Genomic DNA, 56,909 nt, shown 5'->3' with positions numbered 1-56,909 from the left:
CTCCACCGACGCCGTGCACTACGAGGTCGCCTCCTACGACCTGAAGACCGGCCATCGCGCCACGCTGGAGGCGCGGGACAACGTCCTGCCCACCGCGCTGACGGTGGGCGACCTCACCGCGAAGGACGGCGACGAGTACGCGGTCGCCGAGTCCTCGCTCGACGAGAACTACTACGTCAACGCCAGCACCGTGCGCGTCCTCGACGGCACCGACCCGGACAAGCTGCTGTGGTCGAGCACCGTCAAGCGCGACGCCGCCAACGCCAAGGACGCGGCGAGCATCTGGCGGCTCCAGGTGGCCGACGGCAAGCTGGTCACCTCCGCCCAGGACGACCGTGAGATCAACGGCGCGGGCAACCCGGGCGGCGGGCGCTACGCGTCCCTGACCGTGTACAACGCCAAAGGTGTGGTCAGCTGGCAGAGCAAGGGTGTTGCCGCCGCGCCGATGTACCAGGACGTGTTCAGCGACTCCGCGGGCACGCATGTGCGGATCATCGACCAGGCCGAGAACATCCGCACCTTCAAGCTCGCCAACGGCAAGGCCGAGGACGTGACGCCGCTGCTGGCGGACATCGGGTACGCCAAGGCCGTCGACCTGAACAAGGACGGCAGGAACGACGTCGTCATGGCCGGGTCGTCCGACGGCGTGTGGGCCTACTCGGGCCCGTCGCTGGTGAGCGGCAAGCCCGAGAAGCTGTGGCAGGCCACCGTGCCCGGCGCGGTGCACGACGTCGAGACCGGCGACGTCAACGGCGACGGCAGGCCGGAGATCGTCGTCGCGGCCGACACCGCCGTGGTCGTCCTCAACGGGAAGACCGGCAAGACCCTCGCGACCATCGAGGGCGGCGAGGGCCAGTACGTGCGCTCGGCGAAGCTGGCCGACCTGGACGGGGACGGCGAGCTGGACATCCTCGTCCCGACCGACGCCCTGCGCGCCTACTACGGCGACGGCCACGCGCTGTGGACGTACAGCGCGCCCCAGAGCGCGGGCGACGTCCGCTTCACCGACCCTTCGGTGAACGACGGCCAGGTGTACGCGGCCTACGCCGGCCTGGACGCGTACCAGCTGACCGACCCGGTGACCGACGCGGTGGCGCTCAACGCCAAGAACGGCAAGGCCCGCTGGGACATCGCCCCGAAGGCCCCGACGGACGCGGTCGGCCCCGTCCGCACCGCCACCCCGAACGACGGCATCCTCGCGTCCGAGGAGATCCCGTACGCGGACGGGCACGCGGTCGTCTACCAGTGGAACGTCACCGCCCCGATCAACATCAACGGTGCCGAGTCCCTCAGCCCCCGTAACTACTTCGAGATCCGCGACGGCCGCACCGGCGAGGTGCTGCACTCCGGCTACGAGGGCGGCCTGTGGACGCACTTCAGCTACTGGGCCGAGGACGGCGTGCTGTACGAGGGGGGCACGGCCGCCTTCCGTCGGTACGAGGCCGACGGCAAGGACAGCAAGGCCGGGGTGGTCGCGCAGTCGTACGGCGGCGGCTTCATGACCGGCCCCGGCGGCCGCAAGCTGCTCGTCGCCGGTGCCGACGGCGGGCTCGACCTGTGGGACCCGAGCATCTTCGACAGCTCCGACACCTGGTCCGGCAGCGTCGGCGGCGCCAGCCTGATGGGCGCGCGCAACTACCTCGCCGCCGACCTGGACGGCGACGGGGTCGACGAGGCGCTGTCGCTCGCGGGTGACGACAACGGTTTCGACCGGACGGCCGAGGAGTTCGGTGGCCGCTACTACATCCCGAACAACGCCATCCACCAGGTGACCACGTACAAGTTGTCCTGACGGCCAGGTCGCGAGCGCGGCGGTCGTCCACGGCGACCGTCGCGCAAGCGCCCAGGGCGTGACCGGAGTTGTCGTCGTTGCGCAAGCACCGATGAGGCGAAGGCCGCCGTGACCGGCGCGCAGGCACCGGCGCGGTGGCCTCCGACGTCACAGCCGCGAGGGCACGGGGGTGGCCGTCGACGCTGTGACCTGCGGCCCCTCGGGCACTCCGCCCGGGGGGCCCTCAGCGTGCTCGGTTACAGTGGCGCCCTGATGAACGCGCGGCACACCACGAACGGCACCGACGGCACGGCCCCTCTGTTGCGTCTGCATCTCTTCGGCGGATTCCGGGCGACCCGCGACGGCGGGCCCGCGCTCGCCGAACGCTGGCCGCGCCCCGGCGCCCGCGCCCTGGTGAAGCTGCTCGCCGTGGTTCCCGGGCACAGCCTCCATCGCGAACAGACCATGGACGTCTGCTGGCCCGACGCCGACCCGCAGGCCGCGGCCGGCAGTCTGCGGGTCGCCCTGCATGCCGCGCGCCGCGCGCTGGAACCCGAACTGGCCCCACGCGCCGCCTCGTCCTATCTGGTCGCCGACGGGGCGATGCTCCGGCTCGACCCCGCGACCGTCTGGATAGACGCCGACCATGCCGAGTCGGCGGCCGAGAGCGCCCTCGCCTCCGACGACCCGGCACAACTGGATCGGGCGCTGCGGGAGTTCACCGGCGAGCTGTTGCCGGAGGACCGGTACGCGACCTGGGCCCAGCCGCGCCGCGACCGGCTCGCCAGGCTGCGCGAGGAGACGCTGCTCGCCCTGGCCGTCGCCCACCTCGAACGCGGCGCGCCGCACGAGGCCGTGGCCGTCGCCGAACAGGTCCTCGCGGCCAGCCCCGCCGAGGAACTCGCCCACCGCGTCCTGATCGACGCCTACACGCGGCAGGGGCTGCGGCGGCGGGCGGTCCGTCAGTATCACGTATGCCGGGAGGCACTCGACACCGAACTGGGCGTGCGTCCGGGCCCGGAGACGGAGCGGCTGCACCGGGCCGCGCTCGCCGCCCGGCCCCCGGCGACGCCGTCCGCGCCCTCCCTGCCCGCGGCCCTGCGCGGCCGGGCGGGCGCGCCGCTGCGGGGGCGCGACGATCTGCTGCGCCGGCTGCTCGTGGCCGAGGGGACACCCGTACGACTGCTGACCGGCGAGGCGGGCGTGGGCAAGACCCGGCTGGTCGCCGAGGCGGCGCGACGGGCCGGGGCCTCGGGCAGCGCCGTGCTGTGGGGCGGCGGCCACGACGCGGAGGGGCACACGCCCTACGGGGCGTTCGCCGAGGCCCTGGACGGCTGGCTGGCCGGGCGGGACGCCGCCGAACGGGCCCGCGCCGGCACCGAGCATCCCGAACTGGCCTCCTTTCTGCCGTCGTTGGGACGGGTCGGCGACGGTGTCGAGCGCAGCCCCGAGGAGGAACGTGACCGGCTCTTCCGCGCTACGGCGGCTCTGCTCGGTGAACTGGCCGCCGCGCACCCGGTGCTGATGGTCCTCGACGATCTGCACGCCGCCGACACCGGCTCGTTCCAGCTGCTGAGCCATCTGGCCCGGCGCTCGGCGGACACGGGGACCCGCCTGCGGTTCCTGGTGACCTGCCGGGAGGAGGAACTGCCCGGCGGCGACCCGCGCAGGAGCGGCCTGGCGGCACTGCTGCGGCAGGGACTCGCCACCCGCGAGGAGGTGGAGCGTCTGGACCGCGCGGCCTGTCTGGCGGTGGCGGCGGACGCCGTGGCTCGGGCCGCCGTGGCTCGGGGCGCGGGGACGCGGAGGGGAGCGGACGCATCGGACCCGGACGGCGCGCCGCATCCGGGCGGGCCGACCGGGCCGGACGTCGGGCCGGACGTCGGGCCGGACGAGAGACTGCGCCGGGTGTGGGAACTCTCCCTGGGCAACCCGCTGTTCGCCGTCGAGCTGGCCCGCGGTCTGGCCGAGGGCGGCCCCGACGCCGTCGCGCCGGACGGGGTACGTCAGCTGGTCGCCGAGCGGCTCGGACGGCTCGACCAGGACACCCGCCGCGTCGTCGAGGCGCTGTCCGCGGCCGGCGGTGAGGCCGCCCTGTCCGAGCTGCTCGACGTCGCCGAGCACGGGCTGCGCCCGCCGGTGGCCGGGGCGGCCGCCGCCGACGCCCTGGAACGGGCGATCTCCGTCTCGCTGGTCGAGGAGCGGCATGTCGTGGTGGCCGGCCGGCCCGAGGCCGGGCTCGCCTTCCGGCATCCGGTGGTCCGGCTGACCTGCTACGAGCAGCTCACCGTCGTACGCCGACGGCAGCTGCACGCGGCGTTCGCCCAGGCCGTGCTGCGCCGCCGCCCGGACGCGGTCGACGCGCTGGCCTCCCACTTCGCCCGCGCGGACGACCCGCGCGCCGCCGAGTACCTGCGCCGGGCGGCCGAACGGGCCGCGGCCCTGTACGCCAACGACACCGCCGACCGCTACTACCGCGAACTGGTCACCCGGCTCGACGCGGACGCCGCCCAGGCGCGGCTGGCCCACAGCCTGGTCCTGGGCCGCATGGGCCACTTCACCGAGGCGGCCGAGGTACTGCGGGTCGCCCTGGCGGAGTTCCAGCGGCGCGGCGACCACGACGACACGGTGCTCGCGGCCGCGCAGCTCGCGGACACCCTCGCCAAAGCCGGTGCGACGGCGGCGGCCCAGGAGGTGCTGCGGGCCCACCCGGCGGCCGAGGCGACCGCGCCCGGACCGGCCGCCCGCCACTTCCTCGCCCTCGCCCTGGTCCGCGGCATCCTCGGCCGCTACGAGGAGGGGCACGCGTCCGCGCTGCGGGCCCTGGAGACCGCACGGCAGGTCCCCGGAACCGAGGGACAGGGACTCCAGGCCCGCTCCTACACCCAGCAGGCCCGCAACCTGGGCCTCGCGGGCCGCTTCCACGAAGCCCGGGAGGCGGCCGACCAGGCCCTCGCGCCCGCCGAGGCGTACGGCGACCCGACTCTGCTGGTCTCCGTCCTGTCGACCCTGAGGGAGAACGCGCGGCGCGCAGGCCGGCTGCGCGAGGCCGTCGATTCCGGGGAGCGGGCTCTGGCCCTCGCCGAGCGGTCCGGTGATCCGACCGCCACCGCGTTCGAGCGGGCCAACCTCGCCGAGCTGCGGCTGCTGCTGGCGGAACCCGGACCCGCGGGTGTCCTCGCCGAGGCGGCGGTGGCCGGTGCCGAACGGGACGACGCGTGGTGTCTGCCGTACGCGCTGGCGACCCTGGCCCGTGTCCGGATGCACACCGGCGCCACCGCCGAGGCCGAGGCCCTGCTGAGCCGGGCCGGCGATGCCGCCGCCGTGCCCCGGGACCGGCAGGCGGGTCACGAGGTGCGCACGGCCCGAGCCGAACTCGCCCTGCGCACCGGTCGTCCGGGCGTCGCGCTCGCCGCCCTGGAGGGCTTCGAGGAGGAGGCGCCGGTCCTGGTCGCCTGGGCCGAGCTGCTGGCGGGGCGGGCCGCTTCCGCGCTGCGGCACGCGCTTGCGGAGGTGTCACGGGCCGGGCGGACGGGGGAGCGGCTGGCCGAGGTGGAGGCGCGGATCGCCCTCGGCGTGGCCCTGTCGCGGCTCGACCGTGCCGACGAGGCGCGGGACGCCCTGGAGCGGGCCGCCGAGCTGTCCGGGCGGCTTCCGTACCCGGCCGGAACACGCCGGCTGTCCGCCGCGCGTGACCTGCTCAAGGGCGGAGAGGTCCTGGGCGGAGTGTGGCCGCCGGGCGTGCCGTCGCCGGATCCGGGACCGCTCGGAGCTCCGGACACCGCGTGAGGACGACCGGTCCGCCCGGCCGTCCGAGCGGCCCGGTCCGTGACGAGGTGTCCGGGTGGGCTGGACACCTCGGCCGGTGACGACGGGATCGGCTTCGCGTCCGGTGCCGCACCGGGAGCGGGTCCGGTCAGCCGGCCAGCGCGGCCGTCGGCCCGTCGGCGTGCGACGGGCGGGGCACGGTCAGGTGTTCCAGGAGGAGACCTTCCCTGGTGGACCAGGGGCAGATCGCCACGCTGTCGGCCTCGCACGCCTCCAGGAGCGCCTCGGCCACCAGGGCCCCGGCGAGGGACTGTTCCCCGCGGTGCCGGGAGATGCCGGGCAGCCGGCCGCGGCGGTCCGGGCTGGTGGCGGCCAGCACGTCGACCGCGGCGCGCAGGTCGGACAGGGTCAGCCGGTGCGCCGCGTGGCGCGGTGCGCCGCGGCCGGCGGCGAGTCGGGCGAGCTGGGCGAAGGTCTTGGAGGAGGCCAGGACCCGTCCGCCGCGTTCGGCCCGGGGCAACCCGGGGGCGCTGTGCAGCCGCTCGCGCAGCTGTCGCCGTACCTTCGCCAGATGTCGTTCGGAGGAGACGGTTCCGCCGGGGAGCAGGGACCGGGTGACGGCGCGGGCGCCCGACGGCAGGGAGAGCACCCGGTCCGGGGCGTGCCCGCTGCCGGCGGCGATCTCCAGGGTGCCGCCGCCGATGTCGAGGACCAGGAGCGGGCCCACCGCGGGACCGGACCACCGACGGGCGGCCACATAGGCGAGCCGCGCCTCCTCCTCGCCGGAGAGCACCCGCAGTCGTACGCCGGTGGCGCGAGCGACCCGGGTGATGACCTCGTGCCGGTTGGGCGCGTCGCGGATGACGGACGTGGCGAACGCGAAGATCTCGGAGCGGGGCAGGCACAGATCCCCGGCGAGCGTCTCCGTCACGGCCCGCTGCACGCCTCGCACGCCGAGCTCGCTCAGCCGTCCGTCCTCCTCCAGGCACTGGTGCAGGGTCAGCCGCACCTTGCGGGAGAGAACGGAGTCCATGTGGGTCGTGGGTCGGTGCCGGGCCACCGTGAGCAGCGCACTGTGGCAGCCGACGTCGAGCACTCCTGCCTGGCGCATTGCACCGCCTCGCCTTTCCCTGCCGATCGAACCGTGCCGTACGGGAAGAGAGTGCGCCTTTCGCGGCGCAAACGCTCGCACAGAACCAGGTGACACCCTACCTACTCCGAAGAGTACCTAGCGTGTCACCTACAGTTCACCTTTTAGCCATTTAGTGTTTGACTACACAACGGTGGGGCGGGCACGCGAAAGGTGCCGGCCCCAGGGCGGGACCGGCACCGGGACCGACGCCGAACGGTCAGCCGATCGTGAACCAGGTGCTGCGCGACTTCTGCCACTCGGGGTGCGTGAGGTCCTTCGCCTCGACACCGTCGCCGTACAGGTCGGCGGCGCCGTCGTCGGTGATCAGCTGGACCCGGGCGCCGGACTGGGTGAGGTCGGGGACCGCCACGATCGCCTCCCAGCCGCCCGCGTCCGTCGTCGGCAGGTCGAGCACCTTCACCGGCTGGTCGGCGGCGACACCGTCCCAGGAGTACAGCGCGTACGGGTCGCTGTTGTCGTCGGCCGCCCAGGAGCCGGCCAGGATCAGGAACTGGCCCAGGGAGTTGCGGCGGATGTCGCGGACGGCCAGGCCGCCGAGGTCCCACTGGAGCGGCGTGCCGAACGTCGCGTGGGTGCCGGAGGCGACCTTGTCCATGTTGGTCACCGGTACGACGAGGGCCTTGCCGCCGGTCTGCGGCGGCACCAGCGGGGCGCGGAAGCCGACGTAGGCCGTGGTGGTGCTGCCGCTGGCGAACTCCAGGCCCTCGACGTTGAATCCGTCGATCGACTTGGGGATCGAGCCGTCAGCGGTGCCCTTCGCGAAGCCGAAGCGGTTGCCGTTGGCCTTGTCCCACGCCACGAGGTCGTCGCGCAGGGTGTGGCCGCCCGTGCCGAAGGTCAGCGCGGTGGAGGCGCCGGAACCGGTCAGCTTGGTGGTGAAGACGGTGTTGCGGTCCGCCTTGTAGACGCCGTCCTTGTTGTTGCCGAGGGAGCCGGTCCAGTAGACGGTGTCGCCGACGAGGGTGGCGCCTTCGATGTCCACCTCCTTGTCGGCGTTGAGCGCGCTGTCGAGGTCCCAGGTCTTCACGGGCGCACCGGAGGCGCTGCCGTCGTACAGCCGCAGGGTGTTGTCCTCGTCGTTGCCGACGAGGACGTAGCCGCCGCCCACGGAGACCGCGGCGGAGGCGTCGCTGGCGCCGGTGAGGTAGCGGGCGTCGGTGGAGTACTGCACGGCGGGCGACGCGGCGTAGTGCAGGGTGGTGGTCGCCGTCTTGCCGCCCAGGCCCGTGACCGTCAGCGTGAGGTCGGTGTACCCCCGGCCCAGGGCGTTCACGGCCACCGTGCGGGTGCCGGCGGTCCCGGTGACCGTGACGCCGGTGGTCGCGGCGACGGCGGACTTGGTGGTCTTCGTCGCGGCCACGGTGAGCGCGGAGGCGTCGGCGCCGCTCTGGGCGACGGTCACGGTGACGGTCGGGTCGCCGGTGGCCCCGACGGCGCCGGAGAGGTAGGCCGTGGACAGCTTGATCGTCGGCGTGCCGTAGCTCGCGGCGTGCACGGGCAGGGCGCTCGCGGCGCCCGACAGCAGCACGGTGGCGGCGGCGAGCGCCACCCTGCGGACGGACTGCGGGGAGACGGCGGATATCGACTGCACAGTCGGTTCCCTTCGGCGACACGGCTCGGTGCGGTCGGCCAAGGAAGGCCGGCGCCGTCGAGCAGAGTTCAGCGCGCCGCCCAACGCCGGACCGCGGCAACCGGTCGGGAAGACGAACAACGGCCGACAGATGATCTTCGTGGCCAGGGACGCCGAAGACCGCGGCATCCCGTGCTCCGGGATGCCGCGGTCTCGGTCCGCCGGACCGTCAGTTCAGCGGTTCAGCAGCTCGGTTCGGCTCGGTTCGGCTCGGTTCAACCGTCGGACTCCGCGGACGGGATGTAGGCACCCGGCACGTCCTCGGGCAGGAAGATCCGCGCCTCGCCGGGGTACGGCTTCGCCCAGTCGTGCGTCTGGTACCACGTGAAGTGGTTCAGCTGCGCGGGGTTGGCGAAGTCGGGCACGGCACGGGTCCCCGTCAGCCGCTGGTGCGACTTCCAGGTGTCCCACGCCTTCGCGACCGCCACCTCGGCCGCCGGCACGATCGCCTTCGGCGCGGCCGCCGCGGTCGGGTCCTGCGGCGCCGGGGTGTCCACCCCGCAGGAGGGCGGCGTGCTCAGACCCGCGGTCAGCGAGGTCCGGTTGGGCAGCGCCTCGAACGGCGTGTAGTCCGGCTTCGGACTGAACGCCGCGCGCATCGGGTCGGCCGCGCTGTCCTTCTGGTTCATCGGGTGGATCCCGAGGATCTGCTCGATGGTCCGGATCATCGTGATCTGCGTGTAGTAGTGGCTGTCGACGACGCCGTGCCGGGCCCAGGGACTGATGATCTGGATCGGGGCGCGGTGGCCGTCGACATGGTCGAGACCGGCCTGGGAGTCGTCCTCGACCACGAAGATCGCCGAGTCCTTCCAGTACTTGCTGTGCGAGATCTCGTCGACGATCCGGCCGGTCGCGAGGTCGTTGTCGGCGACCTGGGCCGCCGCGTTCGCCGGTCCGCCGGTGTGGTCGCTGGAGAGCCAGAACATGTTCAGGTTCGCCGGACCGTTCTTCTCGAAGTCCTGCTTCCAGATCTCGGCGCGGTAGATGTCCGGGATGCTGGTGTCGAACTTCGGGAAGCCGGGCACCGACACGCTGTTGAGCGACGGGATCGGCGAGGACGAGTTCAGCGCGTAGGCGGTGCTCTGCCCGGTCGCGCCCATGTTCTTCGCGTCGCAGTACAGGTTCTGCCAGCTCGCGCCCGACGGTTTGGTCAGGAACTGCTGGAACTCGCCGAAGTCCCGCACGGACTTGCCGACCGCCTGCGCCCCGGTCCACAGGAACCCGGTCCGCTGATGGCCCAGCGCGTCGTCCTCGGTGTCGTAACTGCGCAGGTACTCACCGGCCGAGGACTCGGTGTACTCCGGATTGTCCGCCTGCATCAGCCAGTTGTGGCCCTCGGCGGAGTTCGTGCCGATGTCGTACGTGTTGTCGTAGAGGCCGAACCGCTCGGCCAGGGCGTGCTGGTTCGGCGTCACGTTCTCGCCGAACTCGGCCAGCGCGGGCGCGCCGTTGCCCTGCGGAAGGTCGCCGAAGAGCTGGTCGTAGGTGCGGTTCTCCTTGACGATCAGGAAGACGTGCTTGATCGTCGACGGGTCGCCGAGCCGTACCGGGACCGGTACCGGCCTCGCCTTGCCGTGGCCCTTGGCGAGGGTGACCGCGCGGCCGGTCCAGCCGTTCTGCCGGAACACCTTGGCGGTCTCGGAACGGATGACCCGGTCGCTCGGCAGGGTGAACCGCGTCAGGCTGGACGTGGTGTCGTGCGTGCCGTGCCCGGCGCTGCTGGTGGGCCGACGGGCGTCGATCCCCCGGGTGTTGGAGACCACGACCGAGTCGCCGACGGTGGCGATCTCGGCGGGGAAGTAGTCCGTCGGGAGCAGGCCGACGTAACCGACCGGCTCCTGCGGGGAGGTGTACCGGTAGACGGCGACCGCGTTGGCGCGGCCGAGCGTCACCAGCAGACGGCCGTCGCCGGTGAGCGTCACCGCGTCGGGCTCGTAGCCCACCGACGCCTCCGGCCACGGCCGGGTGGCGATGGTCTGTACGACCTTGTCGCGGGCGGTGTCGATGACCGACACGTCGTTGGTGGCGGTGTCGGTGACGAACACCGCGCCCTTCGCCGCGTAGACGGCGGTCGGATGCAGGCCGACGTCGATGCTCCTGACGGCGGCGGCGGGGTCCGCCAGGTCGATGACGCTGACCGTGCCGGTGGTGGTGGCCGCGGTGACCGGGTCGGCCGGCACCTGGGTGTTGTACGAGTTGATCGTGGTGTCGCCGGGCTGCGCCGGGCGCCCGCCCTCGTTGCTCACGTAGAGCTTGCCGCCGACCTCGGCGATGCCGCGCGGGGCGTTGCCCACGGCCCAGCTCTGCCGGACGGTCCCGGTCGCCGCGTCGATCGCGACCACCCGGTTCTGCCCGTTGACCGCGGAGTACACGGTGGACCCGTCGGGCGAGAACACGGCTTGGGCCGCCAGGGCGTGCCGGGCCCCGTCCGCCGGGATCCGCACGGACGTCGGGCTCGCGAGGGTGCCGTCCGCGTTCACGGTGAACCGGGTGTAGCCGTCGGTCTGGCCGAGCCACAGCTGGGTGCCGTCGGGGGAGTACGCCGGAGCCTCCTGCCCCACGGCGTTGCTGCTGATGCGCAGGTCGGCCGACGTGGAGGTGCCGACGAGCTGCTGCACCTTCCAGCTCTTGAGGTCCACGAGGGCCAGCGCCATCCCGCCGTCGGCGACCGAGGCCGCGAGGTGGGTGCCGTCCGGGCTGACCGCGGACGACATGATCTTGCCGTTGTTCACGACCAGACGGTCGCCGTAGGGGGCGATGTACTGGTCGCTGGAGACGACCTGGCCCCGAGCGGTGACCTGGCCGACCTGGTCGGTGCCGAACTGGTGGGTCTGGGCGAAGGCGGTGCCCGCGGCCGCCACGGCGACCGCGGTGAGGCCCGCGGTCACGAACGTGATCCGGCGACCGACGGGTCTGCCGAGAACGACGAAGGAGCCTCTCTTCTCGTCGTGCCGCCGCCGGCGCGTTACCTGCATGGGCTCATCCCTTCGGCGTGGTGGAGAGCAGCTCGACATTGCCGTCGAACTGCCACAGCGGGTTCGGCGCGTCCCCCGTCGGGGTCCGCACCAGGAAGTAGCCGTTCACTTCCTTCGGTCCGTCACCGTCGGCCATGTACCGCCCGTCCGAGGTGAGGTCGAGCTGGTAGATCGCCGTCCCAGGGGCCTGGACGCCCGGGAGATGCCAGGTGACGACGCAGCGCCAGTCGTTGCCCGGCCCCTCGGCGGCGCCGCGGCCGGCGCCCTTGTCGCACGCGGCCGTGACCCGCAACTGCGCCTCGGTGACGGCGGGGCGGTTCAGCTGCTCCGTCTGGAGGCGGTACAGATGCGCGAACGCCGTGGCGACCGACCGCTGGACCTTGCCCTGGTCGATCCCGGAACCCATGGACGGCCTCGCCACGGCGACCGCCACGACCGTGAGGACCAGCAGGCAGACCGGCGGGAGCACGCCGAGGGTCAGCGCGCGGCGCCCCGGACCGTCGTAGGACGGGTTGGTGAAGTCGCGCCGCAGGAAGAGGAGGTACGCCAGCACGGTGGCGGTCACCGCCCACACCAGGCTGACCGTGACGCCGACGAGGAGCGGGCCGAGCTGCGCCGGGCTGGTGAACAGTCCGCTCCAGGCGATGAACGCATAGCCGGGCAGGGCGAGCCGCACGGTCACGGGCAGCGGGAGCATCTGGGCGAGCTGCATCGTGAGCGCGACCAGCGCGGGCAGCAGCAGCCCCATCGGCGAGCGCCCCAGCGCGACCGATCCGAGCAGTCCGATCGCGGCCAGGGCCAGGGTCGGCGCGAGCGCGCACACCCAGGCGAGAAGGACCTCGCCGACGGCGTCCGAAGGGGCCAGCACATGCCCGTCGAGGCCGATCAGCGGCTGGTCGCCGACCGCCACCAGCCCGCCGACCGTGCTGGAGCACGCCATCCCCGTCACCAGCAGCACGATGACGGTGAGACTGGCCAGCGCCTTCGCCGCGAAGATGCGCCGGGGCGAGCGGACCGCCACCAGCAGATGACGCCAGGTGCCGAGCCGGTCCTCGGAGGCGAACACGTCACCGGCGACCACCGACGTCAGCAACGGCAGTGCCCAGGTGCCCGCGAACCCGAGCACCACCAGCGGCCCGGCCCACCCCGTGGCGTGCATCCAGCGGCCGAAGAGGGTGTCGGAGGGAAGCGTGCTCTGTCGGCTCACCGCCGCGACGAACAGCGCCGGCGCGATCCAGCAGGCCAGCACCAGCAGCCGGATCCGCCACTGGGCGACCAGCTTGACCAGTTCGAAGCGGAAGCCGCGCGCCACCGGGACACCGCGGATCCTGCCCGAGTCGCCGCTGTCGCCCGCCCGGTCGTCGGCCGGGGTACCGGCGGCGGCCGGGTCCGCGGCAGCGGCGTCGGTGGTCATCGGTCGGCCTCCTGCTGTTCGGTGAGGGCCAGGAACGCGGCCTCCAGCGGCGACACCACGGGAGCCAGCTCGCGCACCGCGATGCCCGCCCGCACGATCCGCGCCACCAGGACGTCGAGCGCGGGCACCAGCGCGCTGACGACGAACGCCTCGGCCCCGTACCGCGCCGTGCCGCCGCGCTGCGCGGGCACGGTGTGCGGGGTGGGGGCGCCGTGCTGTGGGGGAACGGTTGGTGAGGATGTGGGTGTGCCGTGCTGTGCGGGGACGGTGGGCGGGGGCGTGGGTGTGCCGTGCTGTGCGGGAACGATGCCCGGCGGTGCGGGCGCGTTGTGCCGTGCCGCCGCGGCGGTCGGTGTTCCGCCGTCGTCGACGACCGCGATGCCGGGCGTGCTCAGGGCCAGCGCGCGGGCGGCCCGCGGGTCGGAGGTGAGCAGCCGGTAGTCGAGTTCACGGCTCTCGGCGGCCAGTTTGCCCAGCGGACCGGAGAAGACGACCCGCCCGGTGGCCAGCAGGGTGACGTCCGAGCACAACGCCTCGACGTCGTCCATGCGGTGACTCGACAGCACGATGCCGGTCCCGTCAGCGGCGAGCCGGGTGAGGACCCGGTGCACATGCCGCTTCCCGGCGGGGTCGAGGCCGTTGGAGGGTTCGTCGAGCACGAGCAGCCTGGGCCTGGTGAGCAGGGCGGCGGCGAGCCCGAGCCGCTGCCGCATGCCGAGGGAGAAGCCGCGGGCCCGGTCGTCGGCGACATCGGTGAGCCCGACCTGGTCGAGCACGTCGTCGATCCCCGCCGTCCGCGCCGTCCGGCCACGCAGGGCGGCCAGCGCCGCGAGGTTCTGCCGGGCGGTGAGCGCGGGGTAGAGACCGGGGCCGTCCACGAATCCGGCGACCCCGTCGGGAACGGCGAGCGCCCGGCCGACCGGCGTGCCCAGCACCTCCAGGCGGCCGCTGTCGGCGACGGCCAGGCCCAGCAGGAGGCCGAGCAGGGTCGTCTTCCCGGCGCCGTTCGGTCCGACCAGGCCGTGGATCTGCCCCTGCGCCACATCCAGGTCGACGCCGTCGAGTGCGACGACGTCACCGAAGTATCGGGTGATCCCACGAGCCCGGACTGCAAGAAGAGTGTCCATAGCCCCCTCCGTCAAAACCCTCAGGAAACATAGAGACACCACACAGCGCGTGCAGGCACCACGAGTTGAACGCTCGCGGAACGGGAGCCGACCTCCGCTCGATACGCCGATGCCTGGCCGAGGGCCGTCACCCCACCGGCCGCCACGTTCACCCGGCGCGAGGATACGGATGTTGACGGACCGTCAATTCAGGCGGCGTACCCCGTCAGCCGGACCGGCCCGGAGCGTCTTCCGCCGAGGTCTCCGAGAACTCGTACACGGCGAAGTCGGCGACCGGCAGATACCCGATCCGCCGGTAGAGACCGTTGCTGGTGGGGTTGGCCAGGTCGGCGAAGAGCACGACCTCCTTCGCGCCCGAGGCCAGGGCGGCCCGGCTCACCTCGACCGTCACCGCCCCCGCGTAGCCGCGCCCGCGCAGCCGGGCCGGGGTGTACACGGCGGTCACCCGGATCTGGCCGGCGACCATCGGAGTCGCGCCCGCCATCGAGACGGGTGTGCCGTCCGGAGTCTCCCAGAACGTGACGCCCGCGTGGGCGATGCGCGCGTCGGCCCAGGAACCGGCGTCCATGGACCCGACGTTTCCTACGGAGGCGATGAACTCGTCGTGCCAGTGCATGAGTTGCTCGCGGTCCTGGGCGCCCGCGATCCGTGCCCGGCCGGCCGGGAGCGGCTGTGCCGGGGTGAGCTCGCCGAGTCGGTACAGGCGGTGGCGCCTGCGGAGCGTCGGCGTCGCGCCGGTGTGCCGCTGCCAGGCCTCGGCGAAGACGGTGGCCGTGTCGTGGTCCGCGTCGACGCCGGGAAGGCGGTGGCCGAGGCCGGCCAGACGGGCGGCGAGGGTGTCGGCGTGCTCCGGGTCGAGCGAGGTCAGACCCAGGTTCCGGGGCGGGGTGCGGAAGAACGCGGCCCGGACCTCGCCCGCCTGCTCCAGGAGGCCGAAGACGGGAGCCTCGGCGCCGTACATGTGCATCCCGCGGACGCGCAGTGTCTCGGTCACCGTGAGCGCGACCGTGTGCAGAGCGGGGCGCGTGCGCAGGAAGTCCCCGCTCCGGGCGAGGAATTCGGCGAGGTCTGCGGTGAGGTGCCAGCCGTCCGGGCGCATGGCTCATGGTCGCACGCGGCGGGCGCGGGTAGTTGTGCGCGATGTCGATCACGTCCATGAACTGATGTGAGGTGTACAGGACATGAACAGGACTCGGTCCGTCGGGTTTCGGGAAGCGGCTCGTCCGGGTCCGGTTGCGCGCGGAGGGGTTGATGGCGAGGTGTCGAGCGGGCTGTCGCCCTCGGGGGATCGGGGTCGTCCGGCGGGCGCATCATGCCTCCGAAACCCCATTGGAACAGGGGAATTCACGATTCCGTTCAGTCGGATCCGGTCCGGAGCGAGCCGGGCGGAGGCGCGCTGGAGTGAAAAGTGATTGGGCGTACAACCATCCGGGAGTGACGGGTGTCTCAGGGTGTGAGTTCTGAGCCCATGCTGTTCGTGGGGGATTTCGCGCGCCATTTCTAGGTCATATACCTGATGGGGATTCGCATGTCTGAACGTGTTGTGACGGGCGTGGGGGCAACGCCCGTCGCCGCCCGCAGATCGTCGTCGACGGAGAGACAGTTTGTCGTCGGGCTGCGCAGGCCGTTCTCCTCGCTCGCCCCGGCCGGACAGCGGTCGGGAACCGGCGCGGCGGAAGCGAAGCGCGCCACCGCGGGCGGACGGGGGAGCGGACGGCTGTACGCCATCGACGGGCTGCGCCTGCTGGCCGCCCTGATGGTGGCGGTGCATCACTACGCGGGCACCTGGCGGGTCGACCAGCCGGCCAACCTGATCTGGAACAGGCCGGTGTCCGACATCATGCCCACGGTGTTCCGCTTCGGCGCCTACGGCTGGATCGGCGTCGAGATCTTCTTCGTGATCAGCGGCTTCGTGATCTGCATGTCGTGCTGGGGCCGCACCCCGCGGCAGTTCTTCGTCTCCCGGGTCATCCGGCTGTATCCCGCCTACTGGGTCGCCATCGTGGTCACCACGGCCGTCCTGGTGAGCCTGCCGGGAGTGTGGGAACGGCAGCGGACCCGCGAGATACTGCTCAACTTCACCATGTTGCAGTCCGGTTCGGGTGTGTCGAACATCGACGGCGTGTACTGGACCCTCTGGTCCGAACTGCGCTTCTATCTGCTGTTCCTGGCCGTCGTCGCCACCGGGCTGACCTACCGCAAGGTCGTGGTGTTCTGCTGTGTGTGGGGGGCCGCCGCGATGATCGCCCCGGCCTCCGGTTTCCGTCTGCTGGTGCTGGTGGCCAACCCGCAGGGCGCCTGGTACTTCATCGCCGGTCTGGCGCTCTATCTCATGCACCGCTTCGGCCAGGACCTGCTGCTGTGGGGCATCCTCGGTATGGCGTGGCTGATGGGCCAACTGGAGCTGGGCCACCGGATCGACCAGGTCGAGCGCGTCTCCGGATGGCGGGGCAGCGTACTGATCTTCAGTGTGTTCCTGCTGGTCATGGTGGCGATCGCGCTCGGTCTGACCGACCGCGTCCACGGCAGGTGGCTGGTCACCGCGGGCGCTCTGACCTACCCCTTCTACCTGATGCACTACGCGGCCGGTACCACGGTGATCAACCGGCTGCGGGACACCATGGACGCCCGGCTGCTGGTCGTGACCGTCATCGCCGGATTCCTGGCGCTGAGCTGGCTGGTGCACCGGCTGGTCGAACGACCGCTCGCGCGACTGCTGAAGAGGGGCCTGGACACGTCGTTCGCGCGACTGCGCAACGCCGGGAACACGGCCTGACCCGGGCGAGGTGTCCCGGCTCTGAACCACGTCCGGCGCACGCCGGGACGACGGCAGGGCGGAGACGCGGCGCCGGGTGGGGCGGGGCGTAGTGGCGGGCCGTCGGCGCCGGAAAGGCGATGTCGGTCCGCCCGGTTAGGGTGCCCGGCATGGACAAGGATCAGGTGACCGAACAGCTCTCGGGGTCATGGCAGGACACCCGGCCCGCTCGCGACGCACTGGTGCGGCAGGGGGCGGCCGTGGCCACGGCCGTGGTGGACGTGCTGGCCGACGAGCGGTCACCGGTCGACTGGACGATATCGGCGGACGTCCTGTGCAGGATCGGGGAGCCCGCGCTCCTTCCGCTGGCGCAGGCCGTCGCGTCGGCGGACTCGCCCGAGGTGGCCCGGCGGGCGGGCTGGTCCCTGGGACGGCTGGACGTGGCCGATCCGGCGGTCTACGAACCGCTGTTGAAGCACCCGCACCCGGAGGTCCGCGGTGACGCGCTGTTCGCCTTCCAGCGCCGGGGCGAGGCCGCGGCGCGCTTCGTCGGCCGGCTGCTCCCCTCGCTGGGCGACCCCGACCCCAAGGTCCGGCAGCGAGCCGTGTGGGCCTTCGAGGCGATCGGCGCCGGTGCCCTTTCGGCGTTGCGGCACCTGCGGGAGCAGCCCGCGACCGGTCCCCGGATCCGCTCCGGTGCCCTGGAGGCGCTGGCGGCCGTCGGCGGACCGGCCGCCCTCGGCCGCCGGGACCAGGACGCCTGGCGTCGGCTGACCAGGATCAAACGGCTGACCGAGATCCCGGAGGCCCTGCACCTGTGCGGATCGTGGTACGCGGTGCCGACCGGCGATCAGGCGGCGGTACTCGAGGCGTTCGACCTGGGCGACCCCGAGCCGGTCACCCTGCGGACGGGCGCCTCGGCCTGGAACCAGGACCAGCACGCATGGGACCGCAAGCGGCCGCATGCGTGCTGCGCACGCGTCTTCGTCAGCCCGGCGCTGGACGGCTGGACGCTGGTCTTCGGCCACACCTCCCAGGACACCCATCGCATCGAGGACGCGGACGACGAAGACGGAGCGTTCGAGCACGTGGTGCGCCGGCGCTGCGCCGACCTCAGCCGCCGTTTCGGCGCGGCCCAGTGGTACGGAATGAGCTGCGGCGACGGCTGGACTGCCTGGTGCATCGCCGAGGGCGGGGAAGTGGTGCGCCACTACGACGCGTTCGACGCCGAGGAGGGCGGCGACGAGGACGGTGAGAACGGCGGCGAGACGGGCGGCGACGAAGGTCCCGCGCACCCGGCGGAAGCCGGCTACCTGCTGCCCCACCAGGACGGCTTTCCCGACGACGCCTTCGCCGGTGTCCCCTCCTCGGACCCGGAGGCGTTCCGGGCCAGGTACGAGCAGGTGAAGGAGGAACTCGGCATCCCCGACACCTGCTACGCCACCGACATCGCGGCCCGGCTCTCGGTCGACCCCGGCGCACTGGACGCGCGCACCCGGGTCACCGGCCGCGGCGTGCTCGCCCTCACCGCGTGCGGCCGGGAGCACGGCCACCCGGCCGGAGCCCTTGCGGTCTGACCCGTACGGCCCGCGGGCGCGACCCGCCGGGTGCCGTGCAGGGCACCCGGCGGTGCTTCAGGACGCCGTCACCCGTGATCGGCGCAGCAGGGGGTCGGGTTGGGCACCTCGAACGGGGCGAGCGCACCGCCGACGGCCGGGACCAGGGCCAGGGTGAGCCGGCCGTCGCGCCATTCGGGGCGCACATGGTCGCGGGTGCGCACCGCGGTGGCCGGGTCGGGCCCGGCGCCGTCCACCGACGGCGCGCCGACCACGACGACCCGGTCGACGGCGCTCAGGCCGAGCAGATCGGCCACGGTGACGGTCCCGACGAGAGCGTCGACGCCGGGGTACGACACGGCCCGCCCGGCGCGGCGCCCGGCGTGTTCCTCGGCGGCCAGCCGCGCCGCGCCGGCGGCCTGCGCCGAGCCGTGCGTCCGATCCCCGAAGGCGGCGCCCGTGTCCGGACCCGCCCAGTCGAGGACCCGCGTCCACGCCACCTCCGCCGCCCCGGCGTCGGGCAGGGCCAGCGACACGGCCGTGCTGCGGCGCTCGTCGGTGCGGATCAGATGGGTGCAGGCGACGGTGCCCCGCGGGAGGCCGAACCCGTCCACCAGGTGGTGGATCAGGTGATCGGCCTCCCGCAGGTTCGCCGAACCGGCGTCCACCCCGATGACGGTGTGGACGCCGGCGGCGCCGAGCGGGGATGTCATGAGGGCAGGACCCACATCGGGTTGGAGTAGAACCACAGGTCCTTCCACGGGTCGGCGTCGCCGATGACGTCCATCGCCGGACCGGCCGGGTCGACGGCCGCGCCGCGCAGGCCGACCGCGGACCGGTTGCCGTCGGTGCCGCGCAGCCGCACGTACACCGGCTTGTCCACCCGGCCGAGGGAGTAGGTGAGACGCACCGCGCCGGTGGACTTGTTCACCTCGAAGGACTTCACGACCTTGGTGGCCGGGGTGGCGAACGTGTCCTTGTCGGCGACCGGTCCGGTCACGTCGCCCTGGACGACGTCGACGCGGGCCAGCTTCGGCACGAACTGGGCCCAGTTGGGGCCGTTGGCGAGACTGATCTCGACGACCAGGTCGACCTGGCTGCCGCGGCGCACGGTGAGCGCACCGCCCAGGGTGACCGCGCGGTTTCCGGAGCGCAGCTGGGCGTTCAGGCCGCTGATGAGCCCGCCGTGGTCCACCCACACCCGGCCGGCCCGGATGCCGTCCATGACCGCCTTGTACGAGAAGGAGGCGGCGCCGACGTGCGTGCGGGAGTACTGGCCGGGCCAGAAGTCGGTGTCGGTGACGTTGAGGGTGCCGCCGTAGACCGGGTCCTCGTAACGGCCGTTGTTGTTGAAGTCGCTGTTGGGGCCGCGGACCGCGGTGTCGGCGTACACGTTGTGGGAGTCGGAGTTCGCCGTGACCCACCACGGCTTGCCCTCGGCCAGCAGGCTGTCCCACAGGCCGCCCACGGTGGAGGTCATCCAGTCGAAGCCGCCCCAGGTGCGGTAGCTCTCCAGCGGGTACCCGCCGAAGGAGTCGGCGCTCGGGCTGTTGTCGTAGATGCCACGCCCGGAACCGGCGCCCAGCGGGGCGGGCAGACCGGCGGCCTGGTGACCGGGGGCGCCCTCCATGCCGACGGCGATCGTCGGCTGCGCGTCACGCCAGCCGCGTATCTCGTGCGGGGAGTCGATGCCCTTGCGCGCCGGGTGGTTGGCGAGGAACAGCACGTCCTTCACCTTGCGGCGCTGCACCTGCTCGGCGAGGAAGTTGATGCCCGCGATGGCGAGCGCCTCATTGGCCGGAGAGCTGGCGGAGGCGCCCTTGACGCTGCCGTCGAAGGAGTTCTCGAACTCCTTCAGCACCGCGACCTCGTTCTTGCCCGGGTGCACGAAGACGGTGCCGTGCTCGGCGGCCGGGATGTTCCACTCCAGCCCCTGGAAGACGAGCGTGTCGTCGATCTGGTCACGGGCCGCGACGATGTCCGGGTTGACCTTCTCCACACCGATCTTGGCGTGCGCGACGCTGCCGTGGTCGGTGATGACCATCCAGTCCAGGCCGTGCGCGTTCGCCTGGCGGACGTGGTCGATGACCCGGTACTTGGCGTCGGAGCTGTACTGGGTGTGGATGTGGTGGTCACCGGCGAGCCACAGGTAACCGCCGGAGTGCGAGTCGTGGTGCGCCGCCAGGGACCCGGGTGCCGCGGCGGCCTGGCCCGCACCGCCCAGCACGCTGCCCGCCGCCAGACCGGCGCCGAGCAGACCCGTACGGCGCAGCATGGAGCGCCGGGAGAGCTGGCCGGGGGTCAGTTCCTCGTCCGGGACCGACAGGTCGAGGGCCGGCGGCAGCGACGAGGCCTCGCCGCTGTCGTGGTGATGGTGGTGGTGACCGTGACCGTGGTCATGGCTGTGGCCGTGACTCATGCTCAACTCCCGCTGGTAACCAGGGCGTACACGCTGGGGACGTGCAGAGTCTGAGAAGCCTTCGTGAACGCAGGGATGCGGGATGATGGTGACATCAAGAACGAAGCATGTGCAGCGAGAGCATTTCGGCCACCCGAACGTGAACGGCTCGACGCCCGGTGCGCGCGGGGGTGCGCGGGGCTCAGCAGGCCTGTGCGGGCTCCTCGTCCTCCGGTTCCTGGAGGGCCCTCGGGGTGCGATGGACCACCAGGCTCGTGACCGCGTACGCCATCTCGGTGACGTCGGGGTCCGGGGCGGGGTGGTAACGCCCCGCGCAGACGGAGAGGTTGACGATGAGGTGGGCGCGCCAGCGGGAGCCGACACCGCGGCCGTCGGCGAAGACCTGCCTGCCGTTCAGCGTCCAGACCACACTGCGCGCGCCGAACGTCACGCTCAGGTCGACGACACCGCCGGGGCGGACGGCCGCGTCGCGTACGTACCTGTAGCTGTCGCGTACGTGGTTGCTCAGCTCCAGCAGGTCGGGGTTGTCCGGGTGGTACTCGAAGACGTCCACCTCGTTCCCCCCGTCCCGCCAGGTCCAGATCGCCGGCCACGCGCCCGACTCGGTGGGCAGCCGCACCGTGGCGTCCAGGCGGTCCCCGGCGCGGACCATGAATCCCTCGGCGCTCTCCTCCGTGGTCAGCAGTCCCGTGTCCCACAGCCCGTCGGCCCGGCGGCGGGCGCGGAACGTGCCCGTGCGGGAGAACTCGCCGTCGGCGGTGAGGTGGTCCAGTTTGTTGTCGCCGGTATTGGTCGGGCCGCCGTCCGGATAGGCCCAGGAACGCCCGGCGACCCACTGGCGTGTGGAGGTGAAATCAGCTGTGAAGACGACTGAGCGCACGCACGGGCTCCTTGTGGCGCCGGGAACCGCATCGGATGCCGGTTTCATCCCCCGCGGGACAACAGCCATGCGGTGACGAGGAGTGAACGCCGCCGGATTCACCCGGGCGGGTGACGGACCCGGGGTCGCTGGTCGAGGACCGGTCCGCCGGATCGCCCCACGGGCCGGTGCGGCCGGTCGAAGCGGGCCCGCGCACCCCAGCCGCCGCCTCCGACACCGGCCCGTCCCCTTCCCCGGCGTTGCCGCTGCCGGGGAAGGGGACGGGGACGGGTGAGGGGCGGAACTGCGGCCGGTCGGGTGGCCCGGCCCGGGCGCTTCGTGGCGCGGTGGGTCAGGAGGCGACGAAGCGGGCGATCTGGCCGAGCACGGTCGTGTCGGTGAGATAGCCGATGTGGGTCTGGCAGGCGACGTTGTTGTTCGTCGCGCCGTCCAGCTTCGTGCTGGTGTACGGGATGATGACGCCGTCGCACGCCGAGTACCAGGTGGCGTACTTGGTGTCACCCGGCGTCTCGTCGCCCGCGGTGATCTGGGCGATGAACGAGGAGCCCGGGTACATCTGCTGGCACGTCGTGTAGATCAGACAGGCACTGGCGTACGTGGTCCCGTGGTTGGCGCCGGCGATCGAGGCGAGGTGGCTGACGCTGGTGTTGCCGCCCAGCACCTTCAGGTAGTACTGGCTGACGAGACCGCCCATCGAGTGGTTGACGATGGCGACCTTGCTCGCGCCGGTGCGCGCCTTCACGTTGTTGACGAAGGTCGCCAGGCCCTGCGCGTTGGTGATGTTGTTGCCGTAGGAGTCGTACTCGTAGGCGAACAGGTTGGAGCTGGACCAGCCGTTGGCCTGGAAGACGGCCATGGCGGTGACCCAGTTGGAGGCGTTGCCGGTGTACCCGTGGACGAACACGACCGGGGTGCTGGTCGACAGCGGCTGCGCGGCCGCGTCGGCCGCCCGCGCGGAGGCGACGGTGGTGGTCGCGGCGTCGGCCGCGCCGGCCGTCGACGCCGAGGAGAACAGGGTGAACGCGACCGCGGAGGCCGCGAGAACGCCGAGAAGCCGACGCGGGGAACGACGACGCATGGAACCCTCCAGACGAGGATGCGGGTGCTTGACCCGACCAGAGTCGTGGGGCGGGACGCGGGCGCCATCGGCTAAATCACCAGTGTGCGCGACGGCCCCGGAGGCTTCCGGACGCCCGGCCCGCCTGCGGATCCGTCGGTCTCACCTGAGGCCGCTGAGCATCACGCCGCGGATGTAGTACTTCTGGAGCAGAAGGAAGAGGACCAGCACCGGCAGGACGCTCAGGACCAGACCGGCCATCACGATCGGCATCGTGCGGGTCGGGTCGACGTAGTCCTGGAGCAACTGGATGCCGACGGGCAGTGTCATCACGTCCGGGTCGGCGGTCGAGACGAGCAGCGCCCAGATGTACTCGTTCCAGGCGTCGACGAAGGTGAGCAGGCCGAGCGTCACCAGGACCGGCTTGGTCTGCGGCAGCACGATCCGCCACCACACGGCGAACTCGCCGGCGCCGTCGATCCGGGCGGCCTCCAGCACCTCGTCCGGGATCGAGACCATGAACTGACGCATCAGGAAGATCCCGAAGCCGTTGACCAGGAACGGTATGGCGAGCGCGCAGATGCTGACGGTCAGTCCCGCCCCGCCGCGCCCGAACAGGTCGTTGCCGCCCGCCAGCGGCCAGTGCACCAGGATCAGGAAGTGCGGGACGAAGAAGAGGAACGGCGGGAACATCATCGTCGACAGCACCAGCCGGAAGATGAGATCCCGGCCGGGGAAGCGGAGTTTGGCGAGCGCGTAGCCGGCCAGCGACGACGTGAGCAGCACCGATCCGGTGATCAGGGCGGTGGCGACGACGCTGTTGCGAAAGAGCACCGGCAGATCGAGCTGGTCCATCGCCGCCCGGTAGTTGGCCAGGTCGAACGCCTCGGGCAGGAACCGGTACGGCAGCGTGCCGGACTCGCCGGGCCCTTTGAAGGACGTCATCACCATGTCGAGGAACGGCACCACCGTCAGTACGGCGCCGGTCACGACCACCAGATACGACAGCCACGGGAAACGGCGGCGGCTCACGCGTCCTCCCCGCCGCGCCGGAAGATCCACAGCTGGAGCAGGGTGACCGCGAGGACCACCGCGAACAGCACGAACGCGGCGGCGCTCGCCGTACCCCAGTCCCCGTAGGAGAAGGCCTGCCGGTACATCTCCAGGGCGGCCACGTCGGTCGCGTCGCCCGGCCCGCCCCTGGTCATCACGACGATCAGCGCGAACGACTGGAGGCCGGTGACGATCTGGGTGACGCACACGAGCAGCAGCGACGGCCGCAGCAGCGGCAGGGTGATCCGCCGGAAGACGGTGACGGGCCCGGCGCCGTCGAGCGCGGCGGCCTCGTAGTACGACTCGGGAATGGACTTCAGCCCGGCCGTGAGGACGAGGATCGCCGTGCCGACCGACGCCCAGGCCTGTACGACCACGACCGAGGGCAGCGCCGTGTCCGGGTCCTGGAGGAACGCCACCGAGTCGAGCCCGAGGGCGTTGAGGGCGCCGTTGACCAGGCCGCCCGGCTCGTACATGTACTTCCACACGTTGCCGACGGCGACGACCGTCGTCACGATCGGCAGGAAGTACAGGGTGCGCCACAGCCCCTGGAACCGCAGATTGTCGATGCAGGTGGCGACGGTCAGCGAGCCGGCGAGCGCGAGCGCCACCGTGCCCAGGGCGAACAGCAGCGTGTTGGTGAGGACGGGCGCCAGGAACGTCGATCCGTCCGCGAACAGGCCGGTGAAGTTGTCCAGGCCGACCGGGCGGATGTCGCCGAGGGCGAACCCCGACCAGTGCGACAGGGACAGCAGCAGCGCGAAGCCGAGCGGCAGGACCAGGAAGACGGCGAAGAACAGCAGCGTCGGCGCCAGGAACAGATAGGCCACGACGGTCTGGCGGCGCCGGGTGCGGTCGCGGGCCGCGACGACCGGCCTGGCGGGCCGCGGGCCGTGCGCCCGCTCGGCCCGCTCCGGCGTCAGCACGTTCACCATGACCGCGACACCTCCTGATCGACCTGGCGGCGGACGGCGCGCAGCGCCTCGTCGACCGACCGCTGACCGGTCCACAACGCCTCGATGTTCTGGCGCAGCAGGGACTTGGCCTGCTGCGCGCCCGGCACGTTGGGCTCCGGGACGGCGTACGCCAGCGCCTCCCGGAACGGGCGCAGATTCGGATCGCCGCCCGCGCCCAGCAGGGTCCCCATGTCGTCGGCGCGACCGGTCAGCGAGCCGACCGACACCTGTAGCGAGCTCATCCGGGTCGCCACCGCGCCCTGCCGGGCGGTCCGCACGCCCACCTTCTCGGCGTTGAGCCAGCGCAGGAACTCCCAGGCCTCGCGCGGGTGTTCACTGGCCGTGTTGACCCCCAGCATGAAGCCGGTGGAGAGCGTGCCGGGCCGGTCGCCCGCCCGTGGGACGGGCACGGGCGCGACGCCCACCTCGCGGTAGTCCCGGCCCATCTCGGCCCGCAGACTCGCCGTCCACCAGCCGGCGCTGATCACCATGGCCGCCTGCCCGGACTGGAACGCCTTGTAGACGTTGATGCCGGGGGTGCTCGCGCCCCGGACGACGAGGCGGTGCTCCAGCTCGAACACGGCACGGCCGGCGGGCGAGTCGATGGCGGTGCTGCGGCCGTCCGCCGAGACGAACGAGCCGCCGGCCGCGCCGAGCAGCGCGAGGGTCTGGCCGACGGTGGTGGAGTCGTCGTACGTCGACAGCCCGAACCCCTGGACGAGCGTGTTGCCGTACCGGTCCCGGCGCGCGGTGCGGTACGCCGCCTCCTCCAGCTCCCGCCAGGTGCGCGGCGGGGAGCCGAGGCCGGCCGCGCGCAGCAGCCGCTTGTTGTAGTAGAGGGCGTACGTCTGCACCTCGGTGGGATAGCCGTACACCCTGCCGCCCACCGATGCGGCGTCCACCGCGGCCCTGCCGTAGCCGCGCCCGATCTCCACGGCGTGTCCGGACGGCGCGGGCCGCAGGACGCCGGCCCGGACGAGCTGGCCGTTCCACAGGCAGTACGGGTGGATGATGTCGGCGCCCTGGCCCGCGGCCTGCCGGACCATGAACGTGGTCAGCAGGTCCGTGAACTCGACCGCCTTCGTCCGCACCTTGACCCGGTCGTGGGTGGCGTTCCACTCGTCGACCGGGCCCTGGAGGGCCTGCTTGAGCTCCCCGCTCGCGTAGTGCGACAGCAGGGTGAGCACGATCGGATCACCGGGCCGTCCGCTGCCCCGGTACGGCGCGGCACAGCCGGAGACGAGCAACGCCGAGGGGAGCGCCAGCGCGAAGTGACGCCGACCCAAGCCGCGTCCCTGCCACGGGCTTTGACGATCGGTCGGCCGACCGGGGCCAGGATCGCCCGTGCGGTGGGGCGGTGTCACCGGGTGGCCTCCCGGCGCATCACCTGGAACACCCGGGTCGTCCCGAACCCGGCCTTGCGGTACAGACGGCCCGCCGGGGACCGCTCGCCGGTCCACAGGAACCACGCCGAGTGGGCGCCGTGCGCCCGCATCCGCTCCAGCACCAGATGGAGCAGGACCCCGCCGAGTCCGTTGCCGCGCATCTCCTCCACGACACCGAACGGGCCGAACCGCTCGTCCGTCGACGCGTACGCGCCGTGCATCGCCCAGCCGACCAGACGGCCCGAAGGGGCCCGTGCGACGACGATCCGGTCGGGCCGCGCGCCCGCGAGCAGGCACTCGCGGATCGCGCGCGCCCAGTCCGGGTCGAAGCGGCTCCCGGCGAGCGCGATCAGCTCCACCAGGTCGTCGTCGGACGGAGTGGCGAACCGGTAGCCCTGGGCGGCCAGTTCGTCCACGCGTCGGGCGACCTCCGCGGGGAGGCGGTAGCCGACCAGACCGCGGTCCATCGCCGCCGCCTCGTACCGGGTGCGAAAGCCCAGGGAGGACAGGAGCCCGGCCGCTTCCGGATAGGCCGCCGCGTCCAGGCCGGGGAGGACGTAGTTGGGGGTGTACGAGGAGAAGTCCACCCGGGTACGGCCGTGACCGTGCAGCCAGTCGAGGGCGTCGGTCAGCAGCCGTCGGCCGAGGCCCCGCCCGCGTGCGACCGGGTCGACGAAGAAGAACGGGAGCCAGCCCTGCCGCGGCTCCAGGTCGGTGCCGTACAGCGGGGTCAGCCGGCGCACGGCGTAGGCGGCGCCGACGACACGGTCGCCGTCGACGGCGATCCGCAGCCCCTCCGGATCGAAGTTGGCGTCGAGCAGCACCAGGGAGCGGAAGCGGTCCCGGGTGATCGGGTCGGCCGGCAGGCTCCGGCGCCACGCCTCCACCACCCGCGGTCCGTCACCCCCGCGAAAGCCACGGATCCCGGCCCGGGACCGCGTCCCGAGCTCGGTCGTCAACGGGTCGTCCGTGCTCATTGCCCTGCCCCGTCCGCCGGTGACTTCTCGTAGCGGTAGCTGGAAAATGTTCTGCTATGTCCACAAATTATGCAATTACATGCTCATGGGACACGCCGGACGTGGCCGCGGGATCTCTGCCCTCGCTCGCGTCCGGTTCACCCGACGGTGAAGTCGGCCGCCTCGTCGTCCAGGGTGGTCGTGCCGTCCTTGGCGGTGGCCAGCACGGCGACATGCCAGACACCGTGCGGCGACGACTGGGCGTCCGACCGCCTGACCGGGGCCGTGTAGGTGCAGCGCACGGTGTCCTGCCCGGCGGGCTTGCAGATCGCCGACTCCACGGCGGCCATGTCCTTCGCGGTCGGCCGATTCTTGGCGAGGGAGGAGTTCTCCGGCCAGGCGAGCACCTTCACGCTCCTGACCCCGGAGGACGCCGAGACGTCCGCGACGAAGGTCAGCGCGCCGTCGCGCTCGCCGACGGGAGCGGTGTAACGCGCGCTGCTGTCGGCGATCGCCGGAGGCTGATCCCCGGCGTACGCGAGAGCCAGCGCGCCGGCGCCAACCCCACCGAGGACGACGACACCGGTGGCCACGGACAGAGCCAAACGTCGGGACATGCGATTCTCCGTAACTGTGTCAGCTGTATCGCGCTGCCGTTCCTCGACCGCGCCACTGCGTCGATCCTCGCCGCGGGCGGTCCGGTCGGACATGAGCGCGCATACTCAACCCCGCCTGAGTAACGGTGGCTGTGCGTCCCCAGGATGGTCCTGAAGCGTGCGGACGCGTGGCGCGCCACCCTCGTGGCCGCCGCTGACGGCGGGTCAATACACTCGCCCGATGAACGACATACAGTGCACCCACTGCGGCACGGTGGGACTGGAGCCGGGCTTCATCGAGGACTCGGGGCAGGGCGCTCGCGGCAACGCGCGGTGGATCGAAGGCGCCCTTCAGCGAGGCCCGCTGGGCGGTGTCAAAAGGTTGGGCCGGCCGCGCTGGACGATCGAGGCCTACCGCTGCCCCGCCTGCGCGCACCTGGAACTGTTCGCCACGCAACGCGAGTGAGACACCGGCCCGGCGCCGTGGCTCCGGGGGCCTGGGGGCGACGGGTCCGGGCCAGGGTGCGCTTGATGGCGGGCTGTTCTAGCGTCGGAGGTGAGGAGGGGCGGTTCCGCCCGGCGAACGGGCGGGTGCGGGGCCCGGGTGCGGGCCGTGGGTGAGGAGTCGTACACCCGCCGTGTCCGCTGCTCGGCCCACCTGCCGTGTCCGCTGCCCGGCGTCGGATCCGCGAGACCCACCGACCCTGGAGAGCAGGTACCCGCCATGCGTCCATCGGCCCATGTCGCCGGTTTCCTCACCGGTCTGACCCTTGTGCTCGGCGGCGCGGTCCTCGTCGCGCCCGCCGCCCGGGCGGACATCCCGGCCTGTACGAACATGGTCCGGCAGACCGGCGTCGAAGTCACCGACGCCGTGAACACCGCGTGCACCCGGGGTGTGCACGCCGACCTGCGGGGCTGTGCCGACGCACTGGGCGCGCTCGGCGTGCCGGGCGGCGCCGCGACCGGAGCCTGCCGGCTGGCTGCCAACCCCCCGCCCTGACGGCAGGCCGGCAGCCGACAGGCCCTGGGTGCCTCAGCCGCGGTCGTGCAGCGCGACGGCCAGCGGTGCGGCGGTGAACATGGAGGAGTAGGTGCCGACCGCGAGGCCGATGAGCAGGGCAAGGGCGAAGTCGGTGAGGGTGTCACCGCCGAGGACGGCCAGCGCGGTCAGGACGAACGCGGCGCCCATGCCGGTGTTGACGGTGCGCGGCAGGGTTTGCAGGAGCGCCCGGTTGGTGATGTCGAGGAACGGCGTTCTGCGGTGGTGGGCGAGCTCCCTGACCCGGTCGAAGACGACGACCGAGTCGTTCACGGAGTAGCCGATGACGGTCAGCAGCGCGGCCAGGAAGACACCGTCGACGGGCTTGCCGAGCCAGGCGAAGACACCGGTGAGGATCACCACGTCGTGGGCCAGCGCCGCGACCGAAGCGGTGGCGAACAGCCAGCGGAACCGCGCTGCCAGATAGACGAGTTGGGCCCCGAGGGCGACCGCCAGGGCGACGAGCGCGCCACGGCGGAGCTCCTTGCCGAGGCTGGGGCCGATGCTCTCGTCGCGCAGCACCTCGGCACCGCCGGCCAGCCCGCGGACGACTTCGGTGGCGCCCGCCGTCTGATCGTCCGTCAGGGGACCTGTCCGTACGGTGAGTCGGTCGTCGCCCGAGGTCTGTACGACGGCGTCGGGAAGGCCCGCGTCGGCGAGTGAGGCGCGCGCCCGGTCGGGGTCGACGGCGGTGGCGGTGGTGTACTCGACGAGACGCCCACCGGTGAACTCGACGCCGAGGTCGAGACCGCGCAGCGCGATCCCGGAGGCGGCCAGGACGAGGGCGGCGGCGGAGACGGCCAGCCATCTGCGCGGGTGGCGCATCAACTGCGGGTTCCTGCGGGTGAGATGGTCGCGGACGGTGCCGGTGTGCGCGATACCGAACAGGCCGGGGCGGCGACGAGCCCAGGAGCGGGCGGCGGCGTACTCCGCGAGCACACGGGTGACGACCAGCGCGCTGAGCATGGAGGCGAGGACGCCGATGCCCAGAGTGACGCCGAAGCCGCGGACGGGACCGGAGGCGAGGAAGAACAGCAGGCCGGCGGCGATGAGCGTGGTGATGTTGGAGTCGGCGATCGCGCTGAGGGCGCCGCGGAACCCGGCGGTCAGCGAGGAGCGGGGGGTGGAGCGCAGGCGGGAGGCGTACTCCTCGCGGGCGCGCTCGAAGACCAGCACGTTTGCGTCGACGGCCATGCCGATGGCCAGGACGAACCCGGCGAGTCCCGGCAGGGTGAGGGTGGCGCCGAGGGCGGCCAGGGCGGCGTAGGAGACGAGGCCGTAGCAGGCCAGGGACACGGTGGCCAGCAGGCCCAGGAACCGGTAGACGACGATGATGAACAGCGAGGTCAGCGCCGTGCCGATGACGGCGGCCCAGGCGCTGGCCGTGATGGCCGCGGACCCGAGGGTGGGGCCGACCGTGCGCTGTTCGACGATCTCCACCGGCACGGGCAGGGCTCCGCCGTTGATGAGCAGAGCCAGTTCCCTGGCTTCCGCGTCGTCGAAGGAACCGGTGATCTGCGTGGAACCGCCGGTTATCCCGGAGCGGCAGGCGACGGACGGGTCGACCTGCGGCGAGGAGACGATCTTGTCGTCCAGGACGATGGCGACCCGGCGGGACGGGTCCCCCGCCGGACGGCAGGCGGCCGCACCGGTCAGGCGGGCCCAGCCGTCCTTCCCGGCGCCCTCGAAGTCGACGGTGACGTGCCATCCGGCGCCGCTTTGCTGGTCGAAGCGCGCGGCGGCCTTGCGGACGTCCTTTCCGGTCAGCGTGGCGGCCTCGAGGCGCAGGAGTTGCCCGGATTCGTCGGGCAGCACCAGCGGGCGAGGCCGACCGGGCTGCGGTTCGGGGACGTCGTCGGTGTCGGACGCGGTGCCGACGACAGGGTGGAAGGTGAGCTGGGCGGTGCGGCCGAGGAGCTCGGCGGCCTTCGCCGGGTCCTGCACACCGGGCAGTTCGACGATGATCCGGTTGCTGCCGGAGCCGACGATGCCGGGTTCGGCGACGCCGAGCGCGTCGATGCGGTCGCGCAGCACCTCGACGGTGCGCTCGACCGCGTCGCCGTCCTCGTCGGCCGCGGCGGTCGGTCTGGTCTGGAGGACGATCTGCGTGCCACCGCGCAGATCGAGGCCGAGATGGATGGGCACCGTGAGCGCGACGTACAGCGACACGGCGACGGCGGCGAGGGCGATCAGCCCTCTGAGGTGCAGGGATCGGTTCACAACGGTCCTTCGGCGGGCATGCCGCGGCCGGCGCGTGGTCCACGGCGGAAAGAGAAAGAGACGGAGGCAGCGAGTGCGGGGTCAGTTGCCCGGCCGTCGAGGAGGTGCCCGCAGGCGGACGTCGTACGTCGGCTGTGCGGAGGTGGACACGGGTGGCGTCGCCGCGGAAGCGTGGACGGCGCGCGCCAGGGCGCCGCTCGGACAGCCCGGGGTGCCGAGGGCGGGCGGCGGCGAGTGGCGTTCGCCGACGGCGGGGCGCTGGATCCGTGCCGCACCGGCGCGGAGGGCCGGCTGCCCGTCGTCCGCGTGATGGCCGCGCTGGGCCCGGACGGTCGCGGCAGCCGGTCCGGAGGCGGTCGGTGACGTGGACGGCGATGCGGTGGCGGACCGCGGCGCCGCTGTCGAGGCTGTCGTCCCCCTCGCGTCGACGGGTGTACCCGGGGACGCGCCGCCGGGTGTCGCGGCGGTGAGCAGCGCGGCGAGCGAGGCGAGCAGGATCGCGATCACCGCCGAGGCCCCGAGGACGCACGAGCGCGCGGGGGCGTGCGAGGAGCGTGCCATACGTCGTCCTCGCTTCGGCTGCGGTGGGCGCTGGTCCTGGGGGGAGCGGGGTGCCTCAAGGCTCCGGCGGGGGAGTGGACGGCCGGAGCCTTGAGGCGGTCGGAGGGGGCCGGCGGTCAGGGTTCGATGAGGCCGGCCCGGATGGCGTAGCGCGTGAGCCCCAGGCGGTCGCGCATCCCGAGCTTGTGCAGGAGGTTCTCCCGGTGCCGGTGGACGGTCTTGATGCTGATGAACAGCAGCTCCGCGATCTCCTTGGAGGAGTGGCCCTCGGCCACCAGCTTGAGCACCTCCTCCTCCCGGGGCGTCAGCACCTGGTCCGGGGGTTCCTCGCCGTCGTGGACGCGGTCGAGGTAGTTGCGGACGAGGGCGGTGACCGCGCCGGGGTAGAGGAACGGCTCGTCGCGCATGGCGGCCCGGCAGGCGGCGACCAGGTCGCGGTCGGCCACCGACTTCAGCACGTACCCGCCGGCCCCGGCCTTGAGCGCCTGGAAGAAGTACTGCTCGTTGTCGTGCATCGTCAGCATCAGGACCCGCACGCCGGGCTTGACCGTGTGGAGTTCGCGGGCGGCCTGGAGGCCGGTCATCCGGGGCATCGCGATGTCCAGGACGGCCAGGTCGACCTGGTGGGTGCGGGCCAGCGCGACGGCCTCGGCGCCGTCCCCGGCCTCGGCGACGACTTCGAGGTCGGGTTCGCCGTCGAGGATGAGCCGCACCCCGCGTCGTACCAGCGCGTGGTCGTCGGCGAGCAGGATCCGGATCGTCGGTGTTTCGGTCATGGTCACGACTTTCTGGGGCTGGCGGGCACGGTCAGCCGGACCTGGGTACCGGCCGTCGGCTCGGAGGTGATGTCGAGAGCCGCCCCGATCAGCAGGGCCCGCTCGCGCATCCCGCGGATCCCGGCGCCCTCGCGGACGACGGCGCTCCCACGGCCGTCGTCCGCGACGGTCAGGACCACCGCGCCGTCGGCGTGGCGCAGGGTCACCTCCACCCGGCCGGCCTCGGCGTGCCGGGCGGCGTTGGTCAGGGCCTCCTGGACGACCCGGTAGAGCACGAGTTCCGTCTGCTCGTCCAGCGCGGGCAGCCCGGGGTCGAAGCGGCGCACCACGCGCAGCCCGGCGTGCGTGGCGAACTCGGTGGTCAGCGAGGTGAGGGCGCTGACCAGGCCGAGATCCTCCAGCACGCCCGGCCGCAGCCGACGCACCAGGCGGCGGACCTCGTCCAGGCTCTCGCGGGTGATCTCCTGAGCCTGTTGCAGCTCACCGCGCAGCGGCTCGGCCGCCGTGTCCGCCGCCCGCTTCAGCGCCAGCAGGATCGCGGTCATGCTCTGGCCGACCTCGTCGTGGAGTTCCTGGGCGATGCGGCGCCGCTCGGCCTCCTGCGCGAGCAGGACGCGGGCGCTGCTGGAGGCCCGTTCGTGTTCGAGGCGATCGAGCATGGCGTTGAAGGTGCGGATCAGCTCGGCGATCTCGCTGTGCCCGCGTTCCGGCAGGCGTTGGCCGGGGCGCAGCAGGTCGACGGTGGTCATCAGCTTCGCGAGCCGGCCCAGGGGGGCCAGGCCGATCCCCAGCAGGGCGGCGTTGGCGACCAGCATGACGGCCAGACCGGCCACGAGGATGACCGCCTCGGTCAGTACGACCGGCACGGACACCGTCACCGGGGCCCACAGCAGCAGTGCGGTGGCTGACCCCAGCACCACGGCGTTGAGGGCGAAGATCCGCCAGAACAGCGACACCGGGATGACAACCCTTCCTCGTGCGATACGGCTCTGTCTCTACTGTCGGTCACCGCGCACCCTGTGCCCGGGCCGCGGCCGCGGCTCGGCGACCGTCCTGCGCCCAGCCTCCCTCCGCCCCGCCCGCCCCGTCGATGGGCTCCAATGCCCATTTCCGCTGCCGTGTCCGCCCAGGTCGCGAGGGGCTCGGCGCGGCGCCGCAGATGGGTATCGCGCCCGATGGGTTTCGTACGGCGCCTCGGCCAAGGTGGGGGCATGGACCACTCACCGTGACCTCGTGACCCCGTAGCCGCACCGTTCCCGGTCCGGGTCGCGCCTCTCCGGTCCAAGGCTTCTCCCCTTCAAGACTTCTCCGTTCCGAGGCCTCGTGCCTCGCCTCAGCTCCGTACACCCCCGTTCCGTCGATGAAAGGACCGTCATGTCGCTCGACACGCCCCGGACTGAAACGCGCCCCGAACCCCGGGCCGAAACCCGCTCCGAACCTCGTCCCGAACCCCGCCCCGAGCGTCTGACGGCGCACGAAGCCCGGCAGCGGCTCGAACACGAACGCAACTCCCGGCTGACGCAGCTGCGGGCCATCGCCGAGGCCGAGCCGAGCACGCCGGACCCGATGGCGAGCGCGCAACGGGACACCGTGCACCGGGTCCTCAAGGAGATCGACGCGGCGTTCACCCGGGTCCAGGACGGCAGCTACGGAGACTGCGAGGGCTGCGCCAAGCCCATCCCCGTCGAGCGCCTGGAGATCCTGCCGCACACGCGGTACTGCGTCCCCTGCCAGCGCGACGCCGCCTGACCGACGTCCGCCCCGCCTCCGTCCGCTGCCCCGTCCGAGGGGGAATTGGTGAACCAGCAGAGCACCCGCCACCGCAACACGACCCTGTCGACCGAGGACCTCGCCGCCCTGCGCGAGAACCTGCACGAGCAGCGCCTGTTCCGCCTGGAACAGCTCCAGCAGCTCTCGGCCGCCGCCGCGCACCGCCCCCAGGCGCTGCCCGACCGGCGCACCGCCTCCCAGACGGAGGTCCGGGCCAAGCTCGCCGCCTCCGCCCGGATGGTCCTCGCCGACGTCGAGGCGGCCCTCGTACGCATGGAGCAGGGCCGGTACGGCAGCTGCCACCTGTGCCGCAGGCCCATCGCCCGGGAGCGCCTGATCATCGTGCCGCAGGCCCGCTACTGCGGGCGCTGCCAGCAGGTGCGGGAGGCGGGCCGGTGACCGAGACACCCCGCCCGCGCTCCCGGAGCGCGCGGCACCGTCCCTGGCCCTGCTGTCGGGATTGCTGCGGCGTCGCCCTGGACCTGGGCAGCGAACGCACCCGGGTCTGGGTGTCCGGCCGGGGCGTGATCCTGGACGTGCCCACGGTGACCTTCCCGGGCGACGGCGGCCTGCACCCCATCCAGCGCGCCACCATCGTCGACGTCCCGGGCACCGCCCGGATGCTGGACCGCCTGCTCGGCCACCGGCTGCCGCACGCCACCCGTCCCATGTTCATCCTGACCACACCCGTCCTGAGCGGCCTCGCCTTCCGCGAGGCGGCCCGCGCCGCGGTGGAGCGGCTGCGGCCGCACGGCGTGCTGACCGTCCCGGCGGCGCGAGCCGTCGCCACCGCCGTCGGCGCCGACCTGAGCAGGCCCCTGCTCGTGGTGGACCTCGGCGCCCACGTCACCGAGGTCGTCCTGCTCACCGACGGCTTCGTGACGGACGCCCGCCGCACCGCCCTGGGCACCAGCGACCTGGACAGCGACACCCCGCCGGCCCGGATCGCCGACGCGGTCGTCGCGATGGTCACCACCATGTTGGAACAGGACCGCACCACCCAGACGCTCGACGCGCTGCGACGAGGGGTGCTCCTGGCCGGCGGGGGCGCGCTGCGTCCCGACATCACCTACCGCCTGAGCGGGCGACTGCACGCCCCCGTCTCACCGGTGCCCGCCCCGCACACCGCGGCCGTCCGGGGGGCCGGCCGGCTGCTGGAGGACGCCCATACGCACCCCTCGACCACCGGACTCACCGAGTCCACACACCCGCGGTAGCGCGGCCAGGACCGCGCCCCGCTCTACGGAAGGAGACACATGGTGGCCCGTGAAATACGCCGGAACAGCCGCCGCCCCCCTGAAGACCCGCACGGTGTTCTGCTGTGGCGGTGGCGGCGCAACCCGCTGCGCCGCCGAACCGATGTCGTGCAGGGGTGGATCGCGCTCGGGCTGCTCCTCGCCGTGACGGCCGCGACCCCCGCCGCCATGTTCCTGGTCGGCGACGCGGCCTACCGTCACCACCGGCAGACCGCGCGGGACGAGGCCGCCGTCCGGCACCACATGCCCGCGGTCCTCGTGCACGACGCCCCTCGCCATCCTGAACCCGGTTCCCCCGAGGCGAAGATCACCCGGTATCCGGTCGCCGTCCGCTTCACCGATCCGCACGGACACTCGCGGACCGCCACGACCGACGTCGAACCCGCACTGCGCGCCGGCAGTGAGGTCCGGGTCTGGGTCAGTGACGAAGGGAAGATCACCGAGCCGCCGCTGAGCACCGAGCAGATCCGCAACCGCACGATGGGCGCCGCGATGGTCGCCGCCCTGACCGTTCCCGTCATGGGCGCCGTCGTGTACGGCTGGGCCGCGCGCAGGCTGGAGCGGCGCAACCTCGCGCTGTGGGACATCGCCTGGGCCCGCACGGCCCCCCGGTGGACGACCTCCACCTGACCTGCCCGGACACCGCGGCAGGGAGGACGACGCCACCTTCGGAACCGGCCCTGGGCCCTGTCGTCACATTCCCGTCTGTCCCACGGGCGACGACGGGAATTCGACGACAGGGCCTAGCCGCAGCGAGGACCTTGGGAGACCACTCCGTTCACGTTCACACGTGCGGTGGCCGAAGCGGTCCCGCGTCGCAGAGCGACGGTCATGAAGCCCAGTCGGCGTTCCGTGAAATGGGCGGCGTACACGATGCGCCGGCCCTCGTTCAGCGTCTCGACCCTGCGCACCTCGACGGGCGCGCCCGCGCAGGTCGCGGACGTGACCTCCTGGTGGTCGGCGGCGAACAGCACGGTCCATCCGGGGCTCGGCACGTAGCCCAGTTCGGTGATGTGGGGATCCTTGCGGAGCGGTATGGGGTGCGGCAGACACGTCACGACGCTGAAGCCGCCGCCGACGTCGGCGGCGCAGAACCGGTCGTCCCGTGTCTGCCAGACGAAGCCGGAACTCCCGCTCTCGGTGCGCACCTCCACGAAGCCCCGCTCGTCGGGGGCGTCCTTGCCCTGCTCGCCCGGCTGCGACCGCAGCCACTGCTCCGCGGCGGCACGGGTGGCGGCGTCGGTGTCGGCGCCGTCCTGGGCCGACGGGGCCGACGGGGCCGAGGCCTTCGGCCGGGCCGAAGGCGCCGACGGCCGCGGGGAGGTGTCGTCACCACCGGTGGAACAGGCCGTCAGGACCGACATCGCCAACGCGGCCAGACCGCACATGAACTGTCTGCGCATGATTCCCCAGCCCCTCGCCCGTTCCTGTGGGGGACGTCCCGGGCTGCCATGAGGTTCCGGGGCGAGGGCGGATCGGTTCGGATCCGTGAGGGAGCGCCGGGAAGCGCGCCCAGGGCCGTCGGCGTCCCGACTGGCGTACGGCGCGCGGCTGTTGAAGCCGGACTCGGGGCCGCCGGTTCCCCGCGAGAGAACCGGCCCATCGGGAATAGTCACTGTACGTGATGGTGGCGCGATGATCCGGGGGCTCCGATCACGTGGACGGTCGTCTCACCTGCCGAGAAGCGGTTTGACATTAGGACGGCTTATGGCTGATAAAGAACATGCTTTGGCCACCATGTAACGATCCGTGATGGTCGTGCCCGTCTAGCCGAATGAGTCACGCCGTGTCCCTGTCCTCCGCCGTCCCGACCCCCGTCGACCCCGAGGAGGAGTGGAACCTCTGGCGTGCCGAGCGTCTTGGGGCGCTCCCCGCGCCGACCGGGAATCTCGCCCTCGTGGAGACCCGCTGGCTCCCGGCCGGCGAGGAACCCGACGCCGAGGCGGCCCGCGCCGGACAGCCGGACAGTGTGACCGTCACCACGCTGCGCCGCACCGACCTCGTCACCGGCGAGCCCGAGCACGGACTGCGCTTCTGGGACGCGGACGCGCCCGCCATCCGGAACTTCGAGGGCGTCGAGGCCTTCCCGTACGACCCGGCCTGGGTTCTGGAGGCCACCTACACGGCCGTGCCCGGCGCCCGCCGTATTCCCTTCGAGCACCTCCGGGACAACGGCGGCACCCGTGACCTCGTGGTGCCGGGCGACATCACGCTCACCGTCGACGGCCGCGAGTACACCCTCAGCGCCTTCGACGACGACGGCACCCTGCTGCTCGTCTTCGGCGACCCCACCAACGGGGACACCACCTACGGCGCCGGCCGCTTCCTGTTCGTCCGGCGCACCGACGACGACGGCCGTGTCGTCCTGGACTTCAACCGGGCCTTCGTGCCGCCCTGCGGATTCTCCGATCAGTACAACTGTCCGATGCCGCCGCGGCAGAACCGCTTCCACCTGCCGGTCCAGGCCGGCGAGAAGCGCCCCGTCTTCCGCGACGGCTTCCTCGCACAGCACTGACCGTCCGCAGACCTCCCGTTCCACCCAGCACGAAAGCGCCCCGAACCATGAGACTCAGCACGTCGACCCTCTACGTCACCGCCACCACGGCCGGCCTCGCCCTCGTCCTCACCGCCTGCGGCGGCGGCTCCGGCGCGAAGAGCACCTCCGCCGGCACCTGGGACAAGAACGCCACCGTCAACGTCGGCTCCCTGTACGAGCCGCAGAACCTCGACAACACCGCGGGCGGCGGCCAGGGCGTCACCGAGGCCCTCAACGGCAACGTGTACGAAGGCCTGTTCCGGCTCACCGACGACGGCAAGGTCGACAAGCTCCTCGCCCAGGACTACCAGGCCTCGGCGGACGGCCTCACCTACACCTTCACCCTGCGCAGCGGTGTGAAGTTCCACAGCGGCAAGGAACTCACCAGCGCCGACGTCAAGTACAGCCTGGAGAAGGTCCTCGCGGACGACTCGCAGTCCGCCCGCAAGAGCAACCTCGAGGTCGTCAAGGACATCGCCACCCCGGACGCGCACACCGTCAAGGTCACGCTGTCCCAGAAGTCGATCTCCTTCGTCTACAACCTCTCCTACGTCTGGATCATCAACTCCGAGGCGAAGGAACTGAAGACGAGCGAGGACGGCACCGGCCCCTACACCCTCGCCAAGTGGACCCGCGGCTCCGCGCTGAGCCTGAACCGCTTCGCCGGGTACTGGGGCGACGCCGCCGCCAACAAGCAGGTGGTCTTCCACTACTACAAGGACGCCACCGCGCTGAACAACGCGCTGCTGACCAACGCCGTCGACGTGGTCACCAGCGAGCAGTCGCCCGACGCCCTCGCGCAGTTCAAGAGCAACCAGAGCTACAAGGTCAACGACGGCAACTCCACCACCAAGCTGCTGCTCGCCTTCAACGACAAGGCCAAGCCGTTCACCGACGTCAAGGTCCGCCAGGCGGTCTCCGCGGCCATCGACGACCAGAAGCTCCTGGAGTCGGTCTGGGGCGGCTACGGCAAGCTCATCGGCTCCATGGTGCCGCCCACCGACCCCTGGTACGAGGACCTCACCAAGGTCAACGCCTACGACGTCACCAAGGCCAAGAAGCTGCTCGCCGAGGCCGGTTACGCCAAGGGCTTCTCCTTCACCCTCGACACCCCGAACTACGACCCGCACCCCACCGCCGCGACCTTCATCAAGTCGCAGCTCGCGAAGGTCGGCATCACCGTCAAGATCAACACGATCACCCCGGACGAGTGGTACACGAAGGTCTACAAGAACCACGACTTCACGGCCACGCTCCAGGAGCACGTCAACGACCGCGACCTCGTCTGGTACGGCAACCCCGACTTCTACTGGGGCTACGACAACAAGCAGGTCACCCAGTGGGTGGCGCAGGCCGAGGAAGCCACCACCACCGCGCAGCAGACCGAACTGCTGAAGAAGGTCAACCGGCAGACCGCCGAGGACGCGGCCAGCGACTGGCTGTACCTGTACCCGCAGATCGTCGTCGCGAACAGCAAGCTCTCCGGCTACCCGCTCAACGGCCTCAACTCCCAGTTCTACGCGTACGACATCAAGAAGCAGGGCTGATGGGGCGCTATCTCCTGCGCCGCTTCGTCTTCCTGCTGGTCTCGCTGGCCCTGGCGAGCGTGGTGCTGTTCGTCCTGCTGCGCCTGCTCCCGGGCGACCCGGCCAACGCGCTCACCTCGGTGGGCGCGAGCCCGGAGCAGATCGCGGCGGCCCGGCACTCCATCGGCTCCGACCGGCCGCTGCCCGAGCAGTTCACCCACTGGCTCGGGCAGCTGGCGAGCGGCGACCTCGGCACGTCCTTCGTCAGCTCGCTGCCGGTCGGCCCCGAGGTCGCGGCCCGTCTGAACGTCACCGTCCCGCTGACGCTGGCCGCGTTCGTCCTGGCCGTCGTCATCGCCGTACCCGTCGGCTTCGTGGCCGCCTACAAGCGTCACACCTGGTACGGCGCCCTGCTCAGCGGGATCTCCCAACTGGGCATCGCCGTACCGGTGTTCTGGCTCGGCATGATCCTCGTCGCGGTTTTCGCGCTGAACGCGGGCTGGCTGCCCTCCGGCGGCTTCCCGCTGGACGGCTGGTCCGCGCCCGCCGACGCCGTACGCTCCCTCGTGCTGCCGGTCGTCACCATCGCCCTGGTGATGAGCGCCTCACTCATCCGCTACGTCCGCTCCGCCGCCCTCGACGTGCTGGGCAGCGACTACCTGCGCACCGCCCGCGCCCTGGGCGCCTCCTTCCCCAGGGCCATGTGGCGGCACGGGCTGCGCAACGCCTCCGTCCCGGTGATCTCCGTCCTGGGCATCGAGCTCGCCTCGACACTGCTCGGGGCCGTCGTCGTGGAGTCGGTGTACGCGCTGCCCGGCCTCGGCTCGCTGCTCGCCACCGGCATCGCCCAGCACGACTACCCGGTGATCCAGGGCGTCCTGTTCGTGTCCACGCTCGCCGTGCTCGGCATCGGCTTCGCCGCCGACCTGGCGCAGCGCATCATCGACCCGCGGCTGCGCGGCCGTCTCTCGGGAGGTGCCCGGTGACGTACACGGACGTCCTGCGCAAGCCGGCGGAGGCCCGCCGCCGCCGTTCCGCCACCCTGCTGGCCGGCTGCACGCTGACCGCCCTGATCGCGCTGCTCGCCGTCGTCTCGCTGGTGTGGCTGCCCTACGACGCCGACGACACCTCCGGCGGCCGGCTCGCCGGACCCGGCGACGGACACCTGCTCGGCACCGACAAGCTCGGCCGCGACCTGTTCACCCAGCTGATGACGGGCTCCCGGATCGCCGTCGAGGCCGGACTCGGCTCGGTGACGATCGCCGCGCTCATCGGTGTCACCCTGGGCGTGCTCGCCGCGTTCGCGCAGGGCTGGCTGGACGACACCCTCGCCGCGTTCCTCGACATCCTCATCGCGTTCCCGACCCTGCTGCTGGCGATGCTCGTCGTCGCCGCCCGCTCGGCCACCCTCGGCTCGGCCGTCCTCGCGATCGGCCTCGCCCAGAGCGCGGTCGTCGCCCGGCTGGTGCGGATCCTGGTCAAACGGGTCCTGGCCCAGGACTACGTCACCGCCGCCCGCACCTCGGGCACCTCCTGGCCGCGTACCGTCGTCGGACACGTGCTGCCGAACATCTGGCCCACCCTCGTGGTCAACCTGGCCCTCCAGTTCGGCCTCGCCGTGCTCGCCGAGGCCGGCCTGTCCTACCTCGGCCTGGGCGCCCCGCCGCCCAACGCCTCCTGGGGCCGGATGCTCCAGGAGGCCCAGGCCACCTTCACCACCGCCCCCGCCGGCGCGCTCGCCCCCGGCATCCTGCTCGTGGTCCTCGTCGTCGGGGTCAACCTCGTCGCCGACGGACTGCGCGACACCCTCGACCCGGCGACCCGCCGGAGGCGGTCATGACCCTGCTCGACGTACGCGGACTGACCGTGCGCACCGACGACGGGCGCACCCTCGTCGACGACCTCTCCTTCACCGTCGACAGCGGTGAACGGCTCGGCCTGATCGGAGAGTCCGGCTCCGGCAAGTCCCTGACCACGCTCGCCGTGCTGGGCCTGCTGCCCGACGGCATGACCGTGACCGGCAGCGTGGAGCTGGCCGGCACGCAGATCGTCGGCGCCCCGGAGAAGCGGCTCACCGCGGTCCGGGGCCGGGACGCGGCCGTGGTCTTCCAGGAGCCCCTGACCGCCCTCGACCCGCTGATGCGGGTGGGCCGCCAGATCGCCGAGCCGCTGGCCCGCCGCACCGGTCTGCGCGGCCGCAACCTGCGCACCGCCGTCACCGAGGCGCTGCTGCGGGTACGACTGCCCGAACCCGAGCGGATCGCCCGCGCCTTCCCGCACGAGATCTCCGGCGGCCAGCGCCAGCGCGTCGCCCTGGCCATGGCCCTCGCCTGCGAGCCGAGCCTGCTCATCGCCGACGAGCCCACCACCGCGCTCGACGTGTCCGTGCAGGCCGAGATGCTCGAACTCCTCGACACCCTCGTACGCGAACGGGAGATGGCCGTGCTGTTCGTCAGCCACGACCTCGCCGTCGTCGCCGCGGTCACCGACCGCGCCCTCGTCATGAAGGACGGACGGGCCGTCGAGGAAGGCCCCGTCCTGGACGTCGTCGGCGCGCCGCGGGCCGCGTACACCAAGGCGCTCGTCGCGGGCGCCCGCAAGCTGGAGTCCGCCCTGGACCTGAGGAGCGCGCGATGACACCCGTGCTGGAACTGACGGACGTGGCCGTGCGCTACCGGGGTGCCGCGGCCGACGTCGTGCAGGACGTGTCCCTCGCCGTCGAGCCGGGGCAGTCCCTGGCCCTCGTCGGCGAGTCCGGCGCGGGCAAGACCACCCTGCTGCGCCTGCTGCTGGGACTCGCCCGCCCCACCGCCGGCACCGTCCGCTTCGACGGCGAACCGCTCTCCCCGCGCGACCGGCGGCAGCTGCGCAGCTTCCGGCGCAGCGTCCAGTGCGTGTTCCAGGACCCGTACTCCTCCCTCGACCCCAGCCGGCGCGTGGCCGCGATCGTCGCGGAACCGCTGCGCTCCCTCGGCCTGGACACCCGGGCGAGCGCCGCGCCGAAGGTGGCCGCGGCACTGGAGCGGGTCGGCCTGCCCGCCGACGCCGCCGACCGCTACCCGCACGAGTTCTCCGGCGGCCAGCGCCAGCGCATCGCCATCGCCCGCGCCATCGTCTGCGACCCGCGCGTGCTGCTCGCCGACGAACCCGTCAGCGCCCTCGACGTCACGACCCGGGTGAAGGTCGTCGACCTGCTCGCCGAGCTCAAGGAGGAGCGGCAGCTCACCCTCGTGATGGTCTCCCACGACCTGTCGGTCGTCGCCTCCCTGTGCGAGCGCACGGCCGTCCTGGAGCGGGGCCGCCTGGTCGAACAGGGCGACACCCGGCAGGTGCTGGGCGCCCCGGAGCACCCGTACACCCGCCGACTGATCGACAGCGTGCCCCGCCTGCCGGTCTGACCGACGCAGTCCGGCCGGTCGTCGGCCCGTCAGCCGGACGAAACCGTCCGGTCCAGCGGGCAGTCGGCCAGCAGGGTCGCGGGATCCGCTCCGGCCGGCCGCCGGACCGTGTGGTCCGCCGGCGGCAGACCGTCCCCGCCCAGCCACCGTTCCAGGGCGGTGAACGCGGCGCGGTGGCAGGGGACCATGGGGCGCAGCCGGTCCGGGAAGACGTCGACGAGCGAGTCCGTGTGCGTCCCGTCCTCGATCCGGTAGTAGCGCAGCAGCGCGCCACGCCCGGCGTCGTGCACCATACGGGCGTAGACGTCGGAGTCCCGGCCGATGGGCAGCAGCACGTCGAGGGTGCCCTGGAGAGTGATGAGCGGCTTGCCGATACGGCCGGTCAGGGCGATGCGGCCGACGGCACGGTGCACCCGCTCCGGCCGGGTGGCGTAGGAGTAGTCGGCGTCGCAGCCCGGCGTGCCCGAGGCGCAGAACGGGGTGCCCGCCTCGATGGCCCCGTCGAAGCCGGGGTCGAGTTCCTCGCGGTAGATGCGCTGGGTCAGGTCCCAGTAGACCTGCTCGTGGTACGGCCACAGGAACTCGGAGCCCGCCGGGTACCCGGCCCGGTGCATGGCCTCCAGGGCGTCCGCGGCGCCGGGGCCGCCGGCGGCGTACACGGGGTAGGCGCGCAGCGCGGACGGCAGGAAGGTGAGCAGGTTGGGACCGTCGGCGCGCCACAGCGTGCCCTCCCAGTCCACTCCGCCGTCGTACAGCTCTGGGTGGTTCTCCAACTGCCAGCGCACCAGGTAGCCGCCGTTGGAGATGCCCGTGGCGATGGTCCGGGCCGGGGGCCGGTGGTAGCGCTGCGCGACGACCGCGCGGGCGGCCCGGGTGAGCTGGGTGAGGCGGGTGTTCCACTCGGCGATGGCGTCGCCGGGCCTGCCGCCGTCGCGGTAGAAGGCGAGTCCGGTGTTGCCCTTGTCGGTGGCGGCGTAGGCGTAGCCGCGGGAGAGCACCCAGTCGGAGATCGCGCGGTCGTTGGCGTACTGCTCGCGGTTGCCCGGTGTCCCGGAGACCACCAGTCCGCCGTTCCAGTGGTCGGGCAGCCGGATGACGAACTGCGCGTCGTGGTTCCAGCCGTGGTTGGTGTTCGTGGTCGAGGAGTCGGGGAAGTAGCCGTCGATCTGGATGCCCGGAACGCCACTGGGCGTGGGCAGATCCCGGGGGGTGAGCCCCGCGAAGTCGGCCGGGTCGGTGTGGCCGGAGGCCACTGTCCCGGCCGTGGTCAGTTCCTCCAGGCAGTCGGCCTGCTGAAGGGCCGCGCCCGGTACGTGGATCAGGGCGCGTGCGGCGCAGTGGCCCTCGGGCGTCGCCTGCGCACCGGCTGCGGGTGCGGCCGTGGGCAGGAGCGCGCACACGGCCGCGAGCGACAGGGCGCCGAGGGCGGTACGCCGACCGGGTCGTACGGGCCGTCCGGGCCGTTCACGGGGCGGGGTGGTGACGGTGTGCGCTGCGGGCATCCGATTCCTCCGGGTCGAGTGGGGGACAGGCCGGAGGCTAGAGGCGCGATCACCGTGCGGAACATGTGCGGGCCCACCATGCCGGAGGTCCGGACTGAAGGGTCGGACGCCATGGGCAGTGGCTAGTTTTGACTCTGTCCAAACTAGCGGGCTAGTCTGTCTTCACCGGACGGCCGACGGGTGAGGTCCCGCAGCGGTGTCCGGTTCCCCCGCATGTCCTGTGCGCGCCGGCGCGATCGCCCCGGTCTGCCGCCGGCGGCGCCAGTCACTCGAAACCACTCACTTCACGTGGGCCGACAACCGACGGAGTTCACCATGCACTGCTTCGACTGCACCCAGGAAGGGAGCGGTACGACGGCCGGCATCGGCGCCTGCACCGGCTGCGGCCTGTTCGTCTGCCGCGATCACGCCCGCATCGTGGGCGCCGGTGTCCAGCGGCCCATCGGCGTGGTGCCCCGGACCAGCCCCGTCGCGGCCCGGCGCCTGGTCTGCGCGACCTGCCGCACGGCCGAGCTCGCCCGCTGACCGCCCGGCCGATCCGGCCGGGGCGACACGGGTTGTACGGTGACGAACGGGACGCGACGGATACGAGGAGTGTGAGTCGGGCATGGAGCAGTCGGCCGGCGACCTGCTCAAGAGCAAGGGGCTGCGCAGCACGACACAGCGGCGAGCCGTCCTGACCGCGCTGCGCGGCCATCCGCACTCCACGGCGGCCGAACTGGAGACGAGGATCGGCGGGACCGGCTCATCGGGCGGCGGACTCTCGCGACAGGGTCTCTACAACGTCCTGGACGACCTGGCCAGGGCGCGACTCGTCCGCTGCATCGAACCGGCGGGCTCACCCGCCCGCTACGAGCTGCGGGTCGGTGACAACCACCATCACCTCGTCTGCCGCGGCTGCGGCCGCATCGAGGACATCGACTGCGCCGTGGGGTCGGCTCCGTGCCTCGCTCCGGTGCAGGAGCGGGGTTTCGCCGTCGACGAGGCCGAGATCACCTGGTGGGGGCTGTGCGCGGAGTGCCAGAAGGCGTCCGCCGAGAGCGCGCCCGGATCCGTGTCCGGCTGACCACCCGCTGCCGGACCCGCGTGATCACCCGCTGCCGCCTCCGCACGTGCCGACCCCGACCCGCGGGTGTCAGATCCCGAGGCGTTCCCGGTCGCCCATCACCACGACCGGACGGCTCTCGGGATCGAGGGTGCGCAGCAGTGTCCGCATCCCCGGCTCCGGGAGGGTGACACACGCCGACGTGCCGTCACCGTGGTCCAGGTGCAGCCAGATGCCGCCGCCCCGCTCCACCCCCTCGGGCCGGGTCCAGTCGAAGGGCGGGACGCCCGTGCGCCGGTTGTAGTCGACGGCGATGACGTAGTCGAAGTCATGGGCGTGCGCCTCGGTCTGGATCGTCATGGACGCGTAGGCGTGGTCGTCGTACCAGTACCGCAGCCGGCTGCCCGGATCACGGCGCGCGCCTCCCGCGTCGGTCAGGGTGAACACCCCGACGGGAGTGCGCTCGTCGTCCATGTGATGGTCCGTCGTCCAGCCCTTCCTGCCGTTGTGGGCGGGCCAACCGCCTGTCCGCTCCCAGGCCGTGCCCTGTTTCTCGTAGAGCGCGACGAGACCGTCCGGCGAGTCCCGGTCGTCGCCGTAGACGACGACCAGCTGACGGGTGGCGGCCGGGACCTGCTGCCACATCCGCTCCCCGATGCCTTCAGGACGCAGGTCCGTGGCCGGACTGGCCGGACTGGCCGGACGGGGTGAACCCGCCGCCGGGAGTCTGCTCGCCGGTGCTCCGCCGGGGCCCGGGGGCTCGGTGGTGGGGGCGCAGGCCGCGGTTCCCCAGAGCAGGACGCCGCAGGCGAGGGCCGCGGACGCGGCCATGGCTCGACGCGCACCGACGCGCAGCCGCCGCCGAACCGGGGACCGGGTACCAGGGGATGTCCGCATGTCCAGGATCCTGCGGCGGGACGAGGGCGAGGCGCATCCGCACCAAGGCAACCGGCCTAATCGCGACTCCCGCAAAGCCGTTGGCCGTACGCGTCGTTGTCGGCTTCGGGTCGAACCCTAGGTGATCAGGTTCGTCTTCGGGCGGACCACGCAGAACTCGTTGCCCTCCGGGTCGGCCAGCACGGTCCACGACTCGTCGCCGCGCTGCCCGACGTCCATCCGGCGGGCGCCGAGCGCGAGGATGCGCTCGATCTCGGCCTCCCGGTCCTCGGCGGCGGACGTCAGATCGAGGTGCAGCCGGTTCTTGACGACCTTGCGGTCCGTCACCGGCATGAAGCAGATGCCCACCGGGCCGGTCTCCTCCGGCCCGATCACCACCTCCCGCTCACGCTCGGACAGGATCCGCCAGTTCAGTACCTCGGCCCAGAACCGGGCCAGCGAGGGCAGATCATGGGTGTCGATGACGATGTGATGCAGCGACAGAGGCATGTCGCAGATTGTGCCCGACGGTCGACGGCGGGTGCCTCGGACCGTTGCCCGCCGGCCTCCCGCTCCTCCGCGACCGTACGAGCGGCCGACCGTACGAGTGACGAAGCGGGCGAATGCCGGAGAGAATGGCCTTATAGGGCATTTTCGTCATTCGAGCGATGGATGGTGAGGGACGTCATGAAAGGCTTCGTCTTCCACGGCCCCGGACGGTCCGCCTGGTCGGATGTCCCCGACCCTGAGGTCAAGGAGCCCACCGACGCCGTCGTGCGGGTCGACACCACCACCATCTGCGGCACCGACCTGCACATCCTCAAGGGTGACCTCCCAGAGGTCCAGCCCGGAACGGTCCTGGGACACGAGGCCGTCGGCGAGATCGTGGAGGTGGGCGACGATGTGCGGACCGTGCGTCCGGGCGACCGTGTACTGGTCTCCTGCATCAGCGCCTGCGGCCGCTGCCGCTACTGCCGCGAGAGCGCCTACGGCCAGTGCCGGGGCGGCGGGGGCTGGATCCTCGGCCGTCTGATCGACGGCACCCAGGCCGAGTACGTGCGCGTCCCCTTCGCCGACCTGTCCGTGTACGCCCTGCCCGGCGCGGTCGGGAGCAAGGACGCCGTCCTGCTCGCCGACATCTTCCCGACCGCGTACGAGGTGGGCGTCCGCAAGGGGCACGTCCGCCCGAGCGACACCGTCGCCGTCGTCGGAGCCGGTCCCATCGGCCTCGCGGCGATCGCCACGGCACGTCTGTTCGGGCCCGAGCGGATCATCGCCGTCGACCTGGCCGCATCGCGACTGGAGGCGGCCAGACGGCTGGGCGCCGACGCCGTGGCCGAGGCCGGCGAGGTTCCCGAGCAACTGGTCGCCGACCTCACCGACGGACTCGGCGCGGACGTGGTCATCGAGGCGGTCGGCGAACCGGAGAGCTTCGAGCTGTGCACGCGCATGGTGCGGCCCGGCGGCCGGGTGGCCAATATCGGCGTCCACGGCGAACCCGCCGTGCTGCACCTCGAAGACCTGTGGAGCAAGAACGTCACCATCACCACCGGCCTGGTGGACACCCACTCCACGCCCACCCTGCTGAGCATGACGGCCGCCGGCCGGCTGCCCACGGCACAGCTCGTGACTCACACCTTCCTGCCGGACCAGATGGAGGAGGCGTACGACGTCTTCGCCCGCGCCGCCGAGACCGGCGCCCTCAAGGTGGTCCTCGGGGAGCCGACGCACGACGAGGTCGCCGTGCGGGCGGCCTGAGGCGACCTGAAGCGGTCCGAGCGGCCTCAAGCGGCCTGAGACGGCCTGAGGCGGCCCTGGGAAACGGTGTCGGGCCCGTCGGAGTCAGTCCGTGGCGCTGCCCGGTGACCCGCGCCCGGTCATCCGACGGTCGCGGTCATCCGGGGGCCGCGGTCATCCCGGGGCCGCGGTGATGCGGCGGCCAGTGAGGCGTTCGGGCCGGATCGACACCCACATCTCGCGTACGCCGCCCGCCCACGGAGTGCCGGGGGCCAGCTCGGTGAGCCGGCGCACCGCGTCGGGAGCCGTCACGGCGCTCGCGGGACCGACCACGAGGACGCTCCAGCCCTTGCTCAGGGCCTCGTCCATGTGGTCGACCTCGAAGGCGACCTCCGCCCCGACAGCCGCCGCGGGCGTGGAATGCGGCGCGGTCCGGTAGACGATCGCGTCGTCGACGACCGCGTAGTTGACCGGGACGACCGCAGGGCGGCCGTCGGGTGCGCACACCGCGACGCGCCCCACACCGTGGGTGGAGAGCAGCGCACGGCATTCCTCCGTGTCGAGGTCCCGCAGCTGAGGATGGAGCAGGGCGAAGCCCTGGCCCGGCGGCAGATCCGCGTCGCCGCCGCGCAGGGAGGTCACCGTGGTGCCCAGTGCGTCGGCGAGCCTGATCAGGCTCGCCACCCCCGGGTCGGCGGGCTGTTCCTCCAGGTACCGCAGATAGGCGGGGGACATCCGGGCCCGCTGGGCCGTCTCCTCACGGCTGAGCCCCCGTTTCCGGCGCTCGACGATCACGCGTCGGCCGATGTCACCGGGGCGGGGAACCCGCAGTGCGGCGGCCTCGTACCCGGCCGGCTTGATGTCCCCGTCGGCCGGGTGTGGAGCCTGGGCGGGTGGAGGCTGCCCGTGTTCGAGCGGGCGGATGTGCGCATCGGGCCCGGGGAACACCAGGGTTATTTCGCCGGTGTCCGACCAGTACACGTCGTAGGGCGGCGTCCCGTCCTCGTGGTGGAGCCCGACGATCTCGCCGTCGCGTACGGTGCCCTCGGTCGTCATGTTCTCGATGACCAGCCGATCGCCGACGTGAGCCCTCATGACGCCGCCCTTCCCTGAGAGTGGTGCTGTTCCCGACGTGCCGCGCGCGGCGGCGCGCAGGGGGTGATCGCCCCGGACACCCGGAGCTGGGGGGCCGGTGCGCGGCCGCCGGTCAGCCGGGCCACCCGGCGGTCTGCCGGTCGCCCGGCTCCGGCACGCCCATGCCCTGGATGTCCTGCTCGGCCGCTTTCAGCAGCTGTCGTGCCAGGTCGCTCAGGCCCCGGCCCGCGGCGAGCTCGTCGCCGATCCGCGGCACGTCCTCGTCCGCGGGATTGCAGTGCGCGGTGCCCAGGGCGGTGAGCTCGCCCGAGCCGGTGTCCAGCACCAGCTGTGCCTTGGTCGTTCCCGTGTCGTCCTCGTACAGATGAATACGGACCTTCCATTCCAACGTATGCGACATGGCTCTCCTCCTCGGCTCGATGCGGACCGGTGCGATCCGATGCGGACGGAAGCCGACCGGTGCGGTCCGGTGCTGTCCGGTCCGGTGCGGTCCGGACGGGTGCTGTCGGGGGGCCGGAGCCGTCCGGGGCGGCCCCGGCGCCGAGTGGACCGGGCATCTCATCGCGGCGGTCCACCGCCGCGCCCGTCCGTCGTATCCAGCTTCGTACGAGACGGAGGCCGACGCCATGCCGTCAGTCGCCCTCGATGTCGAGCACCTCGTCCACGGGGCGCCGGGGCGTCCCGGGCCCCGAGGGGCCGTAGCCGAGCCGCAGGACCATCTGGACGAAGCCCATCGCCGATTCCGGGTCGCGTACGGTCCAGCGGAGCTCGGGCCATTCGAGGGCATGGGAGGTGAGCGAGGTGGCGAGCCCGTCGAGGGTGGCCTGGAGCAGTACGCGCTCCAGCGCCTGGCCCGCCGCCAGCCAGTCCCGCGGCCGGTCGTCCTGGGTGCCCAGCACGGCGAGCTGCGGTGTCTCCTCGAACACGGCGGTCTCCCGGCCGGGCACGGGGTGCCGGCCGGCGAAGTCACGCACGGGTGCCTGGCCGAAGCGCTGTCGCGGGCCGAAGGCGTCCTCCGGCACCCCGTCGCCCGACTCTCCGGCCGCCGGTGCGCCCACGCGGGTCCAGCGGCTCAGTTCCTCGGCGGCGGCGGAGTCCCGGTCGTCGCGTCCCTCGGCGTCGTGGACCAGGTGCAGCAGTGTCCGGACGTGCCAGGCCCCGGGGAAGACCAGCTGGGCGCCCTCCAGCACGGCGGCACCGCTCAGGGTGTCCTTGACGGCCTGGGGGATCTCCTCGTCCGTGAACGGGTGACGGCTGGTGCGGCGGCGGCGGATCGCCGGATACAGCGCGGCGAGGTCGTCGTCGGCGGCCGTGGGACCGGCCAGCCGTACCTCGGCGATCAGGCTGGGGTCCGCCGGATCGGGCAGCAGCCGGGTGACGGGCTCCCAGCCCGCGTGCGCGGCGGCCACGCGCAGATTGAACACGGCGGCGGCACAGCCCAGGTGCAGGGCGCGGGTGGTGGGGTCGGAGTGGGGCATGGCGCGGTCGAGGTCCGCGTACACCTCGAAGGCGCCGTCCTTGCGCCGGAAGCGGAACCTCCACGGCTGGGCGTTGTGCATGGAGGGCGCGGACGTGGCGTCCGCGACCAGGGCCGTCACGGTCTTCGGGTCGAGTGTGCGTACCGACAACGGACCTGCCTCCCTCCAGGGCCGACCGTTCGTCCACGTGGAGGCGGCTTCCGTCTCCTCCACCTGTGCGCTCTTCCCACTATGGCACCGGGGGTCGGGCCACGCGCGGCCGTCGGACGGCGTCGCCCGGCGCCTCGGCAGGCACCCCGCGGACGCCGGCTCAGGCTTTGTCGAGCCGGGTGCCGCCGGTGCCGCGCAGGACGTCCAGACGGCGGTGGTACTCGTCCTCGTCGATCTCCCCGCGGGCGAACCGTTCGGCGAGCAGCTGCTCGGGGCCGGGCCGGTACGGGGGGCGGTGGCCCGCCGCCCCGGTGCCGGACGGCCGGGACAGGGCCCGGAACAGCAGAACGCCGACGGTGATGAGAGCGGCCCAGAAGAGGATCATGCCGATCGACATGCCGAACCAGCCCCATCCGCCGGGATCATGGCCGTACCAGAACATCACGTCACCCACTTCCAGGCGGCCGCCGGACCCGGGCCACGCGCCCGTCCTCCCGGCGTCGCACCTCCATTGTCGTCCCGCCGCCGCCGCACGTCATGGGCCGTCGGGCACGAGGTGCCGGGCCGATGGTCCCGGCCTCGCGGGGCGACCGGAACCGTCGGGGTCCGCCACGGACACGGCAGCCCGGGCACGGATCCCGGCCGTGTCACGGCGGCCGTCGGCCGGAAGTGACGGCACGCTTGCAGGGCGGGCACGGTGACACGGCCCCCGTCGGGTCTCGCCGCGTCCCCCTTTGACCGCCACGGACGTTCCCCCACGGAGACGCCATGCCGCACCCGTCGTCGCAGTCAGTGCCCCGGCCCGCCCCACAGTTCACGCCGCAACAGCCGACGGGGTCCCGGCCCCGCTCACAACCACCGTTCCGGTCAAGGGTCCTGTCGCGGCCGGTTCCCGTCGCCCGGCCCGTGCGGCAGAGGGAAGGGGAGCGGTCGTGCGGGTGATCGGCCTGATGTCGGGCACCTCGTACGACGCCATCGAGGCCGCCGCCGCGGACCTCGCCCTGGACGGCGACGTCCTGCACCTGCACCCCATCGGGCACCTGTCCGCCCCCTACCCCGACGCCGTGCGCGACCTGATCGCCGCCACGCTGCCGCCGGCCACCACGACCACCCGGGCCGTCTGCACCCTGGACACCCGCATCGGCCAGGCCTTCGCGGCCGCCGCCGAACGCGCCCTGCACGACCTGTGCGACGGCAGGGCGGACCTCGTCGTCTCGCACGGCCAGACCATGCACCACTGGGTCGAGGACGGCGCCGTGCACGGCACTCTCCAACTCGGCCAGCCCGCCTGGATCGCCGAGGCCACCGGCCTCCCCGTCGTTTCCGACCTGCGCAGCAGGGACGTGGCGGCGGGCGGGCAGGGAGCCCCGCTGGTGGGCATGACCGACACCCTGCTGCTGCGCGGCCTGCCCGGCACACCCGCCGCGCTCAACCTGGGAGGCATCGCCAACATCACCGTGCTCGCGCCCGGCACCGACCCGTTGGCCTTCGACACCGGCCCCGCCAACGCGCTCCTGGACGCGGCCGTACGGCACTTCACCGGCGGCGCCCATGCCTACGACGCGGACGGGCGAGGGGCCGCGGCCGGCCGGACGCGTCCCGAGCTGCTCCGTGTCCTCCTGGCCGACCCCTACTACCGCAGGCCCGCCCCGAAGACCACCGGCAAGGAGTACTTCCATCTGCCCTATCTGCAACGGGCCCTCGAAGCAGTGCTGCCCGCGCCCCGCCCCGACGACGTACTGGCCACCCTGACCCGGCTGACCGCGGTCACCGTCGCCGACGCGTGCCGGGCCCACGGCGCCACCCAGCTCGTCGTGTCCGGCGGCGGTGTGCGCAACCCCGTGCTGATGCGCATGATCGCCGAGGAACTGCCCGATGTGCCGTTGCGCCCCAGTCACGAGCTGGGCCTTCCCTCGGACGCGAAGGAGGCCCTGGCCTTCGCGATCCTGGGATTCCTCACGATGCACGGCCTGCCCGGCACATTGCCGTCGGGCACCGGAGCCCGTCGGGCGACCCTGCTCGGCACGGTCACCCCGGGCCGGTCACCGCTGCGCCTGCCCGAACCGGCCGGGCACCCGCCCCGGGTACTGCGGATCGGCCCGAGACTCCGAGCGTGAGGCGCGGGGCCGCTGTCAGCGGGTCGAAGCGTGCGCCCGGAGGCGCGGGGGCCGCCGTCAGCGAGCCGGGGCATGCGTCCGGGCGCCGTACTTCCGGCACCTGGGACGGAATGCCACCATGGGCCCGATCCCGCCACAGCCACCGCGAACGCCCCGGCCCGCCCAGAGCCGGACCGTCCCGATGTCACCGCCGGAACAGGAGCACACGCATGCGTCTTTATGCCCAGACCCCAGTGCGTCGGAGCCGCCAGGTGCTCGCCGACCTGATCGCCCTGGTCCTGATCGCGGCCGCGGTGTGGTTCGCCCTGGCCGTCCGTCACGTGATCATGCTCCTGGCGGAGCCCGGCCAGAAGGCGCAGGACGCGGGCGACGCGCTCGCGGGCGGTCTCAACGACGCCGGTGACGCGGCCTCGAAGGTGCCGTTCGTCGGGGATTCCCTGAAGCAGCCGCTCCTGGCCGCCGCCGACGCCGGCAACGGCCTGTCCGACGCCGGCCGGTCGTTGCAGGACACCGTGGGCCAGGTCGCCACACTGACCACGGTCGCCCTGATCGTTCTCCCGGTGGCCTTCGTCCTGGTGCTGTGGCTCCCGCCGCGGCTGCACTGGATCAGGCGCAGCGCCACCACTCGCCGGCTGCTCGACGCACCGGGCGGCGCGGACCTGCTCGCCCTGCGCGCCCTCACCGGGCCGCAGCGTGCACTCGCCGTGATTCCCGCACCGCCCGGTGGCCTCGCGGACGCCTGGCGGCGCGGGGATCAGGAGGTCATCACCGCATTGTCCGCGGTCACGCTCAGGAATGCGGGTCTGCGACCGTGACCTGCGGATGCGGATGCGGATGCGGATGCGGATGCGGGAGTCGTGTGCGGAGCTCTTACGGAGGGTCTCAGCCGACCCTGAAGGAATGAAGCGGGGCGCCGGTCACACCTATGGCGTACGACATGGCCGACCCGCCGTACGGAGTCCCGGTGCATGTGCTGTTCTCGTACACGGAGACGGGCCTGATGGTGTAATTGGCCACCGAACGGAAGTAGTTGCCCTCGGGAGCGTTGGGGAACAGCTGGAGGACGGTGTAACAGTGGCCGTCCTGGGGGTTGTTCACGACCAGTCGCGGAGCGAGCAGGATGGAATCCTCCCCGGGCTGGCCGAGTACGACCTGTACGTCGCCCGCGGCGGGCCAGGCCGAGGTGGGCAGGGCCCAGGCGAGCAGAAGGGCGGTACCGGTCGCCAGGGCGAGCTTGACCCGGCGGGAGATCGTGGGACGGGACATGGACACCTCCGGCGTCTCGAGGTCGTCGCGACCTCTCGCTCCGGTGGCACGGACCGGGTCCGCGCCGTCGCAGCACTGTCGGACCTCTACGGCCAGTCTGCATGCGGATCGACCCACGCGCATCACCGGTGAGGGGAGACATCGTTGTTCCACCGACCGACCCGCATGCCGGGGCTGATCGCGGGGATGTTGCTGGCCGGGAGCCTGGCCGCCTGTGATCCGGGCGGCCTGCGCTCCGCCGAGCACGCGGGGCCGTTCCCGCACGAGTCTCCGTCGGACGCCGCCGACGTCAGCCTCGACCAGGCCCTGTCCGACTACGGCGTCCGCCTGCCCGAGGGGGCCGAGGACATCGCCTACGGTGCCCTCAAGGCCTTGGACGGATACCCGTTCAACGTCCAGTTCTCGGTGCCGTGCGACGCTGTTGCGGCGTTCGTCCGGGACAACCGGCTCGCCTCCGCCGGGAGGACGACCCCCGACGAGGTGCTGACGGAGGTCATCGACGCGGGCTTCACGCCGGATTCCGGTCCGGCCTACGTCCGGGCGAAGGGATCAAAACTCCCCAAGGTCACCGGGGCGGTCTTCGAACGCTCCAGCACCTGCCGGGTGTTCCTCGCCGGCTGAGGTCCACCGCCCCAAGGCGTCCTGTTCTCCTCCGGCGGGAGGAGAACAGGACGTCGCCCGCTCAGAGCAGCCGCCACAGATGGTCGTCGGTGCCGTTGTCGTCGAACTGCACGACCTGGGCGCTGTTCTGGGTCGACATCCCGTCCACGCCGAGGACCTTTCCGCTGTGCCGGTTGCGCACGAGGAACCAGCCGTCGCCCCGGTCCACCAGCGTCCACAGGTGGTCGTCGGTGCCGTTGTCCTCGTACTGCACGACGTGGGCGCTGTTCTGCGTCGACATGCCGTCGACGCCGAGCACCTTGCCGCTCTGGCCGTTGCGCACCAGGAACCAGCCCTCGCCCCTGTCGACCAACTGCCAGGCGTGGTCCCCGGTGCCGTTGTCGTCGAACTGCACGACCCGCGCGCTGTTCGCCGTGGACATCCCGTCGACCCCGAGCACCTTCCCGCTGTGCTTGTTGAGCACGCGCCGGTACGGCGGCTCGGGCACCCACGGACGACCGTCCGGGGAGGCGGTCGGGAACGAGGTGATGCGCAGCCTGGCCGCGCCCATCGGGACGAGCGTCACCTGCTCCACGGCCCCCGTGGCCCGGGCCGGGCTCTGTTGCAGCGGAGCGACCACGTGCTCGTCGTCGGCGACCCACTCGGGGACCCGGCGGGCCTCGGCGGTGAGCGTCAGCGGAGTGGTCCCGAGCGTGAACGGGTTGGCCGCGAGCGGTCCGGTGGCGCGGTGCAGTACCGGTGAAGTGCCGGGCACCAGACCGTAGTTCCAGGGCGTCGTGGCGTGGACCGCGTACTCGGGGAAGGTGTCGTCGCCCGCGTACCGGTCGTACCGCTCCCCGATCCTCAGCGCGTAGGTCAGCGGCCCGTGCACGACGCTCACCGCGTCCCGGTTGCCGGGCCAGCCGCGGATCGTGGTGCGCTGCGGCAGGGTCAGGGTGACGCGGTCCCCGTTCTGCCAGGTGCGCGCGACCCGCACGAACGCCGGCCCGGCCGGGGCGTCGACCGCCGCGCCGTTGACCCGCAGCACGGGCGCCGTGCACCAGCCCGGCACCCGCAGCAGCAGCGGGAACGCGACGGCGCGCGGGGTGGACAGGGTCAGGGTGACGGTCTCGTCGAACGGATAGTCCGTGGTCTCGGTGACGGTGACCGCCGTGCCCGCGACGGTCGCCGTCACGCTGCTGGGCGCGTACATCGCGGCGGCGAGCCCGCCGTCCGGGGTCGCGAGCCACAGCTCCTCGCCGAAGTAGGGCCAGCCCATGCCGTAGTTGTGCGGACAGCAGCGGTACTGGTCGACCCCCGGCTGGTACGACTGCATGGCGAAGCCGTTCTGGAACTGGCCCTCGGTCTTGCGGACGTCGTCCAGGTCCACGCAGTTGGCGTTCGTGATGTAGTGCACCCCCTTGCCGTCGGGGTCGAGAGCGGCGGGCAGCAGGTTGAACGCCAGCTCCTCGCAGCGGTCCGCCCACACGGGGTCGCCGGTGATCCGCGTCAGCAGCTCGTGGCTGGCCATGAACTCGACGATGCCGCAGGTCTCGAAGCCCTGCCGCGGGTCGCCGAATCCCGGCCGGATGTTCTCGTCGCCCGCGAACCCGCCGCCGGGGAACTGCCCGTAGCCGCCGAGGACTTGCTCGTACGTGCGGTACGCGGCCCGGGTCAGGTCGGCGGAGCCGGAGCGCTGGGCGTACTGCGCGGGCTCCCGGAAGCCCTGGGCGATGTTGACGTTGTGCGCGCTGGGCAGGGGACCGGTCCAGTCGGCGCCCCAGGCGTGCATCTTGTCGACGAGATCGAGGAGATAGGCCTCACCGGTACGGTGGTACAGCCACAGCGCGATGTCCATCCCGTCGCCCCAGCGCAGGGACACCCAGCTCGAATCGAACGCACCGGCCCCCTGGGCGTTCATGAAGCGCAGGAACCGGCCGACGAACGGCACGATCCGGGTGTCGTGCGTGTACTCCTCGTAGGTGCGCAGCGCCTGGAGCAGGGGCAGGAAGGGCCAGAAGTCGGGGCCGCCGTTCAGCGCGGTGCGCAGGGCCCGCGGGCCGAAGAACCCGTCGCTCTGCTGGGTGGCGAGGACGGCGTCGATCCAGCGGCGGGCCGTGGCGAGGGCGGTGGAGTCGCGGGTGGCGATGGCGAGGGGGACGTATCCGCGCAGCCAGTAGGGGAGTTCCTCCCAGCCGTCGCGGTCGGGGTGGGCCCAGCCGCTGGTCGACAGGTCGAGGAAGTGGGAGCGTTCGGCGTAGCGTCCGCACAGTCCGGCCAGCTGCAACCGCAGTTGGCCGGCGAGCCAGCCGCGGGCGGTGATGCTGCCGGGCGGCAGCCGGGTGAAGGCGTCCGGGGCGAGACCGGCCGCCGCGGCCGCGGGCGGCGCCGGGAGCAGGGCGCCGACGGCCAGGGCACCGGCGGCGAGGCCTCCGGTCTGCAATAACTGTCGCCGGGCGATAGCCATACGGCTTCTCCAGTCGGGAGTGGGGGGTTCGGGGGGTGAGCGG

At 72.4% G+C, this 56,909-nt stretch carries 51 protein-coding genes (1 of these 51 running past the window's edge); 22 read left to right on the top strand and 29 right to left on the bottom strand.

The features are described from left to right. Together FNH09_RS06730 and FNH09_RS06725 are read left to right on the top strand one after the other, a co-directional pair. Positions 1-1,792 carry the 3' portion of an FG-GAP repeat domain-containing protein gene (locus tag FNH09_RS06730; protein ID WP_152885826.1) on the top strand. Its footprint begins 1,175 nt before the window's first position, so only the last 1,792 of its 2,967 coding nucleotides appear in the window; the start codon falls outside the window, past its left edge; the stop codon is at positions 1,790-1,792. Between the two features lie 228 nt (positions 1,793-2,020). After that, positions 2,021-5,560: an ATP-binding protein gene (locus FNH09_RS06725; protein ID WP_420802743.1), complete on the top strand. Its 3,540-nt coding sequence runs from the start codon at positions 2,021-2,023 to the stop codon at positions 5,558-5,560. Positions 5,561-5,687: 127 nt separating this feature from the next. Here FNH09_RS06725 and FNH09_RS06720 read toward each other — a convergent pair whose 3' ends face one another. The 6 genes from FNH09_RS06720 to FNH09_RS06695 all read right to left on the bottom strand — a co-directional run bounded on the left by FNH09_RS06720 (position 5,688) and on the right by FNH09_RS06695 (position 14,937). Beyond that, positions 5,688-6,650 carry a Ppx/GppA phosphatase family protein gene (locus FNH09_RS06720; protein WP_152885825.1) on the bottom strand — a complete coding sequence of 321 codons (963 nt, stop codon included), beginning with the start codon at positions 6,648-6,650 and terminating at the stop codon, positions 5,688-5,690. 238 nt (positions 6,651-6,888) lie between these two features. Continuing rightward, the gene (locus tag FNH09_RS06715; protein WP_420802742.1) at positions 6,889-8,283 is read right to left on the bottom strand and encodes a hypothetical protein; all 1,395 of its coding nucleotides are present in this window, start codon (positions 8,281-8,283) and stop codon (positions 6,889-6,891) included. A gap of 254 nt (positions 8,284-8,537) precedes the next feature. Then, positions 8,538-11,297, bottom strand: a complete 2,760-nt coding sequence (locus tag FNH09_RS06710) for a bifunctional YncE family protein/alkaline phosphatase family protein (protein WP_152885824.1) — start codon at positions 11,295-11,297, stop codon at positions 8,538-8,540. 4 nt (positions 11,298-11,301) lie between these two features. Next, the gene (locus tag FNH09_RS06705; protein ID WP_152885823.1) at positions 11,302-12,711 is read right to left on the bottom strand and encodes an ABC transporter permease; all 1,410 of its coding nucleotides are present in this window, start codon (positions 12,709-12,711) and stop codon (positions 11,302-11,304) included. Continuing rightward, positions 12,708-13,838 carry an ABC transporter ATP-binding protein gene (locus FNH09_RS06700; RefSeq protein ID WP_152885822.1) on the bottom strand — a complete coding sequence of 377 codons (1,131 nt, stop codon included), beginning with the start codon at positions 13,836-13,838 and terminating at the stop codon, positions 12,708-12,710. Before FNH09_RS06700 ends, FNH09_RS06705 begins: the two co-directional genes overlap by 4 nt. 205 nt (positions 13,839-14,043) lie before the next feature. Then, positions 14,044-14,937: a GNAT family N-acetyltransferase gene (locus FNH09_RS06695; RefSeq protein ID WP_152885821.1), complete on the bottom strand. Its 894-nt coding sequence runs from the start codon at positions 14,935-14,937 to the stop codon at positions 14,044-14,046. Positions 14,938-15,366: 429 nt separating this feature from the next. Between FNH09_RS06695 and FNH09_RS06690 the strand changes: the two genes are divergently transcribed. Together FNH09_RS06690 and FNH09_RS06685 are read left to right on the top strand one after the other, a co-directional pair. Next, positions 15,367-16,614, top strand: a complete 1,248-nt coding sequence (locus tag FNH09_RS06690) for an acyltransferase family protein (RefSeq protein ID WP_152885820.1) — start codon at positions 15,367-15,369, stop codon at positions 16,612-16,614. Positions 16,615-16,763: 149 nt separating this feature from the next. Continuing rightward, on the top strand, positions 16,764-18,170 hold the full coding sequence (locus FNH09_RS06685) for a HEAT repeat domain-containing protein (RefSeq protein ID WP_162468199.1): 1,407 nt from the start codon (positions 16,764-16,766) through the stop codon (positions 18,168-18,170). A gap of 68 nt (positions 18,171-18,238) precedes the next feature. Here the strand turns inward: FNH09_RS06685 and FNH09_RS06680 are convergent, their stop codons facing one another. The 9 genes from FNH09_RS06680 to FNH09_RS06640 form a co-directional block, all read right to left on the bottom strand. After that, entirely contained in the window at positions 18,239-18,862 is a 624-nt protein-coding gene (locus tag FNH09_RS06680; RefSeq protein ID WP_152885818.1) for a hypothetical protein, read from the bottom strand. Continuing rightward, complete coding sequence (locus tag FNH09_RS06675; protein ID WP_152885817.1) at positions 18,859-20,568, bottom strand: PHP domain-containing protein; 1,710 nt, start codon at positions 20,566-20,568, stop codon at positions 18,859-18,861. The genes FNH09_RS06680 and FNH09_RS06675 overlap by 4 nt, the downstream gene beginning before the upstream one ends. A 181-nt stretch (positions 20,569-20,749) precedes the next feature. Continuing rightward, entirely contained in the window at positions 20,750-21,496 is a 747-nt protein-coding gene (locus tag FNH09_RS06670) for a beta-glucanase (RefSeq protein WP_152885816.1), read from the bottom strand. Positions 21,497-21,779: 283 nt separating this feature from the next. Beyond that, positions 21,780-22,526 (bottom strand): esterase/lipase family protein, encoded by a 747-nt coding sequence (locus tag FNH09_RS06665; RefSeq protein WP_152885815.1) that lies wholly within the window; start codon positions 22,524-22,526, stop codon positions 21,780-21,782. 141 nt (positions 22,527-22,667) lie between these two features. Next, positions 22,668-23,537 (bottom strand): ABC transporter permease subunit, encoded by an 870-nt coding sequence (locus FNH09_RS06660; protein ID WP_162468198.1) that lies wholly within the window; start codon positions 23,535-23,537, stop codon positions 22,668-22,670. Then, positions 23,534-24,493 (bottom strand): carbohydrate ABC transporter permease, encoded by a 960-nt coding sequence (locus FNH09_RS06655; RefSeq protein ID WP_152885814.1) that lies wholly within the window; start codon positions 24,491-24,493, stop codon positions 23,534-23,536. Before FNH09_RS06655 ends, FNH09_RS06660 begins: the two co-directional genes overlap by 4 nt. Then, positions 24,487-25,800 (bottom strand): ABC transporter substrate-binding protein, encoded by a 1,314-nt coding sequence (locus FNH09_RS06650; RefSeq protein WP_152885813.1) that lies wholly within the window; start codon positions 25,798-25,800, stop codon positions 24,487-24,489. Before FNH09_RS06650 ends, FNH09_RS06655 begins: the two co-directional genes overlap by 7 nt. A 74-nt stretch (positions 25,801-25,874) precedes the next feature. Further along, the gene (locus tag FNH09_RS06645; protein WP_152885812.1) at positions 25,875-26,876 is read right to left on the bottom strand and encodes a GNAT family N-acetyltransferase; all 1,002 of its coding nucleotides are present in this window, start codon (positions 26,874-26,876) and stop codon (positions 25,875-25,877) included. A gap of 137 nt (positions 26,877-27,013) precedes the next feature. After that, complete coding sequence (locus FNH09_RS06640) at positions 27,014-27,472, bottom strand: DUF5707 domain-containing protein (RefSeq protein ID WP_152885811.1); 459 nt, start codon at positions 27,470-27,472, stop codon at positions 27,014-27,016. A gap of 220 nt (positions 27,473-27,692) precedes the next feature. Here FNH09_RS06640 and FNH09_RS06635 point away from each other — a divergent pair, with 220 nt between their 5' ends. Both FNH09_RS06635 and FNH09_RS06630 read left to right on the top strand, forming a co-directional pair. Continuing rightward, positions 27,693-27,917 carry a hypothetical protein gene (locus tag FNH09_RS06635; RefSeq protein WP_152885810.1) on the top strand — a complete coding sequence of 75 codons (225 nt, stop codon included), beginning with the start codon at positions 27,693-27,695 and terminating at the stop codon, positions 27,915-27,917. Between the two features lie 258 nt (positions 27,918-28,175). Then, on the top strand, positions 28,176-28,451 hold the full coding sequence (locus FNH09_RS06630) for a hypothetical protein (RefSeq protein WP_152885809.1): 276 nt from the start codon (positions 28,176-28,178) through the stop codon (positions 28,449-28,451). Between the two features lie 33 nt (positions 28,452-28,484). On the opposite strand, the gene secD is transcribed toward FNH09_RS06630, so the two are convergent. From secD to FNH09_RS06610, 4 genes are all read right to left on the bottom strand, one after another. After that, positions 28,485-30,710, bottom strand: coding sequence for a protein translocase subunit SecD (secD, locus tag FNH09_RS06625; protein ID WP_162468197.1), 2,226 nt, complete (start codon positions 30,708-30,710; stop codon positions 28,485-28,487). Between the two features lie 81 nt (positions 30,711-30,791). Continuing rightward, the gene (locus FNH09_RS06620; RefSeq protein ID WP_152885808.1) at positions 30,792-31,271 is read right to left on the bottom strand and encodes a hypothetical protein; all 480 of its coding nucleotides are present in this window, start codon (positions 31,269-31,271) and stop codon (positions 30,792-30,794) included. A gap of 116 nt (positions 31,272-31,387) precedes the next feature. Next, positions 31,388-32,047 carry a response regulator gene (locus FNH09_RS06615; protein ID WP_152885807.1) on the bottom strand — a complete coding sequence of 220 codons (660 nt, stop codon included), beginning with the start codon at positions 32,045-32,047 and terminating at the stop codon, positions 31,388-31,390. 2 nt (positions 32,048-32,049) lie between these two features. After that, positions 32,050-33,003 carry a histidine kinase gene (locus tag FNH09_RS06610; protein WP_162468195.1) on the bottom strand — a complete coding sequence of 318 codons (954 nt, stop codon included), beginning with the start codon at positions 33,001-33,003 and terminating at the stop codon, positions 32,050-32,052. 418 nt (positions 33,004-33,421) lie between these two features. Here FNH09_RS06610 and FNH09_RS06605 point away from each other — a divergent pair, with 418 nt between their 5' ends. Genes FNH09_RS06605 through FNH09_RS06590 form a run of 4 tightly spaced genes read left to right on the top strand, consistent with a single transcriptional unit; the run spans position 33,422 to position 35,703 of the window. After that, complete coding sequence (locus tag FNH09_RS06605; RefSeq protein WP_152885806.1) at positions 33,422-33,796, top strand: TraR/DksA family transcriptional regulator; 375 nt, start codon at positions 33,422-33,424, stop codon at positions 33,794-33,796. Positions 33,797-33,841: 45 nt separating this feature from the next. Further along, positions 33,842-34,216: a TraR/DksA family transcriptional regulator gene (locus FNH09_RS06600; protein WP_152885805.1), complete on the top strand. Its 375-nt coding sequence runs from the start codon at positions 33,842-33,844 to the stop codon at positions 34,214-34,216. After that, on the top strand, positions 34,213-35,034 hold the full coding sequence (locus tag FNH09_RS06595; protein WP_162468194.1) for a rod shape-determining protein: 822 nt from the start codon (positions 34,213-34,215) through the stop codon (positions 35,032-35,034). The genes FNH09_RS06600 and FNH09_RS06595 overlap by 4 nt, the downstream gene beginning before the upstream one ends. A 39-nt stretch (positions 35,035-35,073) precedes the next feature. Then, positions 35,074-35,703, top strand: coding sequence for an Rv1733c family protein (locus tag FNH09_RS06590; RefSeq protein WP_152885804.1), 630 nt, complete (start codon positions 35,074-35,076; stop codon positions 35,701-35,703). 113 nt (positions 35,704-35,816) lie between these two features. On the opposite strand, the gene FNH09_RS06585 is transcribed toward FNH09_RS06590, so the two are convergent. Next, entirely contained in the window at positions 35,817-36,476 is a 660-nt protein-coding gene (locus tag FNH09_RS06585) for a hypothetical protein (RefSeq protein WP_152885803.1), read from the bottom strand. 371 nt (positions 36,477-36,847) lie between these two features. Here FNH09_RS06585 and FNH09_RS06580 point away from each other — a divergent pair, with 371 nt between their 5' ends. Genes FNH09_RS06580 through FNH09_RS06555 form a run of 6 tightly spaced genes read left to right on the top strand, consistent with a single transcriptional unit; the run spans position 36,848 to position 42,533 of the window. Further along, positions 36,848-37,588: a DUF1684 domain-containing protein gene (locus tag FNH09_RS06580; protein ID WP_152885802.1), complete on the top strand. Its 741-nt coding sequence runs from the start codon at positions 36,848-36,850 to the stop codon at positions 37,586-37,588. A 47-nt stretch (positions 37,589-37,635) separates the two neighbouring features. After that, complete coding sequence (locus tag FNH09_RS06575; RefSeq protein WP_152885801.1) at positions 37,636-39,156, top strand: ABC transporter substrate-binding protein; 1,521 nt, start codon at positions 37,636-37,638, stop codon at positions 39,154-39,156. Further along, positions 39,156-40,121 carry an ABC transporter permease gene (locus tag FNH09_RS06570; RefSeq protein WP_152885800.1) on the top strand — a complete coding sequence of 322 codons (966 nt, stop codon included), beginning with the start codon at positions 39,156-39,158 and terminating at the stop codon, positions 40,119-40,121. Before FNH09_RS06575 ends, FNH09_RS06570 begins: the two co-directional genes overlap by 1 nt. Continuing rightward, positions 40,118-40,975, top strand: a complete 858-nt coding sequence (locus FNH09_RS06565) for an ABC transporter permease subunit (protein ID WP_162468193.1) — start codon at positions 40,118-40,120, stop codon at positions 40,973-40,975. The genes FNH09_RS06570 and FNH09_RS06565 overlap by 4 nt, the downstream gene beginning before the upstream one ends. After that, positions 40,972-41,772, top strand: coding sequence for an ATP-binding cassette domain-containing protein (locus tag FNH09_RS06560; protein ID WP_152885799.1), 801 nt, complete (start codon positions 40,972-40,974; stop codon positions 41,770-41,772). The genes FNH09_RS06565 and FNH09_RS06560 overlap by 4 nt, the downstream gene beginning before the upstream one ends. Beyond that, entirely contained in the window at positions 41,769-42,533 is a 765-nt protein-coding gene (locus tag FNH09_RS06555; protein WP_152885798.1) for an ABC transporter ATP-binding protein, read from the top strand. Before FNH09_RS06560 ends, FNH09_RS06555 begins: the two co-directional genes overlap by 4 nt. Positions 42,534-42,562: 29 nt before the next feature. Here the strand turns inward: FNH09_RS06555 and FNH09_RS06550 are convergent, their stop codons facing one another. Continuing rightward, entirely contained in the window at positions 42,563-44,035 is a 1,473-nt protein-coding gene (locus FNH09_RS06550) for a 3-hydroxybutyrate oligomer hydrolase family protein (protein WP_152885797.1), read from the bottom strand. Between the two features lie 315 nt (positions 44,036-44,350). Here FNH09_RS06550 and FNH09_RS06545 point away from each other — a divergent pair, with 315 nt between their 5' ends. Together FNH09_RS06545 and FNH09_RS06540 are read left to right on the top strand one after the other, a co-directional pair. Next, positions 44,351-44,560, top strand: coding sequence for a DUF2180 family protein (locus FNH09_RS06545; RefSeq protein WP_162468192.1), 210 nt, complete (start codon positions 44,351-44,353; stop codon positions 44,558-44,560). Positions 44,561-44,642: 82 nt separating this feature from the next. Beyond that, the gene (locus FNH09_RS06540; RefSeq protein WP_152885795.1) at positions 44,643-45,101 is read left to right on the top strand and encodes a Fur family transcriptional regulator; all 459 of its coding nucleotides are present in this window, start codon (positions 44,643-44,645) and stop codon (positions 45,099-45,101) included. A 69-nt stretch (positions 45,102-45,170) separates the two neighbouring features. Here FNH09_RS06540 and FNH09_RS06535 read toward each other — a convergent pair whose 3' ends face one another. Next, on the bottom strand, positions 45,171-45,911 hold the full coding sequence (locus FNH09_RS06535; RefSeq protein ID WP_152885794.1) for a L,D-transpeptidase family protein: 741 nt from the start codon (positions 45,909-45,911) through the stop codon (positions 45,171-45,173). A 183-nt stretch (positions 45,912-46,094) separates the two neighbouring features. Continuing rightward, entirely contained in the window at positions 46,095-46,466 is a 372-nt protein-coding gene (locus tag FNH09_RS06530) for a VOC family protein (protein ID WP_152885793.1), read from the bottom strand. Between the two features lie 177 nt (positions 46,467-46,643). On the opposite strand from FNH09_RS06530, the gene FNH09_RS06525 reads away from it, so the two are divergent. After that, complete coding sequence (locus FNH09_RS06525; protein ID WP_152885792.1) at positions 46,644-47,714, top strand: zinc-dependent alcohol dehydrogenase family protein; 1,071 nt, start codon at positions 46,644-46,646, stop codon at positions 47,712-47,714. A gap of 153 nt (positions 47,715-47,867) precedes the next feature. Here the strand turns inward: FNH09_RS06525 and FNH09_RS06520 are convergent, their stop codons facing one another. From FNH09_RS06520 to FNH09_RS06505, 4 genes are all read right to left on the bottom strand, one after another. Next, a complete protein-coding gene (locus FNH09_RS06520; RefSeq protein ID WP_152885791.1) occupies positions 47,868-48,788 on the bottom strand; it encodes a pyridoxamine 5'-phosphate oxidase family protein in 921 nt (306 codons plus the stop codon). Between the two features lie 112 nt (positions 48,789-48,900). Beyond that, complete coding sequence (locus FNH09_RS06515; protein WP_152885790.1) at positions 48,901-49,188, bottom strand: DUF1876 domain-containing protein; 288 nt, start codon at positions 49,186-49,188, stop codon at positions 48,901-48,903. A gap of 232 nt (positions 49,189-49,420) precedes the next feature. Then, entirely contained in the window at positions 49,421-50,416 is a 996-nt protein-coding gene (locus FNH09_RS06510; protein WP_162468191.1) for an Acg family FMN-binding oxidoreductase, read from the bottom strand. A 160-nt stretch (positions 50,417-50,576) separates the two neighbouring features. Next, positions 50,577-50,858: an SHOCT domain-containing protein gene (locus FNH09_RS06505; protein WP_152885836.1), complete on the bottom strand. Its 282-nt coding sequence runs from the start codon at positions 50,856-50,858 to the stop codon at positions 50,577-50,579. A 490-nt stretch (positions 50,859-51,348) separates the two neighbouring features. Between FNH09_RS06505 and FNH09_RS06500 the strand changes: the two genes are divergently transcribed. Together FNH09_RS06500 and FNH09_RS06495 are read left to right on the top strand one after the other, a co-directional pair. Beyond that, positions 51,349-52,533 (top strand): anhydro-N-acetylmuramic acid kinase, encoded by a 1,185-nt coding sequence (locus FNH09_RS06500; RefSeq protein ID WP_162468190.1) that lies wholly within the window; start codon positions 51,349-51,351, stop codon positions 52,531-52,533. Between the two features lie 209 nt (positions 52,534-52,742). Further along, a complete protein-coding gene (locus FNH09_RS06495; protein WP_152885789.1) occupies positions 52,743-53,348 on the top strand; it encodes a hypothetical protein in 606 nt (201 codons plus the stop codon). A gap of 67 nt (positions 53,349-53,415) precedes the next feature. On the opposite strand, the gene FNH09_RS06490 is transcribed toward FNH09_RS06495, so the two are convergent. After that, entirely contained in the window at positions 53,416-53,799 is a 384-nt protein-coding gene (locus tag FNH09_RS06490; protein WP_152885788.1) for a hypothetical protein, read from the bottom strand. A 144-nt stretch (positions 53,800-53,943) separates the two neighbouring features. On the opposite strand from FNH09_RS06490, the gene FNH09_RS06485 reads away from it, so the two are divergent. Next, complete coding sequence (locus FNH09_RS06485) at positions 53,944-54,420, top strand: hypothetical protein (RefSeq protein WP_152885787.1); 477 nt, start codon at positions 53,944-53,946, stop codon at positions 54,418-54,420. Between the two features lie 61 nt (positions 54,421-54,481). Here the strand turns inward: FNH09_RS06485 and FNH09_RS06480 are convergent, their stop codons facing one another. Next, entirely contained in the window at positions 54,482-56,866 is a 2,385-nt protein-coding gene (locus FNH09_RS06480; RefSeq protein ID WP_152885786.1) for a beta-L-arabinofuranosidase domain-containing protein, read from the bottom strand. Between the last annotated feature and the right edge of the window lie 43 nt (positions 56,867-56,909).

The sequence above is a fragment of the Streptomyces adustus genome (genome assembly GCF_009377175.1).
Lineage (GTDB): Bacteria > Actinomycetota > Actinomycetes > Streptomycetales > Streptomycetaceae > Streptomyces > Streptomyces adustus.
This window is presented reverse-complemented; position numbering and strand designations above follow the sequence as displayed.

Bases quoted from the DNA above. Each gene is read 5' to 3' on its own strand.
- FNH09_RS06720 (WP_152885825.1), bottom strand. From the start codon at position 6,650: ATGCGCCAGGCAGGAGTGCTCGACGTCGGCTGCCACAGTGCGCTGCTC.
- FNH09_RS06710 (WP_152885824.1), bottom strand. From the start codon at position 11,297: ATGCAGGTAACGCGCCGGCGGCGGCACGACGAGAAGAGAGGCTCCTTC.
- FNH09_RS06705 (WP_152885823.1), bottom strand. From the start codon at position 12,711: ATGACCACCGACGCCGCTGCCGCGGACCCGGCCGCCGCCGGTACCCCG.
- FNH09_RS06700 (WP_152885822.1), bottom strand. From the start codon at position 13,838: ATGGACACTCTTCTTGCAGTCCGGGCTCGTGGGATCACCCGATACTTC.
- FNH09_RS06695 (WP_152885821.1), bottom strand. From the start codon at position 14,937: ATGCGCCCGGACGGCTGGCACCTCACCGCAGACCTCGCCGAATTCCTC.
- FNH09_RS06690 (WP_152885820.1), top strand. From the start codon at position 15,367: ATGTCTGAACGTGTTGTGACGGGCGTGGGGGCAACGCCCGTCGCCGCC.
- FNH09_RS06685 (WP_162468199.1), top strand. From the start codon at position 16,764: ATGGACAAGGATCAGGTGACCGAACAGCTCTCGGGGTCATGGCAGGAC.
- FNH09_RS06680 (WP_152885818.1), bottom strand. From the start codon at position 18,862: ATGACATCCCCGCTCGGCGCCGCCGGCGTCCACACCGTCATCGGGGTG.
- FNH09_RS06675 (WP_152885817.1), bottom strand. From the start codon at position 20,568: ATGAGTCACGGCCACAGCCATGACCACGGTCACGGTCACCACCACCAT.
- FNH09_RS06670 (WP_152885816.1), bottom strand. From the start codon at position 21,496: ATGAAACCGGCATCCGATGCGGTTCCCGGCGCCACAAGGAGCCCGTGC.
- FNH09_RS06665 (WP_152885815.1), bottom strand. From the start codon at position 22,526: ATGCGTCGTCGTTCCCCGCGTCGGCTTCTCGGCGTTCTCGCGGCCTCC.
- FNH09_RS06655 (WP_152885814.1), bottom strand. From the start codon at position 24,493: ATGGTGAACGTGCTGACGCCGGAGCGGGCCGAGCGGGCGCACGGCCCG.
- FNH09_RS06645 (WP_152885812.1), bottom strand. From the start codon at position 26,876: ATGAGCACGGACGACCCGTTGACGACCGAGCTCGGGACGCGGTCCCGG.
- FNH09_RS06640 (WP_152885811.1), bottom strand. From the start codon at position 27,472: ATGTCCCGACGTTTGGCTCTGTCCGTGGCCACCGGTGTCGTCGTCCTC.
- FNH09_RS06635 (WP_152885810.1), top strand. From the start codon at position 27,693: ATGAACGACATACAGTGCACCCACTGCGGCACGGTGGGACTGGAGCCG.
- FNH09_RS06630 (WP_152885809.1), top strand. From the start codon at position 28,176: ATGCGTCCATCGGCCCATGTCGCCGGTTTCCTCACCGGTCTGACCCTT.
- FNH09_RS06620 (WP_152885808.1), bottom strand. From the start codon at position 31,271: ATGGCACGCTCCTCGCACGCCCCCGCGCGCTCGTGCGTCCTCGGGGCC.
- FNH09_RS06615 (WP_152885807.1), bottom strand. From the start codon at position 32,047: ATGACCGAAACACCGACGATCCGGATCCTGCTCGCCGACGACCACGCG.
- FNH09_RS06605 (WP_152885806.1), top strand. From the start codon at position 33,422: ATGTCGCTCGACACGCCCCGGACTGAAACGCGCCCCGAACCCCGGGCC.
- FNH09_RS06590 (WP_152885804.1), top strand. From the start codon at position 35,074: ATGGTGGCCCGTGAAATACGCCGGAACAGCCGCCGCCCCCCTGAAGAC.
- FNH09_RS06585 (WP_152885803.1), bottom strand. From the start codon at position 36,476: ATGCGCAGACAGTTCATGTGCGGTCTGGCCGCGTTGGCGATGTCGGTC.
- FNH09_RS06580 (WP_152885802.1), top strand. From the start codon at position 36,848: ATGAGTCACGCCGTGTCCCTGTCCTCCGCCGTCCCGACCCCCGTCGAC.
- FNH09_RS06575 (WP_152885801.1), top strand. From the start codon at position 37,636: ATGAGACTCAGCACGTCGACCCTCTACGTCACCGCCACCACGGCCGGC.
- FNH09_RS06570 (WP_152885800.1), top strand. From the start codon at position 39,156: ATGGGGCGCTATCTCCTGCGCCGCTTCGTCTTCCTGCTGGTCTCGCTG.
- FNH09_RS06560 (WP_152885799.1), top strand. From the start codon at position 40,972: ATGACCCTGCTCGACGTACGCGGACTGACCGTGCGCACCGACGACGGG.
- FNH09_RS06555 (WP_152885798.1), top strand. From the start codon at position 41,769: ATGACACCCGTGCTGGAACTGACGGACGTGGCCGTGCGCTACCGGGGT.
- FNH09_RS06550 (WP_152885797.1), bottom strand. From the start codon at position 44,035: ATGCCCGCAGCGCACACCGTCACCACCCCGCCCCGTGAACGGCCCGGA.
- FNH09_RS06545 (WP_162468192.1), top strand. From the start codon at position 44,351: ATGCACTGCTTCGACTGCACCCAGGAAGGGAGCGGTACGACGGCCGGC.
- FNH09_RS06540 (WP_152885795.1), top strand. From the start codon at position 44,643: ATGGAGCAGTCGGCCGGCGACCTGCTCAAGAGCAAGGGGCTGCGCAGC.
- FNH09_RS06535 (WP_152885794.1), bottom strand. From the start codon at position 45,911: ATGGCCGCGTCCGCGGCCCTCGCCTGCGGCGTCCTGCTCTGGGGAACC.
- FNH09_RS06530 (WP_152885793.1), bottom strand. From the start codon at position 46,466: ATGCCTCTGTCGCTGCATCACATCGTCATCGACACCCATGATCTGCCC.
- FNH09_RS06525 (WP_152885792.1), top strand. From the start codon at position 46,644: ATGAAAGGCTTCGTCTTCCACGGCCCCGGACGGTCCGCCTGGTCGGAT.
- FNH09_RS06520 (WP_152885791.1), bottom strand. From the start codon at position 48,788: ATGAGGGCTCACGTCGGCGATCGGCTGGTCATCGAGAACATGACGACC.
- FNH09_RS06515 (WP_152885790.1), bottom strand. From the start codon at position 49,188: ATGTCGCATACGTTGGAATGGAAGGTCCGTATTCATCTGTACGAGGAC.
- FNH09_RS06505 (WP_152885836.1), bottom strand. From the start codon at position 50,858: ATGTTCTGGTACGGCCATGATCCCGGCGGATGGGGCTGGTTCGGCATG.
- FNH09_RS06495 (WP_152885789.1), top strand. From the start codon at position 52,743: ATGCGTCTTTATGCCCAGACCCCAGTGCGTCGGAGCCGCCAGGTGCTC.
- FNH09_RS06490 (WP_152885788.1), bottom strand. From the start codon at position 53,799: ATGTCCCGTCCCACGATCTCCCGCCGGGTCAAGCTCGCCCTGGCGACC.
- FNH09_RS06480 (WP_152885786.1), bottom strand. From the start codon at position 56,866: ATGGCTATCGCCCGGCGACAGTTATTGCAGACCGGAGGCCTCGCCGCC.